This window comes from Streptomyces sp. YGL11-2, assembly GCF_050054615.1.
GTDB lineage: Bacteria > Actinomycetota > Actinomycetes > Streptomycetales > Streptomycetaceae > Streptomyces.
On the sequence record NZ_JBNHIN010000001.1, the window covers coordinates 64,301 to 110,849 of the forward strand.

The 46,549-nt window shown below is 74.0% G+C and carries 47 protein-coding genes; 24 read left to right on the plus strand and 23 right to left on the minus strand.

What is annotated here, in order from left to right; translation table 11 throughout:
- The 7 genes from ACO1BR_RS00335 to cobC form a co-directional block, all read left to right on the plus strand.
- Positions 1 to 1,224: cobyric acid synthase (locus ACO1BR_RS00335; RefSeq protein WP_426792982.1), on the plus strand; the 1,224-nt coding region annotated here is incomplete at its 5' end.
- Positions 1,225 to 1,279: 55 nt separating this feature from the next.
- Positions 1,280 to 3,421, plus strand: coding sequence for a putative cobaltochelatase (locus ACO1BR_RS00340; RefSeq protein ID WP_426792983.1), 2,142 nt, complete (start codon positions 1,280 to 1,282; stop codon positions 3,419 to 3,421).
- Positions 3,421 to 4,017: a cob(I)yrinic acid a,c-diamide adenosyltransferase gene (gene cobO, locus ACO1BR_RS00345; RefSeq protein ID WP_159504482.1), complete on the plus strand. Its 597-nt coding sequence runs from the start codon at positions 3,421 to 3,423 to the stop codon at positions 4,015 to 4,017. The genes ACO1BR_RS00340 and cobO overlap by 1 nt, the downstream gene beginning before the upstream one ends.
- A 7-nt stretch (positions 4,018 to 4,024) precedes the next feature.
- A complete protein-coding gene (locus ACO1BR_RS00350; protein WP_426792984.1) occupies positions 4,025 to 5,467 on the plus strand; it encodes a cobyrinate a,c-diamide synthase in 1,443 nt (480 codons plus the stop codon).
- Between the two features lie 31 nt (positions 5,468 to 5,498).
- Entirely contained in the window at positions 5,499 to 6,146 is a 648-nt protein-coding gene (locus ACO1BR_RS00355) for a cobalamin biosynthesis protein (protein ID WP_426792985.1), read from the plus strand.
- Positions 6,143 to 7,033 (plus strand): sirohydrochlorin chelatase, encoded by an 891-nt coding sequence (locus ACO1BR_RS00360; protein WP_426792986.1) that lies wholly within the window; start codon positions 6,143 to 6,145, stop codon positions 7,031 to 7,033. The genes ACO1BR_RS00355 and ACO1BR_RS00360 overlap by 4 nt, the downstream gene beginning before the upstream one ends.
- Positions 7,030 to 8,151: an Rv2231c family pyridoxal phosphate-dependent protein CobC gene (cobC, locus tag ACO1BR_RS00365; protein WP_426792987.1), complete on the plus strand. Its 1,122-nt coding sequence runs from the start codon at positions 7,030 to 7,032 to the stop codon at positions 8,149 to 8,151. The genes ACO1BR_RS00360 and cobC overlap by 4 nt, the downstream gene beginning before the upstream one ends.
- A gap of 187 nt (positions 8,152 to 8,338) precedes the next feature.
- Here the strand turns inward: cobC and ACO1BR_RS00370 are convergent, their stop codons facing one another.
- A complete protein-coding gene (locus tag ACO1BR_RS00370; RefSeq protein ID WP_426792988.1) occupies positions 8,339 to 9,289 on the minus strand; it encodes an SCO1860 family LAETG-anchored protein in 951 nt (316 codons plus the stop codon).
- A 276-nt stretch (positions 9,290 to 9,565) separates the two neighbouring features.
- A complete protein-coding gene (locus ACO1BR_RS00375; protein WP_426793314.1) occupies positions 9,566 to 10,657 on the minus strand; it encodes an amidohydrolase family protein in 1,092 nt (363 codons plus the stop codon).
- 495 nt (positions 10,658 to 11,152) lie between these two features.
- On the opposite strand from ACO1BR_RS00375, the gene ectA reads away from it, so the two are divergent.
- The 4 genes from ectA (at position 11,153) to thpD (ending at position 14,610) form a co-directional block, all read left to right on the plus strand.
- The gene (ectA, locus tag ACO1BR_RS00380; RefSeq protein ID WP_426792989.1) at positions 11,153 to 11,719 is read left to right on the plus strand and encodes a diaminobutyrate acetyltransferase; all 567 of its coding nucleotides are present in this window, start codon (positions 11,153 to 11,155) and stop codon (positions 11,717 to 11,719) included.
- Positions 11,720 to 11,868: 149 nt separating this feature from the next.
- On the plus strand, positions 11,869 to 13,137 hold the full coding sequence (ectB, locus tag ACO1BR_RS00385) for a diaminobutyrate--2-oxoglutarate transaminase (protein ID WP_426792990.1): 1,269 nt from the start codon (positions 11,869 to 11,871) through the stop codon (positions 13,135 to 13,137).
- A gap of 46 nt (positions 13,138 to 13,183) precedes the next feature.
- Positions 13,184 to 13,600 (plus strand): ectoine synthase, encoded by a 417-nt coding sequence (locus ACO1BR_RS00390; RefSeq protein ID WP_426792991.1) that lies wholly within the window; start codon positions 13,184 to 13,186, stop codon positions 13,598 to 13,600.
- Positions 13,601 to 13,707: 107 nt separating this feature from the next.
- The gene (thpD, locus tag ACO1BR_RS00395; protein WP_426792992.1) at positions 13,708 to 14,610 is read left to right on the plus strand and encodes an ectoine hydroxylase; all 903 of its coding nucleotides are present in this window, start codon (positions 13,708 to 13,710) and stop codon (positions 14,608 to 14,610) included.
- Positions 14,611 to 14,902: 292 nt separating this feature from the next.
- Here the strand turns inward: thpD and ACO1BR_RS00400 are convergent, their stop codons facing one another.
- Both ACO1BR_RS00400 and ACO1BR_RS00405 read right to left on the minus strand, forming a co-directional pair.
- A complete protein-coding gene (locus tag ACO1BR_RS00400; RefSeq protein ID WP_426792993.1) occupies positions 14,903 to 15,964 on the minus strand; it encodes an aminotransferase class V-fold PLP-dependent enzyme in 1,062 nt (353 codons plus the stop codon).
- Between the two features lie 72 nt (positions 15,965 to 16,036).
- Complete coding sequence (locus tag ACO1BR_RS00405; protein ID WP_426792994.1) at positions 16,037 to 16,741, minus strand: DsbA family oxidoreductase; 705 nt, start codon at positions 16,739 to 16,741, stop codon at positions 16,037 to 16,039.
- Positions 16,742 to 16,845: 104 nt separating this feature from the next.
- On the opposite strand from ACO1BR_RS00405, the gene ACO1BR_RS00410 reads away from it, so the two are divergent.
- Positions 16,846 to 17,541, plus strand: coding sequence for a class I SAM-dependent methyltransferase (locus ACO1BR_RS00410; RefSeq protein WP_426792995.1), 696 nt, complete (start codon positions 16,846 to 16,848; stop codon positions 17,539 to 17,541).
- Here the strand turns inward: ACO1BR_RS00410 and ACO1BR_RS00415 are convergent.
- Positions 17,483 to 18,031, minus strand: a complete 549-nt coding sequence (locus ACO1BR_RS00415; RefSeq protein WP_426792996.1) for an N-acetyltransferase family protein — start codon at positions 18,029 to 18,031, stop codon at positions 17,483 to 17,485. The two genes, ACO1BR_RS00410 and ACO1BR_RS00415, sit on opposite strands and share 59 nt — an antisense overlap.
- 10 nt (positions 18,032 to 18,041) lie before the next feature.
- The gene (locus tag ACO1BR_RS00420; protein WP_426792997.1) at positions 18,042 to 19,592 is read right to left on the minus strand and encodes an aldehyde dehydrogenase (NADP(+)); all 1,551 of its coding nucleotides are present in this window, start codon (positions 19,590 to 19,592) and stop codon (positions 18,042 to 18,044) included.
- 134 nt (positions 19,593 to 19,726) lie between these two features.
- Here ACO1BR_RS00420 and ACO1BR_RS00425 point away from each other — a divergent pair, with 134 nt between their 5' ends.
- The 6 genes from ACO1BR_RS00425 to ACO1BR_RS00450 all read left to right on the plus strand — a co-directional run bounded on the left by ACO1BR_RS00425 (position 19,727) and on the right by ACO1BR_RS00450 (position 25,338).
- On the plus strand, positions 19,727 to 20,497 hold the full coding sequence (locus ACO1BR_RS00425) for an IclR family transcriptional regulator (protein ID WP_426792998.1): 771 nt from the start codon (positions 19,727 to 19,729) through the stop codon (positions 20,495 to 20,497).
- A 149-nt stretch (positions 20,498 to 20,646) separates the two neighbouring features.
- Positions 20,647 to 21,714: a hypothetical protein gene (locus ACO1BR_RS00430; RefSeq protein WP_426792999.1), complete on the plus strand. Its 1,068-nt coding sequence runs from the start codon at positions 20,647 to 20,649 to the stop codon at positions 21,712 to 21,714.
- Positions 21,711 to 22,970, plus strand: coding sequence for a sensor histidine kinase (locus ACO1BR_RS00435; protein ID WP_426793315.1), 1,260 nt, complete (start codon positions 21,711 to 21,713; stop codon positions 22,968 to 22,970). Before ACO1BR_RS00430 ends, ACO1BR_RS00435 begins: the two co-directional genes overlap by 4 nt.
- 29 nt (positions 22,971 to 22,999) lie before the next feature.
- Positions 23,000 to 23,635, plus strand: a complete 636-nt coding sequence (locus ACO1BR_RS00440; protein ID WP_426793316.1) for a response regulator transcription factor — start codon at positions 23,000 to 23,002, stop codon at positions 23,633 to 23,635.
- A 187-nt stretch (positions 23,636 to 23,822) separates the two neighbouring features.
- On the plus strand, positions 23,823 to 24,476 hold the full coding sequence (locus ACO1BR_RS00445) for a hypothetical protein (RefSeq protein ID WP_426793000.1): 654 nt from the start codon (positions 23,823 to 23,825) through the stop codon (positions 24,474 to 24,476).
- A gap of 109 nt (positions 24,477 to 24,585) precedes the next feature.
- Entirely contained in the window at positions 24,586 to 25,338 is a 753-nt protein-coding gene (locus ACO1BR_RS00450; RefSeq protein ID WP_426793317.1) for a class F sortase, read from the plus strand.
- Here ACO1BR_RS00450 and ACO1BR_RS00455 read toward each other — a convergent pair.
- The gene (locus tag ACO1BR_RS00455) at positions 25,227 to 26,474 is read right to left on the minus strand and encodes a hypothetical protein (protein ID WP_426793001.1); all 1,248 of its coding nucleotides are present in this window, start codon (positions 26,472 to 26,474) and stop codon (positions 25,227 to 25,229) included. The genes ACO1BR_RS00450 and ACO1BR_RS00455 overlap by 112 nt on opposite strands.
- Positions 26,474 to 27,454 (minus strand): 5-dehydro-4-deoxyglucarate dehydratase, encoded by a 981-nt coding sequence (locus ACO1BR_RS00460; RefSeq protein ID WP_426793002.1) that lies wholly within the window; start codon positions 27,452 to 27,454, stop codon positions 26,474 to 26,476. The genes ACO1BR_RS00455 and ACO1BR_RS00460 overlap by 1 nt, the downstream gene beginning before the upstream one ends.
- A 248-nt stretch (positions 27,455 to 27,702) precedes the next feature.
- On the opposite strand from ACO1BR_RS00460, the gene ACO1BR_RS00465 reads away from it, so the two are divergent.
- The 3 genes from ACO1BR_RS00465 (at position 27,703) to ACO1BR_RS00475 (ending at position 30,345) form a co-directional block, all read left to right on the plus strand.
- Positions 27,703 to 28,563, plus strand: a complete 861-nt coding sequence (locus ACO1BR_RS00465) for an NAD-dependent epimerase/dehydratase family protein (RefSeq protein WP_426793003.1) — start codon at positions 27,703 to 27,705, stop codon at positions 28,561 to 28,563.
- 170 nt (positions 28,564 to 28,733) lie between these two features.
- Positions 28,734 to 29,006, plus strand: a complete 273-nt coding sequence (locus ACO1BR_RS00470; protein WP_189306449.1) for a GlsB/YeaQ/YmgE family stress response membrane protein — start codon at positions 28,734 to 28,736, stop codon at positions 29,004 to 29,006.
- 88 nt (positions 29,007 to 29,094) lie between these two features.
- Positions 29,095 to 30,345 (plus strand): TerD family protein, encoded by a 1,251-nt coding sequence (locus ACO1BR_RS00475; protein WP_426793004.1) that lies wholly within the window; start codon positions 29,095 to 29,097, stop codon positions 30,343 to 30,345.
- Between the two features lie 69 nt (positions 30,346 to 30,414).
- Here the strand turns inward: ACO1BR_RS00475 and ACO1BR_RS00480 are convergent, their stop codons facing one another.
- Positions 30,415 to 31,452 (minus strand): MsnO8 family LLM class oxidoreductase, encoded by a 1,038-nt coding sequence (locus ACO1BR_RS00480; RefSeq protein ID WP_426793005.1) that lies wholly within the window; start codon positions 31,450 to 31,452, stop codon positions 30,415 to 30,417.
- A gap of 88 nt (positions 31,453 to 31,540) precedes the next feature.
- On the opposite strand from ACO1BR_RS00480, the gene ACO1BR_RS00485 reads away from it, so the two are divergent.
- Complete coding sequence (locus ACO1BR_RS00485; protein ID WP_426793006.1) at positions 31,541 to 32,470, plus strand: class I SAM-dependent methyltransferase; 930 nt, start codon at positions 31,541 to 31,543, stop codon at positions 32,468 to 32,470.
- Here ACO1BR_RS00485 and ACO1BR_RS00490 read toward each other — a convergent pair.
- Positions 32,421 to 33,545: an alkaline phosphatase PhoX gene (locus ACO1BR_RS00490; RefSeq protein WP_426793007.1), complete on the minus strand. Its 1,125-nt coding sequence runs from the start codon at positions 33,543 to 33,545 to the stop codon at positions 32,421 to 32,423. The genes ACO1BR_RS00485 and ACO1BR_RS00490 overlap by 50 nt on opposite strands.
- 161 nt (positions 33,546 to 33,706) lie before the next feature.
- A complete protein-coding gene (locus ACO1BR_RS00495; protein WP_426793008.1) occupies positions 33,707 to 35,206 on the minus strand; it encodes a hypothetical protein in 1,500 nt (499 codons plus the stop codon).
- A gap of 456 nt (positions 35,207 to 35,662) precedes the next feature.
- Between ACO1BR_RS00495 and ACO1BR_RS00500 the strand changes: the two genes are divergently transcribed.
- A complete protein-coding gene (locus ACO1BR_RS00500; RefSeq protein WP_198539956.1) occupies positions 35,663 to 35,803 on the plus strand; it encodes a hypothetical protein in 141 nt (46 codons plus the stop codon).
- Between the two features lie 84 nt (positions 35,804 to 35,887).
- Here ACO1BR_RS00500 and ACO1BR_RS00505 read toward each other — a convergent pair whose 3' ends face one another.
- The 12 genes from ACO1BR_RS00505 to ACO1BR_RS00560 all read right to left on the minus strand — a co-directional run bounded on the left by ACO1BR_RS00505 (position 35,888) and on the right by ACO1BR_RS00560 (position 45,220).
- Positions 35,888 to 36,313 (minus strand): EI24 domain-containing protein, encoded by a 426-nt coding sequence (locus ACO1BR_RS00505; protein ID WP_426793009.1) that lies wholly within the window; start codon positions 36,311 to 36,313, stop codon positions 35,888 to 35,890.
- A 76-nt stretch (positions 36,314 to 36,389) separates the two neighbouring features.
- Positions 36,390 to 37,403, minus strand: a complete 1,014-nt coding sequence (gene dapD / locus ACO1BR_RS00510; RefSeq protein WP_426793010.1) for a 2,3,4,5-tetrahydropyridine-2,6-dicarboxylate N-succinyltransferase — start codon at positions 37,401 to 37,403, stop codon at positions 36,390 to 36,392.
- Between the two features lie 140 nt (positions 37,404 to 37,543).
- Complete coding sequence (locus tag ACO1BR_RS00515; RefSeq protein WP_426793011.1) at positions 37,544 to 38,083, minus strand: TetR/AcrR family transcriptional regulator; 540 nt, start codon at positions 38,081 to 38,083, stop codon at positions 37,544 to 37,546.
- Entirely contained in the window at positions 38,083 to 38,403 is a 321-nt protein-coding gene (locus ACO1BR_RS00520; protein WP_426793012.1) for a DMT family transporter, read from the minus strand. The genes ACO1BR_RS00515 and ACO1BR_RS00520 overlap by 1 nt, the downstream gene beginning before the upstream one ends.
- 127 nt (positions 38,404 to 38,530) lie before the next feature.
- Positions 38,531 to 38,869, minus strand: coding sequence for a metal-sulfur cluster assembly factor (locus tag ACO1BR_RS00525; protein ID WP_426793013.1), 339 nt, complete (start codon positions 38,867 to 38,869; stop codon positions 38,531 to 38,533).
- Entirely contained in the window at positions 38,866 to 39,324 is a 459-nt protein-coding gene (gene sufU / locus ACO1BR_RS00530) for a Fe-S cluster assembly sulfur transfer protein SufU (RefSeq protein WP_159504452.1), read from the minus strand. Before sufU ends, ACO1BR_RS00525 begins: the two co-directional genes overlap by 4 nt.
- Before the next feature lie 19 nt (positions 39,325 to 39,343).
- Entirely contained in the window at positions 39,344 to 40,600 is a 1,257-nt protein-coding gene (locus tag ACO1BR_RS00535; RefSeq protein ID WP_426793014.1) for a cysteine desulfurase, read from the minus strand.
- The gene (gene sufC, locus ACO1BR_RS00540; RefSeq protein WP_426793015.1) at positions 40,597 to 41,361 is read right to left on the minus strand and encodes a Fe-S cluster assembly ATPase SufC; all 765 of its coding nucleotides are present in this window, start codon (positions 41,359 to 41,361) and stop codon (positions 40,597 to 40,599) included. Before sufC ends, ACO1BR_RS00535 begins: the two co-directional genes overlap by 4 nt.
- Positions 41,362 to 41,368: 7 nt before the next feature.
- On the minus strand, positions 41,369 to 41,686 hold the full coding sequence (locus tag ACO1BR_RS00545; RefSeq protein WP_016578643.1) for a non-heme iron oxygenase ferredoxin subunit: 318 nt from the start codon (positions 41,684 to 41,686) through the stop codon (positions 41,369 to 41,371).
- The gene (gene sufD, locus ACO1BR_RS00550) at positions 41,683 to 42,867 is read right to left on the minus strand and encodes a Fe-S cluster assembly protein SufD (protein WP_426793016.1); all 1,185 of its coding nucleotides are present in this window, start codon (positions 42,865 to 42,867) and stop codon (positions 41,683 to 41,685) included. The genes ACO1BR_RS00545 and sufD overlap by 4 nt, the downstream gene beginning before the upstream one ends.
- Positions 42,868 to 42,926: 59 nt before the next feature.
- On the minus strand, positions 42,927 to 44,348 hold the full coding sequence (sufB, locus tag ACO1BR_RS00555; RefSeq protein WP_159504448.1) for a Fe-S cluster assembly protein SufB: 1,422 nt from the start codon (positions 44,346 to 44,348) through the stop codon (positions 42,927 to 42,929).
- The gene (locus ACO1BR_RS00560) at positions 44,345 to 45,220 is read right to left on the minus strand and encodes a helix-turn-helix transcriptional regulator (RefSeq protein WP_426793017.1); all 876 of its coding nucleotides are present in this window, start codon (positions 45,218 to 45,220) and stop codon (positions 44,345 to 44,347) included. The genes sufB and ACO1BR_RS00560 overlap by 4 nt, the downstream gene beginning before the upstream one ends.
- 300 nt (positions 45,221 to 45,520) lie before the next feature.
- Here ACO1BR_RS00560 and ACO1BR_RS00565 point away from each other — a divergent pair, with 300 nt between their 5' ends.
- A complete protein-coding gene (locus ACO1BR_RS00565; RefSeq protein WP_426793018.1) occupies positions 45,521 to 46,510 on the plus strand; it encodes an ABC transporter ATP-binding protein in 990 nt (329 codons plus the stop codon).
- Positions 46,511 to 46,549: the final 39 nt, after the last annotated feature.

Genomic DNA, 46,549 nt, shown 5'->3' on the forward strand with positions numbered 1-46,549 from the left:
CCGGCCGCGGCATCCCCCGGCGAGACGGCGTACGGGAGCGGGCGGGAGCAGCTGCTGGGGACGGTGACCGACTGCCTGGCGGAGCTGCGGCGGACGTACGACGCGGTGATCTGCGAGGGCGCCGGCAGCCCCGCGGAGATCAATCTGCGGCGGACCGACATCGTCAACATGGGCATCGCCCGGGCGGCGCGGATCCCGGTCGTGGTGGTCGGCGACATCGACCGCGGCGGCGTCTTCGCGTCGTTCTTCGGGACCACGGCGCTGCTGTCCGCGGCGGACCAGGAACTGGTCGCGGGCTATCTGGTCAACAAGTTCCGCGGGGACGTGTCCCTGTTGGAGCCGGGCCTGGAGATGCTGCGCGGGCTCACCGGCCGGCGGACGTTCGGCGTGCTGCCGTACGCGCACGGGCTGGGAATCGACGAGGAGGACGGGCTCCGCATGTCGCTTCGTGGCGCGGTCCGCGAGTCCGTCGTGGCGCCGCCGGTCGGCGCGGACGTGCTGCGGGTCGCGGTGTGCGCGGTACCGCTGATGTCCAACTTCACCGACGTGGACGCGCTGGCGGCGGAGCCGGGCGTGGTGGTGCGGTTCGTGGACCGCGCCGAGGAACTCGCCGACGCCGACCTCGTGGTGGTGCCGGGCACCCGCGGGACGGTGCGGGCGCTGGCCTGGCTGCGCGAGCGGGGACTGGCGGACGCGCTCGCCCGGCGGGCCGCCGAGGGGCGCCCGGTGCTCGGTGTCTGCGGCGGCTTCCAGGTGCTCGGCGAGCACATCGACGACGAGGTCGAGTCGCGGGCGGGGAAGGTGGACGGGCTGGGGCTGCTGCCCGTACGCGTCCGGTTCGCCCGGGAGAAGTGCCTGGCGCGGCCGGTCGGCGAGGCGCTCGGGGAGCGCGTCGAGGGCTACGAGATCCATCACGGTGTGGCCGAGGTCGGCGGTGGGGAAGCCTTCCTGGACGGCTGCCGGGTGGGCTCCGTGTGGGGCACGCACTGGCACGGCTCGCTGGAGAGCGACGGCTTTCGGCGGGCGTTCCTGCGGGAGGTGGCGCGGGTGGCGGGCCGCCGGTTCGTACCGGCCCCGGACACCCGCTTCGGCGCGCTGCGCGAGGAGCAGCTGGACCGGCTGGGGGATCTGATCGAGGAGCACGCGGACACGGCGGCGCTGCTGCGGCTGATCGAGGACGGGGTGCCGGACGGGCTGCCGTTCGTCCCGCCGGGGGCGCCGTGAGGGGCACGCAGTGGACAGGACCGGAGGCGGCCGGCGACGTGGAGGACGACACGGCATGACAACGACGCACAACACGCAGCACACCACCCGGCAGTACCCGTTCACCGCCGTCGTCGGCATGGACGACATGCGGCTGGGCCTGCTGCTGAACGCCATCTCGCCGGCCATCGGCGGAGTGCTGGTGCGCGGCGAGAAGGGCACCGCGAAGTCGACGATGGTGCGCGGTCTGGCGGAGCTGATGCCGGCCGTGGACGTGGTCGGCGGCTGCCGCTTCGCCTGCGCGCCCGCCGCCCCGGACCCCGGGTGCCCCGACGGCCCGCACGGGTCGGACGCCGCCGGTGAGGACCGCCCGACGCGGATGGTCGAGCTGCCGGTCGGTGCCTCCGAGGACCGGCTGGTGGGCGCGCTGGACATCGAACGGGCCCTGTCGGAGGGCGTGAAGGCGTTCGAGCCGGGGCTGCTGGCGGACGCGCACCGGGGCGTGCTGTACGTCGACGAGGTCAATCTGCTCCACGACCACCTGGTCGACCTCCTGCTGGACGCCGCCGCGATGGGCGCCTCGTACGTGGAGCGCGAGGGCGTCTCGGTGCGGCATGCCGCCCGGTTCCTGCTCGTCGGCACCATGAACCCCGAAGAGGGCGAGCTGCGGCCGCAGTTGCTGGACCGGTTCGGGCTGACCGTGGAGGTCGCGGCGTCCCGCGAGCCGGAGCAGCGGGTGGCGGTCGTCCGGCGCCGGCTGGCGTACGACGCCGATCCGGCGGGCTTCGCGGCGCGCTGGGCGGACGAGGAGCGGGAGCTGCGCCGGCGCATCGCGCGGGCCCGGGAGGTGCTGCCGTCGGTGGAGCTGGGCGACGCCGCGCTGCGGCAGATCGCCGCGACCTGTGCCGCGTTCGAGGTGGACGGGATGCGGGCGGACATCGTGATGGCCCGCACGGCGAGTGCGCTCGCGGCGTGGGCGGGGCGCACCGAGGTGCGGTCCGAGGACGTACGGCAGGCCGCGCTGCTGGCGCTGCCGCACCGGCGGCGGCGGAACCCCTTCGACGCGCCGGGACTTGACGAGGACAAGCTCGACGAGGTGCTGGAGGAGACGGCCGGGGAGCAGCCGGACGGGGACGGCGGCGACGATCCGGAGCCGGACGGTCCGGACGGCGGCCCTGGTGGCGGCCCCGGCGGGCTGCCCCCTCAGGACGGCGGACCGCAGGAGTCGCCGGGTCCCGACCTGCCGCGCCAGCAGGAGGCGGAGCCGCCGGCCCGGCCCGAGGGCCCGGAGCGGGCGGCGGAGGCCGAGCCGGCCGCGTCCGGGCCGGGCCGGGAGCAGGCGGCGGTGGGCGCCGCCGAGCCGTTCCGGACCCGGCGGCTGGATGTGCCGGGGCTGGGCGAGGGCGCGGACGGCCGCCGGTCGCGGGCGCGTACCGCGCACGGCCGGACGACCGGCTCGCGGCGGCCCCAAGGGGCCCTGGGCAAGCTGCACCTGGCGGCCACGGTGCAGGCCGCGGCGCCGCACCAGCGGGCGCGCGGGCGCCGCGGGCCGGGGCTGGTGGTGCGCCGGGACGATCTGCGCGAGGCGGTGCGCGAGGGGCGCGAGGGCAACCTGGTGCTGTTCGTCGTGGACGCGTCCGGGTCGATGGCGGCGCGGAAGCGGATGAGCGCGGTCAAGGGGGCGGTGCTGTCGCTGCTGCTGGACGCCTACCAGCGGCGGGACAAGGTCGGGCTGGTCACCTTCCGGGGCTCCGGGGCGGAGCTGGCGCTGCCGCCGACGTCGTCCGTCGAGGCGGGCGCGGCACGCCTGGAGCAGCTGCCGACGGGCGGCCGTACGCCGCTGTCGGAGGGACTGTTGAAGGCCCACGAGGTGCTGCGGGTGGAGCGGATGCGGGACGCGTCGCGCCGCCCGCTGCTCGTGGTGGTGACCGACGGCCGGGCCACCGGCGGGGCGGAGCCGCTGGTCCGCGCCGGCCGCGCGGCGCGGCTGCTGGCCGCCGAGGGCACCGCGTCGGTGGTCGTGGACTGCGAGGCGGGACCGGTCCGGCTGGGGCTGGCCGCCGGACTGGCGCGGGACCTGGGCGGCCCCGCGATCACTCTCGACGAACTGCGCGCGGACAGCGTCTCCGCGCTCGTACGGACCGTACAGGGCAGGCCCGTTCGCGCCGGCGGCGATGCCGGCCGGGGCCGGGATCACGTCAACAGGAAGGCCGCGTAATGCCGCAGGGACAGCCGTCCGTCGTACCGGACGACGGGCTCACCACCCGCCAGCGCCGCAACCGCCCGCTGGTCCTGGTCCACACGGGCCAGGGCAAGGGCAAGTCCACCGCCGCTTTCGGGCTGGCGCTGCGGGCCTGGAACCAGGGCTGGCCGGTCGGGGTGTTCCAGTTCGTGAAGTCGGCGAAGTGGAAGGTCGGCGAGGAGCGGGCGCTGAAGGTGCTCGGCGACTCCGGGGAGGGCGGCACCGTCGCCTGGCACAAGATGGGCGAGGGCTGGTCCTGGGTCCAGCGCGACATCTCTTCCAGCGAGGAGGCGGCGCGCGAGGGCTGGGAGCAGGTCAAGCGGGATCTGGCCGCGGAGACCTACAAGCTGCTGGTGCTGGACGAGTTCGCGTATCCGCTGAAGTGGGGGTGGATCGACACCGAGGAGGTGGTGTCGGTGCTGCGCGACCGGCCCGGTACGCAGCATGTCGTCATCACCGGGCGGGCCGCCCCCGAGCCGCTGCTGGACTTCGCCGATCTCGTGACGGACATGACGAAGGTCAAGCACCCGATGGACGCGGGGCAGAAGGGCCAGCGGGGCATCGAATGGTGAGCGCGTCATGAGCGGCACCGCCGTCCCCCGGCTGGTGATCGCCGCGCCGTCCTCGGGCGCCGGGAAGACGACGGTGGCCACCGGGCTGATGGCGGCCTTCGCCGAGGCGGGGCTCACGGTCTCGCCGCACAAGGTGGGGCCGGACTACATCGACCCCGGCTACCACGCGCTGGCCACCGGCCGCCCCGGCCGCAACCTGGACGCCTACCTGTGCGGCCCGGAGCGGATCGCGCCGCTGTTCCTGCACGGTGCGGCGGGCGCGGACCTGGCGCTCGTCGAGGGCGTGATGGGGCTGTTCGACGGGGCGTCCGGGATGGGCGAGCTGGCGTCGACGGCGCAGGTCGCGAAGGTGCTGCGGGCGCCCGTGGTGCTGGTGGTGGACGCGTCGTCGCAGTCCCGGTCGGTGGCCGCGCTGGTGCACGGCTTCGCGTCGTGGGACCCGGAGGTGCGGCTGGCCGGGGTGATCCTCAACAAGGTCGGCTCGGACCGCCACGAGGAGCTGCTGCGGGACGCCATGGGCTCCTCCGGGGTGCCGGTGCTCGGTGTGCTGCGCCGCACCGGGCAGGCCCGTACGCCGTCCCGGCACCTGGGCCTGGTGCCGGTCGCCGAACGGCGCGCCGAGGCGGTGGAGTCGGTCGCGGAACTGGCCGCGCGGGTACGCGAGGGCTGCGACCTCACCGCGCTGCTGGCGCTCGCGCGAAACGTGCCGGAGCTGCCGGCTGGGGCGTGGGACCCGGCAGCCGAGATCGGCGCGGTCGCGGCGGCGCCGATCGCGACGCCGCCGGCCGGGCGGCCCGCCGGGGCGGCGTCCGCCGGCCGGCCGCTGATCGCGGTCGCGGGCGGTGCCGCGTTCACCTTCTCGTACGCCGAGCATGCCGAGCTGCTGACCGCGGCGGGCGCCAACGTCGTCCCCTTCGACCCGCTCCACGACGAGCGACTGCCGCCCGGCACGCGGGGGTTGGTGATCGGCGGCGGCTTCCCCGAGGTGTACGCGCCGGACCTGTCGGCGAACGCGCCGCTGCGGACGGCGGTGGCGGAGCTGGCCGCCTCCGGGGCGCCGGTGACCGCCGAGTGCGCCGGGCTGCTGTATCTCGCCCGGTCGCTCGACGGGAAGCCGATGTGCGGGGTGCTGCCCGCCGATGCCCGGATGACGGAGCGGCTGACCCTCGGCTACCGCGAGGCGGTGGCCCTCCAGGACAACGCGCTGGCGGTGGCCGGGACCCGGGTGCGGGGCCACGAGTTCCACCGCACGGCGCTGGAGCCGGGCGCCGGCCCGTCCCCGGCGTGGGGCGTGACGCACCCGGCGCGCGCCGTGGAGGGCTATGTGACGGGCGGGGTGCACGCCTCGTACCTGCACGTCCACTGGGCCGCCGAACCGTCGCTGGCGGTACGGCTGGTGGACTGCGCGGCGCGGCGCGGGCCGGCGGCCCTCGCGGGCGGCGGCCGGTGAACGCGCCCGGCCCTGCCGGCGGTTTCGGCCGTTGAGCGGCCCGGTGCCGGACGACGGCCACCGCGCGGCGGACTCCGGCTCCGGCGCCGGGCGGCCCGCGCCCGTGCTGATCGCCGGGGTCGGCGCCCGCCGCGGCGTCCCGGAGGCGGAGGTGCTGGAGCTGATCGGCGCCGTGCTCGCGGCGGCGGGCCGGCCGCCGGCCGCGCTCGCCGCGCTGGCCACGGTCGCGGCCAAGGCGGCAGAGCCCGGACTGCTGGGCGCGGCCCGGCGGCTGGGGGTGCCGGTGTGGTCGTATCCGGCGGCGGCGCTGGCGGTGGTGCCGGTACCGGCACCGTCCGCCGCCGTGCGGGCCGCGGCCGGCACCCCGAGCGTCGCCGAGGCCGCCGCCCTGCTGGCCGCCGGACCGGGCGCCCGGCTGATCGCGGGGAAGCGCGCCTCCGCGCCGGACGGCCGGCCGCCGATGGCCACCTGCGCCCTCGCCGCGCCCACCGGCGCGGACACTTGGGGCAGTTCGGCCATTACCTCCGGTACGGAGGGAGCGACCGCCGCCCGACCGGCCGGTGCGGATATCGTCTTGCCCTCCGCCGGTCCGCCCCGCCCCGGCGCGGACCGGCGGACGGCGGATGTCGACGGCAGCACGCCCGCCGGTGAAACCCCCGGTAGCAAGGAGACGTTGTGACCACCCCTCCCGCACTGCTCATCGCCGGTCACGGCACGCGTCACGAAGGCGCCACCGACGCCCTGGAGGCGCTGGTGCACACGCTCGCCGAGCGCCACCCCGAAGTGCCCGTCGCCGGAGGGTTCTTCGGCGCCGGGGGATCGCCACGGCCGGTGTCCGCAGCGGTCGGCGAACTCGTCGGGCGGGGCGCCACGCGGATCGTCGCCGTCCCGCTGCTGCCGACCCCCACGGGTCCCCTGCGGGAGAGCCTGCCCGACGCGCTGGCGGCGGCGACCGCGGCGCACCCCGGGGTCGGTTACGACTGCGCCGCCGAGCCGGGGCCGCACCCCAAGCTCCTCGGCGTACTGGAGCGGCGGCTGGACGAGGCACTGGGCGGCTCCGCGCGGCGGCCGCAGGACCGGGCTCGGACGACGGTGCTGCTGGTGGGGCGGGGCGCGGCCGACCCGTACGCCAACGCCGAAGTGGTGCGGGCCGCCCGGCTGTTGTGGGAGGGGCGCGGCTTCGCGGGCGTGGAGACCGCGTTCCTCACGCTCACCGCGCCGGACGTGCCGGCCGGCCTCGACCGGTGCTGCGTACTGGCCGCCGCGCCGCCCGGCGCCACCGGCCCGATGCGCATCGTGGTCCTGCCGTACTTCTTCTTCGCCGGTGACCTCCTGGAGCGGCTGCGGATGCAGACCGAGGGCTGGGCGGCGGCCAATCCGTGGGCCGAGGTGATCGACGCGGAGGTGATCGGCCCGGCGCCGGAGCTGGCCGAGGTGGTCATGGAGCGCTACCGCGCGACGGTGGCGGACGAGGCGCGGGGCGGCGGCCGGACGGCGGCGGGGGACGCCCGGCCGCCGTTCGGCGCGGTGCCGCCGGCGGTCGCGGGCGCCGGGGGCCAGGCGTGACCCGGCCCGCGCCGTATCCGGCGGTCACCGCGCCGCCCGAGCCGGCCCCGCGGCACCCCGAACCGGATCTGCGGCACCACGGCGACGCCGAGGTGCGCGGCGCCGACGGCCCGCTGACCGGGCTGACCGACCTCGCCGTCAATGTCCGCACCGGCACTCCCCCGGCCTGGCTCAAGGCCCGGATCGCCGCGTCGCTGGACGGCCTCGCCGCGTATCCGGACGGCCGGGCGGCCCGCCGGGCGGTCGCGGCCCGGCACCGGCTCCCGGTGGGGCGGGTGCTGCTGACGGCGGGTGCGGCGGAGGCGTTCGTACTGATCGCGCGCGCCGTACGGGCCCGCCGGCCGGTCGTGGTGCACCCGCAGTTCACCGAGCCCGAGGCGGCGCTGCGGGACGCCGGGCACGACGTCGGGCGGGTGCTGCTCACCGAGGCGGACGGCTTCCGGCTGGACCCGGCCGCGGTGCCCGCCGACGCCGATCTGGTCGTCGTCGGCAACCCCACCAACCCCACGTCCGTGCTGCACCCCGCCGCCGTGCTGGAGCGGCTGGCCCGGCCCGGCCGCACCCTGGTCGTGGACGAGGCGTTCATGGACGCGGTGGCCGGTGAACGGGAGTCGCTGGCCGGGCGGGTGGGCGGGCTGCCGGGGCTGATCGTGCTGCGCAGCCTCACCAAGACCTGGGGGCTGGCCGGTCTGCGCATCGGCTACGTGCTGGCCGCCGAGGACACCCTCGCGGCCCTGGAGCGGGCCCAGCCGCTGTGGCCGGTCTCCACGCCGGCGCTGGCCGCCGCCGAGGCGTGCTGCGAGCCGGCGGCGCTCGCCGAGGCCGCCACCGCGGCCGAGGAGATCGCCGGGGACCGGGCCCATCTGCTGGCCCGGCTGGGCGAGTTCGCCGCGCTGCGGGCGGTCGGCCCGGCCGCCGGCCCGTTCGTCCTGGTCCGGCTGCCCGGTGCCGCGGCGGTACGCGCCGCACTCCGGGCGCGCGGTTTCGCGGTGCGCCGCGGTGACACCTTCCCCGGCCTGGGCCCCGACTGGCTGCGGCTCGCCGTACGGGACCGAGCCACCACGGACCGTCTGGTGGCCGCGCTGGCGGACGTGCTCGCCGAACGGCCCCCGGGTTAGGGCCTGTCCGACCGCGGCCCATCGGAAGGGCCCCAGGGCCTGGAGGGTCTCCCCGGGGCCCCGGCCGGACCACGCTCCGGCCAGGGCCCCGGCGAGGGGAGGCGCGCCGCGCGGGCCCACCCGGCGCGCCTCCGAGCCGTACCCCGCACCGGAGCCCCCACAGCACCGGCACGGCGTACGGGTCCTGTCAGCCGCGCCCGCCCGGTGCGGCGGCGCGGCGGCGACGGGCGTGGATCAGCGATCCGGCGCCGGCGGCGACCAGCAGGGCCGCGCCCCCGGCGACATACGGGGTGGCCGAACTGCCGCCGGTCTCGGCGAGGTTCTGCGTGGCCGGGCGGGTGCCGCCGGCGCCGCCCTGGGGTTCCCCGGGCTTCTCCGGCGCGCCGGGCGCCGCACCGTGCGGGGTGGTGCAGGTGGCCTGCGCCAGCGTCACCTGGCCGTGCACCTCGGCCACGTTGAGCTTCAACGGGTCGACCGAGACCCGGAGTTGGAGCGCGGTCGCCGCGGCGCTCGTCGACGTCACGGCCTTGTGCGACAGATCGAGCCGTACGTCGCCCACCCCCGGCACGGTGACCGCCGTCGTCCCGCTGGCGCCGAGCGTGACCCGCTTGCCCAGCACCTGGACGCTGCCCAGCACCTGCGAGGTGGCCCGCGGGTGCTGCCCGGCCCGGCACTCCGCCGTGGAGGTCACCTGCTGGACCTCGATCAGCGGCAGCGCGGGGAGGCCGGGCAGGTGCACCGCGGCGTGCACGAGGTTGGCGTAGCCTTTCGCGCCCTCGGCGTCGGCGGTGGCCCGCGCGGTGGCGACATCGGCCCGCAGCACGCTGAACGGCCGGCCCTGGTCGATCCCGTCCAGGGTGACGGTGAGCGCGGTCCTGCCGGCCGAGGCCGGTGCGTGCACGTCGTTCAGGGTGGCTCGCAGCGGGACGCGGAGCGACTTGTCGAGCAGCCCGACGTCCAGGCCGGTGCGCAGCACGGCCGCACCCGAAGTGCCGTTGCCACGGCCGTCGTTGCCGGCGGCGTACGCGGCGGGTGCGGCGCCGAGGGCGACGGCGGGACCGGCCGTCAGCGCGGTGGCGACCAGGGCCGCGCCGAGCCGCCGCGACACGCCGGAGGAGCCGGCGGAACTGGTTAACACGTGTGTGGAACCCCCACGAGAGAGATGGAGCCGCCGACCGTGCCAATGGGGGACATCACGCGGGCCGGCGACCTCGACCCGCACATCGTGTACGTACGGAGGGTGAACAGGAGGATATGTAGAGGCAGTTCACCCCAAGGGGTGGTTTTCGCGCCCTTATTCGAGCGCCTCGGCGCATCGGACGGAGGCCGGAGGAGGACGGGCGGCGGCCGGGGGCCGCGGCACGGGCGGCGCCACGGCCGCCCGGTGCCGCGGGCGGCACGCGGGCACCGCCCGTCAGCCGATGGCCCGCCCCCGCAGGACCACCAGGCGCGGCGCCGCCAGCACCCGGACGTCGGCCCGGGGGTCGGCCTCGTAGACGACGAGGTCGGCCGGGGCGCCCTCGGTGAGCCCCGGGCGGCCCAGCCACTCGCGGGCGCCCCAGGTCGTCGCGGAGAGGGCGGCGACGGCGGACAGCCCGGCCTTCATGAGTTCGGCGACCTCGTCGGCGACCAGGCCGTGCGACAGCGAGCCGCCCGCGTCGGTACCGGCGTAGACCGGCACCCCGGCGTCGTGGGCCGCGCGCACGGTGTCGTAGCGGCGGGCGTGCAGCCGGCGCATGTGGTCCGCCCAGCGCGGGAACTTCGCCTCGCCGCCGGCCGCCAGCTGCGGGAAGGTCGCGATGTTGACCAGGGTCGGGACGATCGCCACACCGCGTTCGGCGAAGAGCGGGATGGTGTCCTCGGTGAGGCCGGTGGCGTGCTCGACGCAGTCGATGCCGGCCTCGACGAGCGGGGCGAGGGACTCCTCGGCGAAGCAGTGGGCGGTGACCCGGGCGCCGAGCCGGTGCGCCTCGGCGATGGCGGCCTCGACGGCGCCGGCGGGCCAGCAGGCCGACAGGTCCCCGGTGGAGCGGTCGATCCAGTCGCCGACGAGCTTGACCCAGCCGTCGCCGCGCCGGGCCTCCTGGGCGACGTAGGCGACCAGGTCCTCCGGCTCGATCTCGTGCGCGTAGTTGCGGATGTAGCGCCTGGTGCGCGCGATGTGGCGGCCGGCGCGGATGATCCGCGGCAGGTCGGCACGGTCGTCGATCCAGCGGGTGTCGGAGGGGGACCCGGCGTCCCGGACCAGGAGGGTGCCGGCGTCACGGTCGGTGAGTGCCTGCTTCTCGCTGGTGGCGTCGTCCACCGGGCCGTGCGCGTCCAGTCCGACGTGGCAGTGCGCGTCGACCAGGCCCGGTAGCACCCAGCCCGCGACGGTCATGGCATCGCGTGCCATCGCCGGCCGCTCGAAGGTCACCCGGCCGTCGACCACCCACAGCTCGTCGCGGACGTCGTCCGGCCCGACGAGGACCCTCCCCTTGAGGTGCAGCACCGCACCTTCGCTCATGGACGTCATGCAGGCACTTTATGCGTGCGGCCGACCTGTGGGCCATGGCGGACCGGCGCATACCCGGGGGTCGTATTCGACCGGCCGCCCCATAATCACCCGCGGCTTCTCACGCGCCTTCCCGCGGGGCTTCTCATATGTCGCCGGCAAGACTTCCGGCGTACCTTGCGGTGAACCGCTCGGGGCACCTTCCACCGGCGAATTCCCATTTCGCAGAAGCGCAGCTTCCCGTATTCTTCTGCCCGCTTTTTCGCACCTCAAACGCCAAGATTCCGCTAGCGTCAAGTCCCGTAATTCGGACGCATCTCATCGCCGTTACGGAGCTGTGACCGACTACACAGCGTGTCCGTTTCGCCCCGAACTTTCGGGTCAAATCGAGACATCTCGCCAGTGCATCGCGCGCCCCCGCGCCCCCGCGTGATAACACAAAGAGGAGTCCCATGTAACCCCTGCCCGCGATGCATTTTCCTTTTTCCCTCGGTAAATTTAATTTCCATGACCGCCGCACAAGCAGACCATGCAGGTGCCCGAAGCGAAATCAGGGAAATTCCGGAGGGCTTCAAGCTCGACACCCCACGCGTGGAGGACGGAGCCGCGATCTGGCGTATCGCCCGCGACTCCAAGGCGCTGGACCTCAACTCCTCCTACAGCTACCTCCTGTGGTGTCGCGACTTCGCCGCCACCTCCGTCGTCGCACGCGACGCGGAGGGCGAGCCGGCCGCCTTCGTCACCGGCTACGTCCGCCCCGAGCGCCCGGACACGCTCGTCGTCTGGCAGGTCGCCGTCGACGACGCGCACCGCGGACGGGGGCTGGCCGCCGCGCTCCTGGACGGGCTGACCACCCGCGTCATGGACGAACAGGGCGTATCCCTCGTCGAGACGACCATCTCGCCTGACAACGCCGCGTCCAACCGGCTGTTCGCGTCCTTCGCCGAGCGGCACTCGGTGCCGGTCAGGCGCGAGGTGCTCTTCGATGCGGGGCTGTTCCCTGAGCAGGGCCACGAGCCGGAGGTCCTGCACCTCATAGGCCCGTTCCGTCCACCGTCCCGCCCCGGGCGCTGACGACGGCCCCAGCGCCGCGCGGCACCGACCATGCCGCGGCGGCCGTGCGGGACCACCGCCCGAACCCGTGAGCCACACGGGAGCCGCACCGCCCCGCCCGATCCACCCCCGGACTTCTCCCCTCCGCTTTCTTCTCCCAGGAGCCTGCCGTGACCATCACCCAGCCCGATCTGAGCGTCTTCGAGACCGTGGAGTCGGAGGTGCGCAGCTACTGCCGTGGCTGGCCCACCGTCTTCGACCGCGCCCAGGGCAGCCGCATGTTCGACGAGGACGGCCATGCGTACCTCGACTTCTTCGCCGGTGCCGGGTCGCTCAACTACGGGCACAACAACCCGGTCCTCAAACGCGCCCTGATCGACTACATCGAGCGGGACGGCGTCACCCACGGCCTGGACATGTCCACCACGGCCAAACGGGCCTTCCTGGAGTCGTTCCAGAACATCGTCCTGCGCCCGCGCGACCTGCCGTACAAGGTCATGTTCCCGGGCCCGACGGGCACCAACGCCGTCGAGGCCGCGCTGAAACTGGCCCGCAAGGTCAAGGGCCGCGAGTCGATCGTGTCCTTCACCAACGCCTTCCACGGCATGTCGCTGGGCTCCCTCGCGGTCACCGGCAACGCCTTCAAGCGGGCCGGCGCCGGCATCCCGCTGGTGCACGGCACCCCGATGCCGTTCGACCACTACCTCGACGGCCAGGTCCCCGACTTCCTCTGGTTCGAGCGGCTGCTGGAGGACCAGGGCTCCGGCCTCAACAAGCCCGCGGCCGTGATCGTGGAGACCGTGCAGGGCGAGGGCGGCATCAACGTGGCCCGCGCCGAGTGGCTGCGCGCCCTCGCCAACCTGTGCGAGCGCCAGGACATGCTGCTGATCGTCGACGACATCCAGATGGGCTGCGGCCGTACGGGTGCCTTCTTCTCCTTCGAGGAGGCGGGCATCGTGCCGGACATCGTCACCGTCTCGAAGTCCATCAGCGGCTACGGGCTCCCGCTCGCGCTGACGCTGTTCAAGCCCGAGCTGGACGTCTGGGAGCCGGGCGAGCACAACGGCACCTTCCGCGGCAACAACCCGGCCTTCGTCACCGCCGCCGCCGCGCTCGACACGTACTGGGCCGACGGCCAGATGGAGAAGCAGACCCTCGGCCGCGGTGAGATCGTCGAGTCGCACCTCAAGGCCATTGTCGAGGCGCACCCGGACACCTTCGTCGAGTACCGCGGTCGCGGGCTGGTGTGGGGCATGGAGTGCGCCGACAAGAGCCTCGCCAACAAGATCGCCAAGCGCGCCTTCGAGCTGGGTCTGCTCATCGAGACCTCCGGCCCGGAGAGCGAGGTCGTCAAGCTGCTGCCCGCGCTGACGACCACCCCCGAGGAGCTGGACGAGGGTCTGCGGATCCTCGCCCGCGCGGTCCGCGACTGCGCCTGATCCACCGAGAGCTCCCGACCGTTCCACAGAAAGGCACCAACTCACCGTGATCGTCCGATCGTTCCAGGACATCGAAGGCACCGACCGCCACGTCAAGGGCAAAACCGGCACCTGGGAGAGCAAGCGCATCGTGCTCGCCAAGGAGCGGGTCGGCTTCTCGCTGCACGAGACCGTCCTGTACGCCGGCACCGAGACCTCCATGTGGTACGCGAACCACATCGAGGCCGTCGTGTGCGTCGAGGGCGAGGCCGAGCTGACCAACGACGAGACCGGTGAGAAGCACACCATCACGCCCGGTGTGATGTACCTGCTCGACGGGCACGAGAGGCACACCATGCGGATCAAGAAGGACTTCCGCTGCCTGTGCGTCTTCAACCCGCCGGTCACCGGCCGCGAGGACCACGACGAGAACGGGGTCTACCCCCTTCTCACCGAACCCGACCCGGAGCCCAAGGCGGGCTGAGACCGGCCACCGGCCCCTCTCCCTGCCCCGTCCGGCAGCGGTGAGGAGGGCAACGCACTGCGCGCGTGAGAACCGCGTTCCGTACGAGAGGAGAGGAAGGCACCACCATGACCACCGCACCCGAGCGCACCGCCGACCTGTACCCGACCCGTGGGACCAGAGAGGTCATCACCCCGCGGAAGGACCCGGTGGTGTGGTCGCAGCCCGGAGCGGCCGGCCCGTTCGCGCCGTCCGAGCTGAGCGACTTTGAACGCGACGGCTTTTTCGCCATCGGGGAGCTGCTCACGGCGGAGGAAGTCGCGGTGTACCGCGCCGAGCTGGACCGGCTGGTGCTCGACCCGGCGATGCGCGCCGACCCGCGCTCCATCGTCGAGCCGACGTCGCAGAGCGTCCGGTCCATGTTCGAAGTGCACCGGATCAGCGAGGTGTTCGCCCGGCTGGTCTCCGACCCGCGGGTGGTCGGCCGGGCTCGCCAGATCCTCGGTTCGGACGTCTACGTCCACCAGTCCCGGATCAACGTGAAGCCCGGCTTCGGTGCCTCCGGCTTCTACTGGCACTCCGACTTCGAGACCTGGCACGCCGAGGACGGTCTGGCGCACATGCGCACCGTGTCGGTCTCGATCGCGCTGACCGAGAACTACGACACCAACGGCGGCCTGATGATCATGCCCGGTTCGCACCGGCACTTCGTGGGCTGCGAGGGCGAGACGCCGAAGGACAACTACAAGCGGTCGCTCCAGATGCAGGACGCGGGCATCCCGTCGGACGAGGTGCTCACGAAGATGGCGGACCGGCACGGCATCCGGCTGTTCACCGGCCGGGCCGGCTCGGCGACGTGGTTCGACTGCAACGCCATGCACGGCTCCGGCGACAACATCACGCCGTACCCGCGCAGCAACGTCTTCATCGTCTTCAACAGCGTGGACAACGCCGCCGTGGAACCGTTCGCGGCGCCGGTCCGGCGCCCGGAGTACATCGGGGCGCGGGCCCCGTTCGTTCCCGTCAAGTAGGGGCACGCCGGTGAGATAGCGCACGACCGCCCACCGGGGACGGCACGGAGGCTCCTGGCCGCCGCACGGCATCGACCGTGCGGCGGCCACGGCGCGTTCCGGCAGGGCGTCGGCGGTGCCCGCCGGTCGGTCCGCCGGGCACGCGGTGGTAGCTGACGGCCCATCAACTGTGTTCAATGGGGGCGCCGTCCCGGCGCGCGGACGGCAACTCGCCCACCGGGACGAGGCGTTGACCCTCACCCCCGCGCCCGGGACCGCGCCGTGTTCCCGCGCCGCCCGCCCGCCTCATGCCTCATGCCTCACGCAGCAGCGCCAGCACCTTCTCCACGTCCTGCGCCGAGTTGTAGAGGTGGAACGCGGCGCGCAGCAGCCCGCCGCGCACCGCGAGCCGCACCCCGGCCGCGGCCAGCCGCGGCTCGGCGCCGGCCAGCCCCGGGGTGGAGACGATCGCGGAGCCGGGTGCCGGCCGCGAGGGGAAGCCGGCCTCGGCCAGCCCTGCGCGGTACCGGTCGGCCAGCGCGGTGTTGTGCGCGTGCACCGCGGCCACCCCCACCTCCGCCATCAGGCCGAGGGAGTGCTCGGCGGCCACGTACGAGTAGTACGCGTACGGCTCGTCGAACCGCCGGGCGGTCGCCGCCGGCCGGCCGATCACCCCGTAGTTCGACTCGCCGACGTCCTCGCCGGCCACCCACCCGGCGTGCACCGCCGGGGGCCAGTCGGCCGCGTCGCCGCCGAGGTACAGGAACGTCGTACCGCGCGGGCACAGCAGCCACTTGAAGGCCCCGCACACCACGAAGTCGAAGCCGGCGATGTCCAGGGGCAGCCACCCGGCGGACTGCGTGATGTCGACGTACGTGCGCGCCCCGTGCGCCCGGGCCGCCTCCCGTACGGCCGCCAGGTCGGCGATCCGGCCGTCCAGCGCCTGTACCGCGCTCACCGCGACCAGTGCCGTCCGGGGCCGAACCTCCTCGGCGAGCGCCTCCAGTGGTACCGCGCGGACCGTGCAGCCGGGGTGCGCCGCCAGTGGGTTCACCAGCGAGCTGAACTCCCCCTCGGCGACCAGCACTTCGGCGCCCGCGGGCAGCGAGGCCGCCACCAACGCCGACCGCACCGCGACCGAACTGCCCAGGGCCACCCGCTCCTCGGGCACCCCCGTCAGCCGCCCGAACGCCCGCCGCGCGGCGGTGGCCGGAGCGAAGTAGTCGCGCCCCATCGTCCCGTACGACGCCGACTCCGTCAGCGCCTCCCGCAGCGCGGCGGCGCTCCGCGCGGGCAGCAGCCCGCTGGACGCCGAGTTCAGGTAGACCGTCTCGGGGGCGAATTCGTCCCCGCCCAGTGCCTCGTATCGCAGCATGGCCCCACTGTGCTCGGTGTACGGCGCGGCGTCCATCTCCCGGGAGCCGCGCCGGACCGGCCCGTTGCGGCCCTACCGCTCCGGGACGGCGCAGCCCTCGTCGCCGCAGACCTCCGCGTCGCCGGCCGGCAGGATCTGCACGGCGCCGTCGGCGTGGGCGCGCTCCAGGGCCTGGCGGAAGACCTCGGCGGGCTGGGCCCCGGAGACACCGTAGCGGCGGTCGATGACGAAGAAGGGCACGCCGGTGGCGCCGAGCTCGGCGGCGGCGCGCTCGTCGGCCCGCACCGCCTCGGCGTAGGCGTCCGGGTCGGCCAGCACGCGGGCGACCTCGCCGGCGGGAAGACCGGCGGCCACGGATATCCGGGTCAGCTCGGCCGGGTCGCCGAGCGGCCGGGCCTGGGCGAAGTTGGCGTCGTAGAGGGCGGACAGCAGGGCGTCCTGGACGCCGTGGTCCTTGGCCAGGTGGAGGAGGCGGTGCAGGTCGAAGGTGTTGCCGTGGATGCGGTCGGAGCGGTAGTCCAGGCCCTCGCCGGCCGCCGCCTCGGCGACCCGGGCCTCCATCGCCTCGGCCTCGGTGCGGGTGACGCGGTACTTCTGCGCGAGCATGTCGAGGACCGGGATGTCGGTGGGCGCCGGGGCGTTCGGGTCCAGTTCGAAGGAGCGGTGGACGACCTCGACGTCGTCGCGGTGCGCGAAGGCGGCGAGCCCCGACGCGAAGCGGGCCTTGCCGATGTAGCACCAGGGGCAGGCGATGTCGGACCAGATTTCGACGCGCATGGAGTGACTGGCTTTCCTCGTCGTGCTCGGTGGGAGCGGGCGTGCGGGTGTGACCTGGTGCAACAGCGGAGGAGTGCGGAGTATTCCGCGGGTACCGTCCCGGTATGACCACGCCATCGCCGCAGCGGCCGGACCGGTTCTGGGAGACGACCGGGGCCGCCAAGACCTTCACCCACCCGCTCGACCCGGCGCTGCTGGCGGAGTTCGTGCCGCCGGCCGCCCGGGTGCTGGACTACGGTTGCGGCTACGGGCGGCTCACCGCCGAGCTCGCCGGGCTGGGGTACGGGGCGGTGTGCGGGGTCGACCCGTCCGCGGCGCTGATCGCGCGCGGGCGGCGCGAGCACCCCGGGCTGGAGCTGCTGCACCGGCCCGGTCTGCCGCTGCCGTTCGGGGACGCGAGCTTCGACGCGGCGCTGTTGTTCGCGGTGCTGACCTGTGTCCCCAAGGACGCGGAGCAGCGGGCGATCGCCGGGGAACTGGGGCGGCTGGTGCGCCCCGGCGGCGTGCTGTACCTGAGCGATGTGCCGCTCCAGGCCGACGCGCGCAACCAGGAGCGCTACGGGCGCTTCGCGGAGCGGTACGGGACGTTCGGGGTGTTCGCGACCGGCGAGGGCGGGGTCTTCCGGCACCATCCGCCGGAGCGGCTGCGGGAGCTGGTGCGGTCGGCGGGGTTCTCGGTGGTGCGGGAGCGGCGCGAGGCGGTCCGTACGCTGAGCGGGCGGACGGCCGAGCGGCTGCAGATCATGGCCCGGCGGGAGCCGGCCGGCCGTCCCGGCCGGGCAGGGCGAGCGTCAGGGTGAGATGGCTGGCGTCGGGGGTCGGGCGGCGGTCCGGGTCGGGGCCCCAGCCGAGCCGGGCGTAGAAGGCGCGGGCGCGGTGGTTGTGCCAGAGCACGTCGAGGACGGCCCGGGAGAATCCGGCGGTGCGCCAGGCGTCCAGGCAGGCGGCGTGCAGTGCGCGGCCCACACCGGTGCCCCAGTGGGCGGGGTCGACGTGCAGCTGGTGCAGTGCGACGGTGCCGCGGGGGTCGGTGCGGCGGCGGTACGAGGCGGCGCCGACGACGGTGCCGCGGCGTATCGCGCACAGCGACGGGGTCCCCTCCTGGTGCAGCACCCGGGCCCAGGCGTCCCGCCACCGGGCGTGCTCGGCGGGGGTGTCGAAGGGCGCGTCCGGCACCCGGCCGCGCAGGTACGCGGCGCGGGCGGCGGTGTGCAGGGCGGCGATGGGCTCCAGGTCGGCGGGGGTGGCGGAGCGGACCTGGAGGGCGGGGTCGTGGGTCTCGGGGTGCACCGGTGCGGCCCTACGCACCCTCTGCCCGGCCGTCGATCCGGCGCGGCAGCCCCAGCGGGTTGCCGTCCCGCAGCTCCGGCGGGAGCAGCGCCGGCGGGGAGTCCTGGTAGGCGACCGGGCGGAGCCAGCGTTCGATGGCGGTCGCGCCGACGGAGGTGGCGGTGGAGGTGGCGGCCGGGTACGGGCCGCCGTGGTGCTGGGCGGGGGCGACCGCGACGCCGGTGGGCCAGCCGTTGACGACGACGCGGCCGGCGAGCGGGGTGACCTCGGCCAGCAGGCGGGCGCCGCGGCCCGCCGCGTCGGTGCCGGCGCTCTCCGCGTCGCCGAGCTGGAGGGTGGCGGTGAGGTTGCCGGGGAGCCGGGCGAGGACGGCGCCGATCTCGGCGTCGTCGGCGTAGCGGGCGACGACGGTGACCGGGCCGAAGCACTCCTCCAGCAGCAGGTCGTGCGGGCCCCCGGCGGCGAGCCGGGCGGCCGCGACGGTGAGGAAGCCGGCGCTGACGGTGTGTTCGCCGTCCCCGTCGCCGGGGGCCAACGGTGCCTGGACGCCGGGGAGTTGGGTGCGGCCGCGGACGCCGTCGAGGAACGCGTCGCGCATCCGGTGGTCGAGCAGCACACCCGCCTCGGTCGCCTCGGCCGCCGCGGCCAGAGAGGCCAGCAGCCGGTCGCCGGCCGCCCCCTCGGGGGCCAGTACGAGGCCCGGCTTGACGCAGAACTGCCCGGTGCCCAGCGTCATCGAGCCGGCCAGCCCGGCGCCGATCCGCTCGGCGCGCTCGGCGGCGGCGGCCTCGGTGACCACGACGGGGTTGAGGCTGCCCAGTTCGCCGTGGAACGGGATGGGGTGCGGGCGGGCGGCGGCGGCGTCGTACAGGGCGCGGCCGCCGCGCACCGAGCCGGTGAAGCCGGCGGCGGCGATCAGCGGATGGCGCACCAGGTCGACACCGGCCCGGAAGCCGTGCACCAGGCCCACCGCGTCCGCCGGCAGACCGGTCTCGACGGCCGCCCGGCGCAGCAGTCCGGCGCACAGCTCGGAGGTCGCCGGATGGTCCGGATGCGCCTTGACGACGACCGGGCAGCCGGCCGCGAGCGCGCTGGCGGTGTCCCCGCCGGGCGCGGAGAAGGCGAGCGGGAAGTTGCTCGCCGCGTAGACCGCCACGGCGCCCAGCGGGATCTTGTAGCGGCGCAGGTCGGGGCGGGGCGGGGTGAGGCCGGGGTCGGGACGGTCGATCCGCACGTCGAGGAACCCGCCCTCGTCCACGATGGCGGCGAAGGACCGCAACTGGTAGGTGGTGCGGGCCAGTTCGCCGGTGAGGCGGGCGGGGCCGAGGGCGGTCTCCGCGTCGGCGGCGGCGACGATCTCCTCCCCCGCCGCGTCGAGCAGGTCGGCGGCGCGGCGCAGCAGGGCGGCGCGCGGGGGGCGGTCGGCGAGTGCGCCGCGGGCGGTGTGCGCCGCGCGGACCGCGGTGTCCACGGCGTCGGTTGTGGCTTCCACCGCAACCTGCTCCCGCCGCTTCCCGGTTCGGGGGTCGACGCTCCAGACTGGTGCCGCTGCTGCTGCCACCGTGCACCCTCCTCGGCGAAGTCCTGCTGCACTGAGTCTTGCCGCCCACCGGACGGCGTTCGATATGCTGAACACTGTCCCAGATCGTGAACCCCTGGGACTCTATGGCTGTCCGAACAAAGGGGTCAAGGGCGATGTCAGCTGCCGAGCCCGGTGGAGCACAGGTCAAGTCCGCGGTGCGGACGGTGGAGTTGCTCGAATACTTCGCGGGCCGCCCCGGTATGCACAGCCTCGCCTCCGTCCAGGAAGCCGTCGGATACCCCAAGTCCAGCCTCTACATGCTGCTGCGCACCCTGGTCGACCTCGGCTGGGTGGAGACCGACGCCACCGGCACCCGTTACGGCATCGGCGTCCGCGCCCTCCTCGTCGGCACCTCCTACATCGACGGCGACGAGGTGGTGGCCGCCGCCCGGCCCACCCTGGACCGGCTCTCCGACGACACCACCGAGACCATTCACCTCGCCCGGCTGGACGGCGTCAACGTCGTCTATCTGGCCACCCGCCAGTCCCAGCACTATCTGCGCCCGTTCACCCGCGTCGGCCGCCGACTGCCCGCGCACTCCACGTCCCTGGGCAAGGCGCTGCTCGCCACGTACACCGACGACCAGGTGCGGACGATGCTGCCGCCCAGCCTGGCCGCGCTGACCGAGCACACCATCACCGACCGCGAGCGGCTGATCGAGGAGCTGCACGCGGTACGCGAGGCGGGCTTCGCGGTCGACCGCGAGGAGAACACCCTCGGCCTGCGCTGCTTCGGTGTGGCGATCCCGTACCGCACCCCGGCCCGGGACGCGATCAGCTGCTCGGTGCCGGTGGCCCGGCTGACCCCCGCCCACGAGCAGACGATCAAGGACGCCCTCTTCGACGCCCGGGACCGGCTCGCCCTGGCCACCCGGCGACTGTGAACCACCCCGGGCGGGCTCGGGGTTGACGGAGCGACGGGGCGACGGGCGCGGCGTCATCCCGGCCGCCACCCCCGCCTCCCCCGTGCGGCGGAGGCGGATCGCCGGCGGGGACGACGCGGTGCGCGCGGGCTCCCGGAAGCCTGGACGGCATGACGAACCGCACCGCACCAGCCTTCGCACCAACTCCCGGCACCGTCCGCGCCGTTCTGCGGGCGACGGCCGTCGCCGCCTGCGTCCCCTACCTCTCGCTCAAGATCGCCTGGCTCGCCGGCAGCCACCTCGGCATCCCCGGGAGCAGTCCGCTAGGCCGGGACGGCGGCTCCCTGATGGCGTTCAACGCGCTCACCGTCCTGATGGACGCCGCGGTGATCGTGCTGGCGTTGCTGCTGACCCGGCCCTGGGGGCGGCGGGTGCCGGCCTGGCTGCTCGCCCTGCCCACGTGGTGTGCGACCGGGCTGCTCGCGCCGATCGTCGCGGTCTTCCCCGCGCAGGTGCTGGCCGGGATGCTGCACAGCCGGCCCGCGGCACGCGGCGGCGGCCCCGGCGCGTGGCTCGCGCCCTGGGTGTGGACCGTCGTCTACACCGGCTTCATCGTGCAGGCACTGGCGCTGGTCGCGCTCTTCGCGCCCTACGCCCGGGAGCGCTGGGGGCACCTGTGGCGCGGTCCGCTGGGGGCGCTCCCGGAGAGTCCCACCCGGTCCGCGCGCCGGCTGAGCGCGGGGGCGGCGGCGGTACTGACCCTGCTGCCCGCCGGGATGCACCTGCTGTGGGCGGCGGGCGGCACGGCCGGTCTCAGCCCGGCGCGGGTGGCGGCCCAGGATCTGGACGCGCGGCTGAACGACGCGGGGTATGTGCTGTTCGCCGTGCTGACGGCCACGGGTGTGCTGATGCTCGCGTACGGCCGCGGCGGGCGGGTTCCGCTGCTCGTACCGCTCGTCGCCGCCTGGATCGGCTCGGGGGCGCTGGCCTGCTGGGGCGGCTGGATGACGCTGACCGCACTGCCCGTCCCGGCGGGTGACCCGAAGCTGCCCGACCCGCTGATGAGCCTCACCTACGCTGTGCAGATGATCGTCGGGATGCTGGTCGCCGTCGCCGGGGCCCACTTCTTCGCGGAGCGCGGCGCGCAGCGCCGTTCGGACGGCGGGCCGGAGCACCCGGCGGACGGCGCCGCCGGTGGGCCCGCCGGGATCCGCCCCGGAGCCGTACGGTGCGACTGACCGCGGGCACCCTGGTCCGGCGCTGGATCCATCTCGTCCTGGGCGGCGCGCTGTCGATGCCGTTCTTCCTGCTGGCGTCGGCGGCGCTGCCGCTCCTCGTGGACGGCGCCGACCCGCTGCGCCGTCCCCTCTGGCAGCTGGCCGCGTTCGGCTGCGCGCTGCCGCTCGCCGCCCTGGCGGCGCTGGCCTTCCCGCTGCTGCGGCCCCTGGAGGTGGCCGCCGTGCGGTCGCTGTGCGGGGTGCCCGCGGAGCTGCTGGCCGAAGGTCCGGCCACCTCGCGGGACGCCCGGCGGCGTACCGCGCTGTGGTTCGTGGCGCATCTGCTGACCGGCGGGATCGTCAGCGGGATGACGCTGGCCGCGCCGCCGGCCGCCGTACTGCTCCTGCTGACGCCGCTCACCGCCGACCCGCTGGGGCTGTCCCTGGGGTGGCCGCGGGCCGTCCAGGGCGCGGCGGCGCCGCTCACCGGGCTGGCGCTGCTCGCGCTGGTGCTCGGCACCGCCTGGGGAGCCGGCAGGCTCCTGGCCCGTTGGGCACCGGCGCTGCTGGGTCCCTCCCCGGCCGACCGGCTGGCCGCCGCGGAACGCCGCGCGGGCGAACTCGCCGCCCGCAACCGGCTCGCCCGCGAGTTGCACGACGCGGTGGGCCACGCGCTGAGCGCGGTCACCCTCCAGGCGGGCGCGGCCCGCCGGGTCCTGGACGCGGACCCGGAGTTCGCCCGCCAGGCGCTGGCCGCCATCGAGGACACCACCCGCGCGGCGGTCGCCGAACTGGACACCGTACTGGGCCTGTTGCGCGAGGAGCGGGACGGCGCGGACGGCGCGCCGGACGCGCCCGCGCCCACCCTGGACGGCCTCGGCGCCCTGGTCGACCGGACCCGCGCGGCGGGAGTCCCCGTCACGCTGGAAACCGTGGGCCACCGCGCGGGGCTGCCGCCGGTGGTCTCCCGGGAGGCTTACCGGATCGTCCAGGAGGGGCTGAGCAACGCACTGCGGCACGCCGGAGCGGTTCCGGTGCGCGTCCACATCCGCGTGAACGAGGGGGAGTTGGCGTTGACGGTGGAGAATCCGATGGCCGCGGCAGGCGAGGCGCCCGGCTTGCCGGCCCGGCCGGGCGGCGGGCGCGGCCTGCGCGGCATCGCCGAACGGGCCCGGCTGCTGGGCGGCCACGCCTCGGCCGCCGCCGAACACGGCGTATGGCGGCTCACCGCCCGGCTGCCGCTGGCGGCGGCCGGCACCGGGACGGGCTCGCCGTGATCCGTGTCGTGCTCGCCGACGACGAGCGGATGGTGCGTACGGCGCTCCGCGCCATCCTCGGCGCCGAAGCCGACATGGAGGTCGTCGGTGAGGCCGCGAACGGCGCCGAGGCGGTGTCGCTGATCCGCGAACTGCGCCCGGACGTCGTGCTGATGGACGTCCGGATGCCCGACACCGACGGGATCCGGGCGACCGAGCGGGTGCTCTCCGGGATGGCGGAACCGCCCCGCGTCATCGTCGTCACCACCTTCGAGAACGACTCCTACGTCTATGACGCGCTGCGGGCCGGGGCCAGCGGGTTCCTGCTCAAGCGCGCCCGGGCGGACGAACTGGTGCAGGCCGTACGGCTGGTGGCGCGCAGCGACTCACTGCTGTTCCCGGCGGCGGTCCGCGCACTCGCCGCCGGGCACGCCGGGGAGCGGACCTCCGGTGCCGCGCCCCCTGATGCGGCGCGAGCGCTGCGGGACCGGCTCTCCGGGCGGGAGGGCGCGGTGCTGCGGCTGATGGCGGCCGGGCTGACCAACGCCGAGATCGCGGACCGGCTGGGCGTCGGCCCGGCCACGGTCAAGACGCATGTCGCCGGGGTGCTGGCCAAGCTCGGAGTACGGGACCGCACCCAGGCCGTGATCGCCGCGTACGAGTGCGGCTTCGTCCGGCCGGGGTGACGCGGCCCCCGGTCACCCGTACGGCGCACCCGACCGCCCCGGTCGCACCGTCGCTCACCCGTTCACCGTAGGTCAGCAGGCCGTTTCGCCGTGCGAGGGCTTATCTCGATGGTGGAGGCGCGGAACTCCAACGACTTCCCCGTGGCACGGAAGTGTGTCACATCCGCGCTTCGCGGAGGTTCTTCCCATGCGTTCCACGCGACTGCTCACCGGTGCCGCGCTGTCCGCTGCCGCGCTCGGCCTGTCCACCGCCGCCGCGTACGCCGGCGACTTCGGCGCGATCGAGGTCTCGCCGGGCACGGCCAAGGCCGGTTCCACGGTCTCCCTCTCCACCAAGGACTGCGGGAGCAGCCAATCGGCGAACGTCGATGCCGGCACCCTGGGTGCCGGCTCGGTCAAGCTCGCCCCGGGTGCGAACAAGGGCACCCTGACGGGCCAGATGAAGATCAAGTCCGGTGTCAAGGAGGGCAATTACGGCGTCGGCGGCAAGTGCGGCAACGGCAAGGAGATCACCGGCACGGTCCATGTCGGGATGCAGGGCGGCGCGAGCAGCAGCCCGAGCAGCCAGGGCGGTACGGGCCACAGCGCCTCGCCGTCCATGCCGGCCAAGGAGAAGGCCGGGCCCTCGATGCCGGCCAAGGAGATGCCCTCCCCCTCGATGTCGGCCAAGCCCGGCTCCACCATGCCGCCCAAGGGCAAGATGAAGACCGGTGAGGGCTCCACCAGCGAGGAATCCGGCAACACCACCGAGATCGCGGCCGGCGCGGGCGTGCTGCTGGCCGCTGCCGCCGGTGGCATCTGGGTCGTCCGGCGCCGCCGCATGGGTGGTGGCCGGTACTGATCAGCCGCCGGGTCGGCCCGTGCCGTCCGACGGCCCCGTACGGCGTGCCCGGCCCGCTCCTCCGCCGCCCTCCGGAAGGGGTGGAGGGAGCGGGCCGGGCCCGCCCAGGATCCCGCGCGCCCGGCGGTCGCGCCGGGCCGGCGCCCTCATAGCCGGCCTCACCGCCGCCGCGCTCATAGCCGGCGGCTGGCTCGTCGCCAACGGCAGCGAGGACACCACGCCCCCGCCCCAGCCGTCCGCCGCCCAGGGGTTCCCCGCCCGGCCGCCGGGCGCCCGACCGCCGGCCGCCCCACCGCTCCCCGCCTCGCAGCCGGTCCGCGTCAGGGTGCCGTCGCTGCACATCGACGCGCCGCTGGTGCGGCTGGGCCTGGCCGCGGACGGCAGCCTCGCCCCGCCGCCCGCCGGCAACCGCAACCTGGCCGGCTGGTACGGGGACGGCACCCCGCCGGGCGCCATCGGAACCGCCCTGGTCGCCGGCCATGTCGACACCCGCGACGGCCCCGCCGTCTTCTACCGCCTCGGCTCCCTCGCGAAGGGCGGCACCGTCCAGATCCTGCGCAAGGACGGCCGCACGGCGGTCTTCACCGTCGACGCGGTCGCGGTCTACGACGGACGGCACTTCCCCGACGAGAAGGTCTACGGCGAGGCCGCCCGCCCCGAGATCCGGCTGATCACCTGCGGCGGCGGCTTCAGCCGGGCCCGGCAGGAGTACCTCGGCAACGTGGTGGTCTTCGGGCACCTGACCGGCAGTCAGGATGCCGCGCCACCGCCGTGGGCCAAGCCCCGGCCGGACCGGTTCAGCGCGCGCAACGCCCCCCGTACGGCCGCCAGATCGGCGTCGCCGGCCAACCCCGCGTGGTAGAGCCGCAGTTCGGTCGCCCCCAGGGACGCGGCGTGCGCGGCGTCGGCGGCCAGGGTGCCGGGGCTGCCGCCCATCCCGGCGACCACGGTGAGGTTGGCGGCCACGCACGCGGTCCGCGGACGCGCCGCGAACGGCCCCAGGGCGTCCGCCCGCGCCGCCTCGCCCCCCGTGCACGGCACCACCACCCCGTCGGCGTGCGCCAGCACCGCCGCCGGGTCCACCCCGGCGTTCGCCCCGCAGCGGTGCGCGGCCCCGTCCGCGTGCAGCAGCACCCGGAAGTCCGCTCCCGCCTCCGCCGCGGCCTCCCGTACGGCGCGCACCGCCGCCCGCTGGAGGGCGTCCGCCGCCCGCGCCCGCCAGCTCCGCACCACGCCCGCCGGCCCGTCGCCGAGCAGCGCCTCGATCGCGGACCACTCCGCCGCCCGGCCGCCGCCGTCCACGGCAGCCCGCCCGGCCCACACCGGCTCCAGCGCCCGGCGCACGACGCCCTGCAACTCCCGCCCCGCCATGCCCAGTTCGGCGTAACCCCGGACGCACACCGGGCAGAAGCACAGCGACATCAGATACTCCGCGGCACCGTCCAGCCCGACCCCGGCGGTCTTGTCGTGCCCATGCAGATGCGCGAACCCGTACCAGCCGCAGGACTCCAGCTCCGTGCCCCGGGCACCGGGCCGTACGGCCGCCTCGGCGGCCAGGGTGACGAGATGGTCGCGGACCTCGGGCCGGGCGATGCACGGCGCCCACGGATAGGCGTCGCCGTAGGCGTTGCGGACCGCGATCGACGGATGGTCGGCGCCCAGACGGGAGTTGTGGGCGAGCACGACCCAGGAGTGCACCTCCAGGCCGGCGCGGGCCAGCATCCCGGCGGCCTCGCCGAAGGGGTCCGGGCCCGGCACCCAGTCCTGCGGGTACGGGCGCAGCGCGCGGCCGGACCAGCGGGCCGGGTCCGGCGGGTAGAGGACGGCGGCATGCCGGGCGGTGACGACGCGGTGGCGGGGGTGGCGCGGGGTCAGCGCGCGGGTGGAGTGGTAGGCGGCGGCCAGCGTGACCTGCCGGACGCCGAGTGCGGCGAGGCGGGCGGGGGCGTCCGGGTCGCCGATGACGTCCCAGGGGTAGAGGAAGGCTCCGGCCCGCATCAGGCACCGGCCCCGGGCGCGGCCGAGGCGAGGGCCAGGCCGTGGTCGACGAGCCGGGCGAGCTGTTCGACGTGCGCTGGGGCGGGGTCGCTGAGCGGTGGCCGCACCCCGCCGACGGCCGGTCCGCCGCGCAGCCGTACGCCCGCCTTGACCAGCGAAACGGCGTATCCGGGGCGCACGTTGCGCAGTTCCACCAGCGGCCGGTAGAAGCCGTCCAGCAGCCGGGTGACGGTGCCGTGGTCGCCGGCCGCCAGCGCCCGGTGGAAGGCCAGCGCGATCTCGGGGGCGAAGGCGAACACGGCGGAGGAGTACAGGCGGACGCCCAGTCCCCGGTAGGCGAGGCCGGTGAGTTCGGCGGTGGGCAGGCCGTTGAAGTAGACGAAGGGCCGGCCGGCGGCGTCGGTGCGGACCGCGCTGATGATGCGCTGGAGCAGATCGAGGTCGCCCAGGCCGTCCTTGAAGCCGATGACGCCCGGGGTGCGGGCCAGGGCGGCGACGGTGGCGGGCTCGAAGACGGCGTTGCCGCGCTGGTAGACGATGACCGGCAGCGGGGTGGCGGCGGCGAGTTCGGTGTAGTGGCGCAGCAGTCCGGGCTGGTCGGCGGCGACGAGGTACGGGGGCATGGCGAGCAGTCCGTCGGCGCCGGCGGTGTGCGCGAGGTGCGCGAACCGGGCGGCGAGCGCGGTGCCGTAGCCGGTGCCGGCGACGACCGGGACGCGGCCCGCGGCCTCCGCGACGGCGGCGGCGACGCACTCGGCGTACTCCTCGGGGGTGAGCGCATGGAACTCGCCGGTGCCGCAGCAGGCGAAGACGGCGCCCGCGCCGGCCTCGATGCCGCCGCGCACATGGGCGCGGAAGGCGTCCAGGGCCAGGGCGCCGTCGGGGGCGTAGGCGGTCACGGGGAAGAACAGCAGTCCGTCGAGGCGGTCGGCGAGCTGGGGGCGCCGCCCGGCGGCAGCTGGGGGAGGGGGTGCGGTCACGGGCTCTCCCTGGCATACGTACGCGAGTTCTCGTATACGTCTATGATCGACGTCCATATCCCTGAACATCGTTACGGTATTGCAGCCGTCCCGAGCGGGTCAAGGGCCCCAAACCCGCGCCGCGCAAGCGGATTTGAACGGTGCGTCAAGCGCCTTGACCGGCCATGATCCGGCTCCCTACCGTGTCCACGCATCTGAATCCCGTCCGCGCACACGGCCCTGCAGCTCAGCCGGAGGAGTAGCCGCCCATGACGCCGCCCCCTTCCGCCCCGTCTTCCGAGTCCTCCCCCTCTCCCCCGCCCTCCCGGCCCCGGACCGTTCTGCTCACCGGCGCCGCCGGCGGAGTCGGCACCCTGATGCGGGAGCTGCTGCCGCCCTACGGCTACCGGCTGCGGCTCTTCGACCAGCGGCCCATCGAGGACGAACCGGACGCCATCACCGCGGAGTTGGCCGACACCGAGGCGCTGCGCGCGGCGGTCCGCGGGGTCGACGCGGTCATCCATCTCGCGGGCATCTCCCTGGAGTCGACGTTCGAGAAGATCCTGCGGGCCAACATCGAGGGGACGTACCGGCTGTACGAGGCGGCGCGCGAGGCCGGCGTCCGGCGCGTGGTCTTCGCCTCCTCCAACCACGCCGTCGGCTTCACCCCCCGCCCGCCGGACGGCTCCGGCGCCATCCCGGTCGGCACCGCGCGCCGCCCCGACACCTTCTACGGGCTCTCCAAGGGCTTCGGCGAAGACCTCGCCGCCCTCTACTGGGACCGCTACGGCATCGAGACCGTCTCGCTGCGCATCGGCTCCTGCTTCCCCGCGCCGACCAGCGTGCGGATGCTGTCCATCTGGCTGAGCCCGGCGGACTGCGCCCGGCTGCTGCACGCCGCGCTGACCGCCGAGCACGTCGGCCACACGGTCGCCTACGCCTCCTCGGCCAACACCCGCCTGTGGTGGGACCTGACCACCGCCCGCGCGCTCGGCTACGAGCCCCGGGACGACTCGGAGCCGTACGCCGCCGAACTGATCGCCGCCCAGGGGGAACTCGACCCGGACGACCCCAACCACGCCCACCTCGGCGGAGCCTTCTGTACGAACCCGCCCATCTGGCCGCACTGACGGCGCCCTTCGCGTCCACGACATCTCCGGCTTCAAGGACATTCCGCCACCGCACGGAACCTCGCCGCCGCCCCCTCGCGTCCTTGCCTGCGAACGCCGCAGCACAACGCCGCAGCACAACGCCACGGAACACCGCGGCAGCACACCACGCAGGAACGAGGAAACGCATCATGGGCATCGTCAGCTGGCTCGTACTGGGCCTGATCGCGGGCATCATCGCCAAGGTCCTGCTGCCGGGGCGGGACCCGGGCGGGATCGTCGGCACGACCCTCATCGGCATCGCCGGCTCCTTCATCGGCGGCTGGCTCTCCACCCGCTTCCTGCACCGTCCGATACCGAAGAACTTCTACGACCCGTCGATGTGGATCGCCGCCGTCGCCGGCGCCCTGGTCCTGCTGATCGCCTACCGGCTGCTCTTCGGCAACTCCCGCAGCCGGCGCTGACCCACCGGTCCGGGCCCGGCCCGGACCGTCCGGGCCGCGGCGACGGAACCGCGGCTGATCGCCAACCGTTAGGGCTGTCATGACCGCTATGACTCCTGGCGCGAACCTTCCGCTCGGCTCCACGCGGGTGGCGGTGGCCGTCACCGCCCCGGTGCGGCTGGACGTGTCGGGCCTGCTGCTCGGCGCCGACGGCACGGTGCGCTCCGACGACGACTTCGTCTTCTACAACCAGCCCGCGGGACCGGGCGTGACCCACACCGCGGCGGCCGGCGGTGCCGGCGACACCATCACGGTGGACACCGCCGCGGTGCCCGCGGGCGTCGAGAAGGTCGTGGTCACCGCGAGCCTGGACGCGCCCGGCGCGACCTTCGCGGGCACCGAGCCGACCGGCACGGTCCGCGACGCGGACAGCGGCGCCGTCCTCGCGACGTTCACCCCGCCGCGGCTCGGCACGGAGACGGCGCTGGTGGTCATGGAGATCTACCGGCGGGGCGGCGGCTGGAAGGTCCGCGCGGTCGGCCAGGGCTACGCGAACGGGCTCGCCGGGATCGCCACCGACTTCGGCGTGCGCATCGAGGAACCGGCCGCCCCGCCGGCCGCCCCCGAGCCCGCGCGGGCCGCGGCACCCCCGGCACCTCCCGCGCCTCCGGCCCCCGTTGCGCCCCCGGCGCCCGCCACCCCGTGGGGACCGCCCACCGGCACCCCGGTCCCCCTCGCCCCGCCGCCACACGGCGCCCCCGCCGCGCAGCCGCCCGCCGCCGGCCAGATCAACCTCGACAAGGGCCGGGTCAGCCTTCGGAAGAACCAGACCGTCTCGCTGGTCAAGTCCGGCCGCCCGGTGCTCGGCTCCGTCCGGATGGGCCTCGGCTGGGAGCCCGCGCGCCGCGGCCGGAGCATCGACCTGGACGCCTCCGTCATCGCGTACGGCCCGGACCGCGGCAAGGTCGACAACTGCTACTTCGGCAAGCTGACGATCCTCGACGGCGCGATCCAGCACTCCGGCGACAACCTCACCGGGGACGGCGCCGGCGACGACGAGGCCATCACCGTCCATCTCGGCGGGGTGCCCCCGGAGGTCACCGGCCTGGTCTTCACGGTCAACTCCTTCTCCGGCCAGAAGTTCTCCGAAGTCGCCAGCGCCTACTGCCGGTTGACGGACGCACAGACCGGCGAGGAACTGGTCCGCTTCGACCTGACCGGAGCGGAGCAGCGGACCGGCGTGCTGATGGCGAAGCTGGTCCGCCGGCATTCCGGCGAGTGGGAGATGACCGCGCTGGGCGAGTTCGTCGACGCCCGTACGGTCCGCGGGATGGTCAAGCCCGCCGCCGCGGCGCTGTAGCCCGGCGCGGACCGCCCGGCAGGGCCGCGGACCCGTCAGGGACGCGGACCCGTCAGGGACGCGGACCCGTCAGGGACGCCCCGCGCCGGGGCGGTCCCGGCCCGCCAGTCCCGCCACCCGAGCCAGCCGCTCGAAGGACTCCAGCAGCGCCGGGCGGTCGTAGGAGCTGGTGGTGACCAGTACCTCGTCCGCCCCGCTGCGCTCGATCAGCGTGCCGAGGGCGTCGGCGACCTGCTCCTCCGTGCCGTGCACGTGTCCACGCAGCGCGGAGTCGTAGAACTCCCGCTCCCGCGCGGACATCGGCTCCCCGCCGTCCTCCTCCGGGGGCCGCAGCGGCGGGAACACCCCGTGCGTACGGGAGTACGCCAGCGCCCGCGCCTCCGGTACCAGCAGCTGCCGAGCCGCCGCCTCCGTAGCGGCCACCGCCACCGTCCCGGAGACCACCACATACGGCCGCTCCCAGAACGCCGAGGGGCGAAACGCGTCGCGGTAGCCGTCGATCGCGTCCAGCATCGCCTGCCGGCCCCGGATGTCGCCGATGACCAGGGCGAGCCCGGACCGGGCCGCGATGCCCGCGCCCGCGCCGGTCGCCAGCACGAACACCGGCACCGCCAGCCCCTCGGCGGGCCGGGCGTGGACCTGCGGATGGGCGGTCTGGGTGCCGGTGAAGTAGCCCGTCAGCTCGGCCAGCCGGTCCCCGAAGTCCTCCGCGGCGTCCTTCTCCGCGCCCAGTGCCCGGCGGATCCCGCCGGTGAAGCCGACCGACCGCCCCAGCCCCATGTCGATCCGCCCGGGGAAGAGCGACTCCAGCACCCCGAACTGCTCCGCGACGACCAGCGGCCGGTGGTTGGGCAGCATCACCCCGCCCGTACCGACCCGGATGGCGGAGGTCGCCGAGGCCACCGCGGCGGCCAGGACCGTGGGCGCGGAGCCGGCGACCCCGGGGACGCCGTGGTGCTCGGAGACCCAGAAGCGGTGGTAGCCCAGCCGCTCGGCATACCGCGCCAGGTCCACCGTGTCCCGCAGCGCCTCCGCGGGCGGGTGACCAGCCCTGGTGCGGGAGCGGTCGAGGATCGAAAATTGTGTCGTCCCTGTCGTCGAGCTCACCTCCCCTTCAACGTCCGCACGCGCCCAAGATTCCGCCCCACACGCCCCCTCGGCGCTTTCCCCCCACGGCACAGACCAGGAGCGTCCGATGACCCAGCAGCCGCCCCCGGCCGGCGAACCCGGTCACCCCGCGCGCCCGGACCACCCGGACGGCGCAGCGCGTCCGGACATCCCCGACCGGGTCTCCGAGATCTACGGCGATCACGACCTCAGCACCGTTCCGGCCTTCGCCGGCGGCTTCATCAACTTCGGCTACTGGGCCTGGCTGCCCGAGGTCGCGGACCGCCCGCTGACCGAGGACGACCGGATCCGCAGCGAGCAGGACCTCTACCGCCTGGTGCTGGACACCTTCGACCGCCCGCGGGGCCGCACCGCCCTGGAGGTCGGGTGCGGGCGCGGACTGGGCTGCGCGCTGGCGCTGAAGGAGTTCGGCCTGGGGTCGGTGATCGGCCTGGACGCCCATCCCGACCAGATCGCCCGCGCCCGGGAGGCCAACGCCGAGCTGCTGCACACCGGGCCCTCGGGCACCACTGCCGGCCGGCTCGACTTCGTCCTCGGCCCGGCCCAGCAGATGCCGCTGCCGGACGGCTCGGTCGACTTCGTGTACTCCGTCGAGGCCGCCCAGCACTTCCGCGACCTGGACCGGTTCGCGCAGGAGGCGGCGCGGGTGCTGCGCCCGGACGGCCAGTTCGCGCTGGCCACCTTCTTCGCCCGCATCAAGGAGGCCGTCCCGGTGCTGCCGGAGCTGCTGCCCTCGTACGCCGACGGCCTGGACGTCCCGCACCTGGTCGACGACGTGGCCGCGACGCTCTCCGCGGCCGGGCTGCGCAGTGTCGAGGTGACGCCGGTCGGCGAGGGGGTCTGGGAGTGCTACGACCGCTACATGGCCGAGCGGCCGGAGCTGCGCGACAAGTGGCCGCGGCACTACCTGGCGGCGTATCAGACCGGTCTGCTCGACTACTACCTCATCACCGCCGCGGCGCCCGCCGGTGCGGCCCCCGCCGCCACGGACCCGTGACGGCCACCGTGATCCCCGGCTCTTGGAGGTGGACGAACGGCGTCCGCCCGTCCGGCGAGAAGACCAGCCCGGTGAACCGGCCGGGCTCCGGTGCGTCCCCGGTCCCGGTGGCGAGGTCGTCGCGGGCGAGCGGAGACGTCCGGCCGTCCTCGGCCACCCCGGCGAGGTGCGGCAGGCCCGCACCGTCCCCGGCGGCGATCAGCCCCCCGTGGGGCGAGGCGGCGACGGCGTGCGGTGCCGGGTTTGGGCCGCCGGCGTCCAGCAGCCCCCGCAGCGTCAGGGTCCGCCGCCGCGGGTCGTAGAACCAGATCCGCCCGCCCCGCCGCACCGGGCTCCCCTCGCGGGCGTGCGTCACGACGAGGAAGGCGCCGTGGGCGAACCGGCCCAGCGCGGTGAGGGGGCGGTGGCCGCCGCTCACCCCGTCGCCCGGGCTTCCGCCGCCCGTGCGCAGGGGGGAACGCACGGCCGGATCGACCTCGAAGACATGGCCGTGGTCCCGGGTCATGCCGTTGCGGCCCGCCCGGTCCTCGGTCCGCTCGCAGGTCAGCCAGGTGCCCCAAGGAGTCGTGCCGCCAGTGCAGTTGGCGGACGTACCGGCGAGGGCGACCCGGACGCCGGTCGGTGTGCCGTCCGCGGCGACCTCGACGACGGTGCAGCCGCCGGCCGCCGCCGGGTCGTAGACCGGTGCGCCGGCGCGCGGCACCGGGTGCGGCCGGTCGCCGCGCGGCCCTTCGAGCGCGTGGTCGGTCACGAGCAGGGTGCCGCCGCGGCGGCCCGCGAAGGCGCCGGTACCGGCGGGGCGGGACGGGGCGGGCTCACCGCTGTCGAGCCGGGTGGCACCGGCCCGGGTCACGACCCGGTACGAGAACCCGGCGGGCAGCGCGAGGACGCCCTCCGGGTCCGGCAACAGCGGACCGTGGCCGACCGCGTCCGGCACCACGTCCGCCGCACACGCGCCGCCCGGGTCCGACGTGCCGTCGCGGCCCGGTTCCGCCATGCCGTCGCCCCCCGGGTCCGGCGCCCGGAGAACGCGGGCGGCACAGTGGCCCGCGGCGTCACGTCGGGTCACCGGCATGGTCATCTCCCGGTCGCCCGGCCGGTGGCCCTGCACCTGCGCCGCACACCCTGCCCGCGCCCCCGAACACCGGTTGAACGCGGCACGGCCTACGGGAAGCGGCCGGGGAGCGGTTGCCCTGCTCCCCGGCCGCCCTAGACCGCGCGTACTGCCGGGCGGACTCAGCCCGAGCGCCGCGACCGCGCCTTGAATGCCGCCTTGCGCGCCTCCTTGGCGGCCTTCTTGTCCGGGTGCAGCCGGCCCATGGCCTCCAGGACGTCGGCGGTGGCCGGGTGGTCCACCCGCCAGGCCGCGTCGAAGAACCCGCTGTGCTGCTCGGTCAGGCCCTGGACGAGGTCCCGCAGCTCGGCCGCCGCCTCCTCGTCCACGCTGTCCAGCTGCGCCGCGATGGTGTCCACCGTCAGCCAGAAGATCATGTCCTGGGACGGCTCGGGGATGCCGGGCAGACCGCGCTCGGCGAGCCAGACCCGGGCCAGCCCTCCCAGCTGCCGGTCGTCGAGCACCTCGCGCAGCGCGGGCTCGGCGTCCGGGGCGACCAGCGAGAGGGTCTGCTGGGCGGCGAGCCGGCGCAGCGGGGCCCGCTCGTCGTCGCCGCGGGCGGCGGCGAGCAGGTCCCGGGCGGCGTCCAGGGGCGTACGGGCGGCGAGCCACTGCTCGGACTCGGCCTGGGCGAGCGCCTCGGGGTACTCGGGCAGCGCCTCCAGGAGGACGTCGGCGCCCTTGTCGGTGAGGTCGCCGACGGCCGGGGCGTGCACCCCGGCGTCCAGCATCCGGGCGCGGACCGCCCAGACGCCGAGCGGGGTGAGCCGGACCATTCCGTAGCGGGAGACGTCCTCGTCGTCCAGCGGCTGGGCGGCGGAGACCGTCTCGCCGTCCTCGTCCAGCTCCTCGATGAGCGCTTCGTCGACCGGCCGGTAGGCGACCAGCCCGATCGGCTCCAGCACCCGGAACTGGTCGTCCAGCCGCAGCATCGCCTCGGAGACCTCTTCGAGGATGTCGTCCGTGGGCTCGTCCATGTCGTCCGGGACGATCATGGAAGCGGCCAGCGCGGGCAGCGGGACGTCCTGGTCGGGGGACTCGTTGAGGGCGCTGAGCAGGTAGAGGTTGCCGAGGATGCCGTCCAGCAGCTCGGCCTCCTCCTCCGGGTTCCAGTCGATCGCGTCGAGGTCCAGGTCGCCGCCCTCGGCGAGCTGGTCGGCGATGTCGGAGAGGTCGGGGGCGACCGCGTCGGCGAGCACGGTCTCCATGCCGCCAAGCCAGATGTCCAGGATGTCCTGCGGGCTGCCGGAGGTCAGCAGCGCGAGTTCGTCGCCCGGGGTGGCGGTGCCGACGGCCGCGTCGTCCGGCAGCTCCGCGCCGTCCGCGCCGTCTTCGGCCTCCTCCTCTTCCGCGATCTCCACGAGCCCGGTGTCCACCGCCAGTTGCCACGCCTCGGCGGTGTACGCGAGCCCGTCCTCGTCCCCGGCCAGTCCCAGGTGCTCGGTGGCGGCGGCCAGCGACTCGTGGAGGATCTCGCCGCCCACCCCGACCGGGACGCCGCCCTCGGCCCAGCGGGCCAGCTTGGCGGCCCGCGCCATCAGCGGAGCGCTCAGCGCGTCACGGGCCAGCTCCGCTTCGGAGTGCAGCCGCACCGGCGGCATGGTCGGGCGGTCTGCGGACATCTGGCTCAGCTCCTCGAACGGACTACGGCTCGTGCGCCGCCCAAGCGTAGACGGAATTCTCCCCATCTCGGGCGGTTCCCTCCCCGGTACGCCCCCATCCGCCGGGAGAACCTTGACAACTCCCTTGCGCACACCAGGAATTGACGCGCGTAGCGCGCGCCGGCCCGGCTCCGCCACGCCTTCCTCCCCCCTTTTCCGCGCAGGCATGCACGCCGTCCCGCCGTACGCTCCGGCAAGGCGCCGACGCGGACCGGCCACGGCAGCGCGCACGGCGGCACCGCGTACGCGGACCCGACCGGCGACCACGCCCCGCGACCCTCGGGCGCCGCGGACCGGGCCCCGACCACCCTGTGTGACCGCCTGTCACTCCCCTGGCCCACGTCCGGACGCCAACTGCGCCCCGGGGTGGCGTACTGGGCTCGTAAGCACTGTTTCGGCGAGACAGAAGGAGTCATGATGCCGAAGTCGCAGAACCGTAAGTCGGGCAACAAGGACCGCGCCGCGGAACGGCGTTCCGACCAGCACCGTCCCCGGTCGGAGGAGTCCGCAGCCGAGCGGACCCAGGACCTGAAGCCGCGGGCGCGCAAGGCTGACTGACCCGTGATGGGCAAGTGAGGCCGAGCGGCCGTCGCACTCCGGTGCGGCGGCCGTTCGCCGTTCCCGGGCGCACCGCCGCAACCCTCACCAACCGGTCCGCGGACGGGCTCCGGACCGCCCCGGACGGCGCTGCGGCGGCAGCTGCGGCCGGCCGGGGCCGGGCGGGCGGTGTCCCTCGCTCTCCTCGACCTGCTCCGACAGGGACTCGTAGAAGGGGTCGCCGCTCATCAGCGTGACGGCGGTGAACCTCGGCACCGACAGCGTCCGCCCGCCGGCGGGCAGCAGCGCCACGAACAGCCCGCGCGGCAGCCCCTGCCAGGGGGCGACCCAGCCGTCGGCGAACGGCGTGGCCCGGCCGGCGAGATCGCCGGACCAGAGGGCGAGCGCGGTGAGCGCCGCGGCGTACAGCACCAGCGCGGGCAGCAGCCCGAAGCCCCACCACCGGCCGTGGCCGGCGACCCGGCGCCGCCCCCGGCCCAGATACCGCATCCCCGCCGCAGGATCACGCATGGCCGCACCCCTGTCGGCGAACGGCGCGCGGCCCGGCGGGAGTCCCACCGGGCCGCGGACCTGCCGTGGCGAGTGCTCAGTTGTGGCTGTGCAGGATCTCGTTCAGACCGCCCCAGACCGCCTTGTTCGGGCGGGCCTCGACGGCGCCCGTGGTGGAGTTGCGGCGGAAGAGGATGTTGTCGCCGCCGGACAGCTCCAGCGCCTTGACGATCTGGCCGTCGGGCATGGTGACCCGGGTGCCGGCGGTGATGTACAGACCGGCCTCGACGACGCACTCGTCGCCCAGCGCGATACCGATACCGGACTCCGCGCCCAGCAGGCAGCGCTCGCCGATCGAGATGATCTGCTTGCCGCCGCCGGACAGGGTGCCCATCGTGGAGGCGCCGCCGCCGATGTCGCTGCCGTCGCCGATCACCACGCCCGCGCTGATCCGGCCCTCGATCATGGAGGTGCCCAGCGTGCCGGCGTTGAAGTTCACGAAGCCCTCGTGCATGACGGTGGTGCCGGCCGCGAGGTGGGCGCCCAGCCGCACCCGGTCGGCGTCCGCGATCCGCACGCCGGAGGGCGCCACGTAGTCGGTCATCCGCGGGAACTTGTCGACGCTGGTGACCTGGAGGTGCAGGCCCTCGGCGCGGGCGTTCAGCCGCACCGTCTCCAGCCGGTCGACGGCCACCGGGCCCAGCGAGGTCCAGGCGACGTTGGTCAGCAGCCCGAAGACGCCCTCCAGGTTCTGGCCGTGCGGCTTGACCAGCCGGTGGCTCAGCAGGTGCAGGCGCAGGTAGGCGTCGTGCGCGTCCAGCGGCTTGTCGTCGAGCGAGGTGATGACCGTGCGGACGGCCACGACCTCCACCTCGCGGACCGGGTCGGGACCGATCGCCTTGCGGACGGCGCCGCCCAGCAGCTCGGCGGCGCGGTCGTCCGACAGCCGCTCGGTGCCGGCCGGGCCGAGGCCCTCGGCGGTCGCGGAGACCAGCTCGGGCTTGGGGAACCAGGTGTCGAGAACAGTGCCGTCGGAGGTGACGGTGGCGAGCCCGGCGGCGACGGCGCCGGTCGTACGGGGAGAACCAGGGGAAACAGCAGCATCGGTCATGCCGGAAACCTAACCGGAGGTCGCCCGCCGAGGCGAACCGGTCTCAGCGATCGGTCCGCGCCCGTAGGGTCGCACAACCGCCCTCGTGCGCTCGCACGAGTCGGCCGCCCCCGCCGCCGTTACCCGCCGCGGCCCCGGCCTCAGCCGAGCACGCCGGCCAACCCGTCCCGGACCAGGGCCCGTTCGAAGGGCCGGCCGGTCAGCAGATGCTGGAGGAGCAGCCCGTCGGCGAACGCCACCACGGCCCGCGCGGTGGCCGGGTCCCCGATCCGCCGTCCGAGAAGCGCGACCATCTCGTCCAGGCACTCCGCCGCAATCGGCCGCACCGCCTCGTGCCGCAGCGCCGCCAGATACAGCTCGTACTCCAGCTCCACCCGCGACCGGTCGCCGGCCAGCGTCTCCCCGACCAGCCGCGCCACCTCGTCGGCCAGCGGCACCGCCGGATCGATCCCCGCCACCCAGCGCGCGAAGTCCGCCAGCCACCAGCCGTTGGCCTGCCGCAGCGCGGCGACCAGCAGCTCGTCCAGCGTCGCGAAGTGATACGTCGTCGAGCCCAGCGGCACGTCCGCCGCGGCCGCCACCGTGCGATGGCTGAGCCCGGCGATACCCCGCTCGCCGACCACCGCGATCGCCGCGTCGATGATCCGCTGCCGCCGGTCCGGGTCGTAGCGCCGCGCCATCAGTGCGCACCGTCCAGGTTCAGCACGACGACCCCGGCGATGACCAGCAGCACCCCGAGGATCTTCAGCCAACTGGTGCTCTCCCCCAGGAACACCATCCCGATCGCCGCGATGACCGCCGTGCCCGCCCCGGACCAGATCGCATAGGTCGTCCCCACGCTCATCGACTTCAGCGTCCGCGCCAGCAGCGCGAAGGCCACCAGATACCCCAGCGTGGTGCCCACCGACGGCCACAGCCTGGTGAACCCGTGGCTGTACTTCATCGCCGTGGTCGCCAGGATCTCGGAGAGGATCGCCCCGGCCAGCGTCAGATAGACCATGCGTACGAGCGTACACAGCGATGCGTACGGGCGTACACAACCGCGCACCGGGAAGCCCGGGAATGCGGAACGGCCGTGCCCGCCAGGGGTGACTGGCGGGCACGGCCGTATCGCGGTGGCGGATCGGTCAGACGTTGAACCCCAGCGCGCGCAGCTGCTCACGGCCGTCGTCAGTGATCTTGTCCGGGCCCCACGGGGGCATCCAGACCCAGTTGATCTTCAGCTCACTGACGATGCCGTCCGTGGCGGACTTCGCCTGGTCCTCGATGACGTCGGTCAGCGGGCAGGCCGCGGAGGTCAGCGTCATGTCGATGGTGGCGATGTTGGCGTCGTCGATGTGGATGCCGTAGATCAGGCCGAGATTGACGACGTCGATGCCCAGCTCGGGGTCGACGACGTCGTAGAGCGCCTCGCGGACCTCCTCCTCGGAGGCCGGCTTGGTGGTGGTGGCAGGGGTGTCGGTCATGCGGTCTTCGCCTCCTGGGAGAGGGCCTTGGCCGTGGCGTCCTTCCAGGCCATCCAGCTCAGCAGTGCGCACTTCACGCGCGCCGGGTACTTCGAGACGCCGGCGAACGCGACCGCGTCCTCCAGCACCTCCTCCATCGCGTCGTCGGGCTCGACCTGGCCCTTGGACTGCATCAGCTCCAGGAACGTCTCCTGGATCCGCTGCGCCTCGCCGAGCTGCTTGCCGACCAGGAGGTCGTTGAGCACCGACGCGCTGGCCTGGCTGATGGAGCAGCCCTGGCCCTCGTAGGACACGTCCTCGATGGTCGTGCCCTCCAGCCGCACACGCAGCGTGATCTCGTCACCGCACGTGGGGTTGACGTGGTGCACCTCGGCGTCGCCGTCCCGGAGACCGCGCCCATGGGGGTGCTTGTAGTGGTCCAGGATGACGTCCTGGTACATGGAATCCAGCTTCACGACTCAGTCAGTCCTGTCCTCATCCGAAGAAGTTGCGGACGTGCTCCAGGCCCTCGACCAGGGCGTCGACCTCGGCCGGGGTGGAGTACAGATAGAACGACGCCCGCGTGGTCGCAGGAATTCCGTACCGCAGGCAGACCGGACGCGCGCAGTGGTGCCCCACCCGGACCGCGATGCCCTGCTCGTCCAGCACCTGGCCCACGTCGTGCGGGTGGATGTCGCCGAGCGTGAAGGAGATCGTCGCCCCGCGGTCCTCGGCCGTGCTCGGGCCGATGATGCGCAGGTCGGGGACCTCCAGCAGCCGCTTGACGGCGTACTCGGTGATCGCGTGCTCATGCGCGGCGATCTTGTCCATGCCGATCGCGGTGAGGTAGTCCACGGCCGCGCCGAGGCCGACGGCCTGCGCGATCGGGGGCGTGCCGGCCTCGAACTTGTGCGGCGCGGGAGCGTAGGTCGAGGAGTGCATGGACACCGTCTCGATCATCTCGCCGCCGCCGAGGAACGGAGGCAGGTCCTCCAGCAGCTCCTGGCGGCCCCACAGCACACCGATACCGGTCGGGCCACACATCTTGTGGCCGGTGAAGGCCACGAAGTCGGCCTGCAGCGCCTGGACGTCCAGGACCATGTGCGGCGCGGCCTGCGAGGCGTCGATGCACACCAGCGCACCGACCTCCTGGGCCCGCCGGACGATCGTCTCGACCGGGTTGACGGTGCCCATGATGTTGGAGACCAGCGTGAAGGAGACGATCTTCGTCTGCTCCGTGATGACCTCGTCGATGTTGGACAGGTCGAGGCGGCCGTCGTCGGTGATGCCGAACCACTTCAGCTTCGCGCCGGTGCGCTGCGCGAGCAGCTGCCACGGGACGATGTTGGAGTGGTGCTCCATCTCCGTGATGACTATCTCGGTCTCGCGGTCCACGCGGTAGGGCTCATCGGCCCAACCCAGCATGTTCGCGACGAGGTTGAGCGACTCCGAGGCGTTCTTGGTGAAGATCACCTCGTCCCGGCTGGGCGCGTTGATGAAGGCGGCGACCTTGTCGCGGGCGCCTTCGTACAGCGCCGTGGCCTCCTCGGCGAGCACATGCACGCCGCGGTGGACGTTGGCGTTGTGGCGTTCGTAGTAGGCGCTCAGGGCGTCGAGGACCTGGCGCGGCTTCTGCGACGTCGCCGCGTTGTCCAGGTACACGATCTTCTTCCCGTCGTGGACCTGACGGTCCAGAAGGGGGAAGTCCTTGCGGATCGCCTCTGTGTCGAGGAGGCCCGGCAGCTGTGTCACGCGGTCGTACCACCCTTCACGTATGCCTCGTAGCCCTCGGCCTCCAGCTTGTCCGCCAGCTCGGGGCCGCCGGACTCGGCGATCCGCCCGTTGGCGAAGACGTGGACGTGGTCGGGCTTGATGTAGCGGAGAATCCGGGTGTAGTGGGTGATGAGCAGGGTGCCCACCTGGCCGGTCTCGCGGACGCGGTTGACGCCCTCGGAGACGATCCGCAGCGCGTCGACGTCGAGGCCGGAGTCGGTCTCGTCGAGGATCGCGATGGCCGGCTTCAGCAGCTCCAGCTGGAGGATCTCGTGGCGCTTCTTCTCACCGCCGGAGAAGCCCTCGTTGACGTTGCGCTCGGCGAACGAGGGGTCCATGTGAAGGCGCTCCATGGCCTCCTTGACCTCCTTGACCCACAGCCGCAGCTTGGGGGCCTCGCCGCGGATCGCGGTGGCGGAGGTGCGCAGGAAGTTGGAGACCGAGACGCCGGGCACCTCGACCGGGTACTGCATGGCGAGGAAGACGCCGGCCCGGGCGCGCTCGTCGACGGACATCTCCAGGACGTCCTCGCCGTCGAGGGTGACGGTGCCGCCGGTGATCGTGTACTTGGGGTGACCCGCAAGGGAGTAGGCGAGGGTCGACTTGCCGGAGCCGTTGGGGCCCATGATGGCGTGCGTCTCGCCCTGCTTCACGGTCAGGTCGACGCCCTTCAGGATCTCGCGCTGGCCGTTCTCGGCGTCGACGGAGACGTGCAGGTCGTGGATCTCAAGCGTTGCCATGGGGAACTCAGGACTCCTGGGTGACGGAGACGAGCACGTCGTCCCCTTCGATCTTTACGGGGTATACGGGGACGGGGCGCGTCGCGGGAAGGCCGGACGGCTTGCCGGTACGCAGGTCGAAACTGGAGCCGTGCAGCCAGCACTCGATCGAGCAGTCCTCGACCTCGCCCTCCGACAGGGAGACGTTCGCGTGCGAGCAGATGTCGTTGATCGCGAACACCTCGCCCTCGGTGCGGACCAGCGAGATCGGCGTACCGTCGATCTCCACCCTCTTGGGGGTGTCCTCCTCCAGCTCGCTGAGCGCCGCTGCGCGTACGTACGTCATGCCGCGGACGCTTCCAGCTCGGCTTCGATCTTGTTCATCAGGCGCTCCTCGACGTCCGGGAGGCCGATCTGCTGGACCAGCTCGGCGAAGAAGCCGCGGACGACCAGACGGCGCGCCTCGTCGGCCGGGACACCGCGGGACATCAGGTAGAACAGCTGCTCGTCGTCGAACCGGCCGGTCGCCGAGGCGTGGCCGGCGCCGACGATCTCGCCGGTCTCGATCTCCAGGTTGGGCACCGAGTCGACCCGCGCGCCGTCGGTCAGGACGAGGTTGCGGTTGAGCTCGTAGGTGTCCGTGCCGGTGGCGGCCGCCTGGATGAGGACGTCGCCGATCCAGACCGCGTGCGCGTCCTGGCCCTGCAGCGCGCCCTTGTAGGTCACGTGGGAGCGGCAGTTGGGCGTGTCGTGGTCGACGAAGAGGCGGTGCTCCTGGTGCTGGCCCTGCTCGGTGAAGTACAGGCCGTAGAGCTCGGCCTCGCCGCCGGGGCCCGCGTAGTCGATGCGCGGGTGGAGGCGGACCAGGTCGCCGCCGAAGGTGACGACCACGGACTTGAAGGTGGCGTCCCGGCCGACCAGGGCGTTGTGCTGGCCGCAGTGGACGGCGGTGTCGTCCCAGTCCTGCACGGAGACGACGGTCAGCTTGGCGCCGTCGCCGAGGAGGTAGTCGACGTTGGCGGCGAGCACCGCGTCACCGGTGTGGTCGATGACCACGACCGCCTCGGCGAACGCGCCCAGCTCGACGACCTGGTGGCCGTAGGCGGTGCCGCCCTCGCCGTGGACGGTGATCCGGATCGGCTCGGTGAGCACGGTCTCCTTGGGGACCGTGACCACCGACGCCTTCTCGAACGAGCTGTACGCCTGGGCCGCGACCCGGTCCACGGGCTTGCCGGCCTTGCCGACCCGCGGGTCGGTGCGGTCGACCAGCTCGTGGGTGACGCCGTCGGGCGCGGTGATGTCGACCTTCAGGTCGGGACCGCCGGCCTCGGCGCTGCCGTCGTGCAGACCGCGCAGCCGCGCGAGCGGCGTGAAGCGCCACTCCTCCTCGCGGCCGTGCGGCACCGGGAAGTCCGCCACGTCGTAGGACGGCGGGGCGCTCATCCGGGTGGCGACGGTGGACTCCGCGGCCACCGCGATGGAGCCGGTGGTCGTGGAACCCGCCGGGATGTTCTGAGCCTCAGCCATGGCTGTCGTTGCGCTCGCTTTCTGCGTTCAGGGAGTCAGTCGCTGCGTGCGGACCGGCGTCAGCCGACCGCGCCTTCCATCTGCAGCTCGATCAGCCGGTTGAGCTCCAGCGCGTACTCCATCGGCAGCTCACGGGCGATCGGCTCGACGAAGCCGCGGACGATCATCGCCATGGCCTCCTGCTCGCTCAGACCGCGCGCCATCAGGTAGAACAGCTGGTCCTCGCTGACCTTGGAGACCGTCGCCTCGTGGCCCATGGACACGTCGTCCTCGCGGACGTCCACGTAGGGGTAGGTGTCCGAGCGGGAGATGGTGTCCACCAGCAGCGCGTCGCACAGCACGTTGGACTTGGAGCCCGCGGCGCCCTCGCCGATCTCGACCAGACCGCGGTAGGACGTCCGGCCGCCGCCCCGCGCCACCGACTTGGAGACGATGTTGGAGGAGGTGTTCGGCGCCATGTGGACCATCTTGGAGCCGGCGTCCTGGTGCTGGCCCTCGCCCGCGAAGGCGATGGACAGCGTCTCGCCCTTGGCGTGCTCACCCATGAGGTAGACCGCCGGGTACTTCATGGTCACCTTGGAGCCGAGGTTGCCGTCGACCCACTCCATCGTCGCGCCCTCATAGGCGACGGCGCGCTTGGTGACCAGGTTGTAGACGTTGTTCGACCAGTTCTGGATGGTCGTGTAGCGGCAGCGGCCGCCCTTCTTGACGATGATCTCGACGACCGCGGAGTGCAGCGAGTCGGACTTGTAGATCGGCGCCGTGCAGCCCTCGACGTAGTGGACGTAGGCGTCCTCGTCGACGATGATCAGCGTCCGCTCGAACTGGCCCATGTTCTCGGTGTTGATGCGGAAGTACGCCTGGAGCGGGATGTCCACGTGGACGCCCTTGGGGACGTAGATGAACGAGCCGCCGGACCACACCGCGGTGTTGAGCGACGCGAACTTGTTGTCGCCGACCGGGATGACCGTGCCGAAGTACTCCTGGAAGAGCTCCGGGTGCTCCTTCAGCGCGGTGTCGGTGTCCAGGAAGATGACGCCCTGCGCCTCCAGATCCTCACGGATCTGGTGGTAGACGACCTCGGACTCGTACTGCGCGGCGACACCGGCGACCAGGCGCTGCTTCTCCGCCTCGGGGATGCCCAGCTTGTCGTAGGTGTTCTTGATGTCCTCGGGCAGCTCCTCCCAGGAGGCGGCCTGCTGCTCGGTGGAGCGGACGAAGTACTTGATGTTGTCGAAGTCGATGCCCGACAGGTCGGAGCCCCACTGCGGCATCGGCTTCTTGTCGAACAGCTTCAGGCCCTTGAGGCGGAGCTTGAGCATCCACTCCGGCTCGTCCTTCTTCCCCGAGATGTCGCGGACGACCTCCTCGGAGAGACCGCGCTTCGCCGAGGCGCCGGCTACGTCGGAGTCGGCCCAGCCGTATTCGTACTTGCCCAGGCCCTCAAGCTCAGGGTGAGCAGTCTCCGTGGGGAGCGTCATGCGGGGTTCCTCCCGGCCGTGCTTGCAGATGCTGTGGTGGTCTTGGTGGTGCTGCTGTGAGCTGTGCTGCTGTGAGTCGCCTTGCCGGCCCCGGCCTTCGGGACGAAGGTCGTGCACACTCCGTCGCCGTGGGCGATGGTGGCAAGTCGCTGTACGTGGGTCCCGAGCAATCGGGAGAAGACCTCGGTCTCCGCCTCGCACAGCTGCGGGTACTGCTCGGCGACATGGGCGACCGGGCAGTGGTGCTGGCAGAGCTGCTCACCGAGCTGGGGATTGGGCGCGCTGCGCGCCGTAGCAGCGTACCCGTCCGCGGTCAACGCCTTCGCCAGGGCCTCCGTACGAGCCTCCGGCTCGGCGGCCTCGACGGCCGTGCGGTAGACCTCGGCCTGGGCCGCGAGGCGGGCGCGGGCGAACGCGGCGACCGCCGCCTCGCCCTTCTCCCCGCCGCCCGCGCTCTGCGCGATCCAGCGCAGCGCGTCGGAGGCGAGCTGGTCGTACGCCTGGTCGAAGGCGTCCCGCCCGCAGTCGGTGAGCGCGAACGCCTTGGCCGGGCGGCCGCGGCCCCGCGTGCCGTAGACCCGCTTCTCGCGGGGCTCGACGACGCCCTCCGCGGCCAGCGCGTCCAGATGACGGCGGACGGCGGCCTGGGTCAGCTCCAGGCGGAGGGCCAGCTCGGCCGCGGTGGACGGACCGTGGTCGAGGATCGAGCGGGCGACGCGATTGCGGGTGCCCTGCTGCTCGTCGTGCGGCGTCGGGGCGGGGCCGCCCTGGGCGGGGCGCCCGACCTTCGCGGGCCGCTCGGGCGCGGAGGAAACCGGGTCGGCGGTCGGCTGGACCGCCGGCCTCCCCTGATCCTCACTCGCGTATTTCACAACGCCATTGTTGCGTAATTCGCCAAAGCGATTCAAGCCTGTTTCACATCACGGACTGGTGGCCTCGATCACTTAGGGTTACCTAATTCCGCACCCGTCCCGGAACCCTGAAACGCGTCCGGCCTGCGACGACGCGGCCTCGTCACCCCGGCCCGCCGCACGCCCCCGGGGCACGGCGCGGACGCCGCACCGATGGCCGAAGACCGCCGCCACCCGCACCGCCGTTCCAGCGACCCCGCCCCCGGACCGAACCCGAGCCCCCCTCCCGGCCACCCGGCCCCGCTCCGTAGACTGCCCGCCATGCGCAGTACCTCCCCGGGGGGCGACCCCCAGACCCGCCCCCTTCCTTCGGCGGGGGGACCCCCAGGCCGGGAACCTGCCGTCGAGGTCGTCGGCCTGGTCAAGCGGTACGGGGCCAAGACCGCCGTGGACGGGCTCCACCTCACCGTCGCCCGCGACTCGGTGACCGCCGTCCTCGGCCCCAACGGCGCCGGCAAGACCACCACCGTCGAGACCTGCGAGGGCTACCGCCGCCCGGACGCCGGCCGGGTCCGCGTACTGGGGCTGGACCCGGTCGCCGACGCCGCCGCGCTGCGACCGCGCATCGGCGTGATGCTCCAGTCCGGCGGCGTCTACGCGGGCGCCCGGGCCGAGGAGATGCTCCGGCACACCGCCACCCTGCACGCCCACCCGCTCGACGTGGCCGTGCTCATCGACCGGCTGGGACTGGGCAGTTGCGGCCGCACCCCCTACCGGCGGCTCTCCGGCGGCCAGCAGCAGCGCCTCGCGCTGGCGATGGCCGTGGTCGGCCGCCCCGAACTGGTCTTCCTGGACGAGCCCACCGCCGGCCTGGACCCGCAGGCCCGGCACGCCACCTGGGACCTCGTCCGCGAACTGCGCGCCGACGGCGTCAGCGTCGTCCTCACCACCCACTTCATGGACGAGGCCGAGCAGCTCGCCGACGACGTCGCGATCATCGACGGCGGGCGGGTGATCGCCCAGGGCAGCCCCGAGGAACTGTGCAAGGGCGGCGCCGAGAACAGCCTCCGTTTCACCGGCCGCCCCGGTCTGGACATCGCCTCGCTCCTCAAGGCCCTGCCCGCCGACAGCATCGCCACCGAACTCGCCGCCGGCACCTACCGCGTCAACGGCCGGATCGACCCGCAACTCCTGGCCACCGTCACCTCCTGGTGCGCCCAGAACGGCGTGATGCCGGACTCGATAGCCGTCGAACGGCACACTCTTGAGGACGTTTTCCTGGAGCTCACGGGGAAGGAGCTGCGCGCATGACGCGGGGTCACTCGCCTTTCGGCCGGGGGTCCGGGGGGG

What these genes read in the sequence shown, in the direction of transcription:
- ACO1BR_RS00440 (WP_426793316.1), top strand. Translation starts at nt 23,000, where the DNA reads ATGGTGCGTACGGCGCTCCGCGCCATCCTCGGCGCCGAAGCCGACATG.
- ACO1BR_RS00410 (WP_426792995.1), top strand. Translation starts at nt 16,846, where the DNA reads ATGACCACGCCATCGCCGCAGCGGCCGGACCGGTTCTGGGAGACGACC.
- dapD (WP_426793010.1), bottom strand. Translation starts at nt 37,403, where the DNA reads ATGACCGATGCTGCTGTTTCCCCTGGTTCTCCCCGTACGACCGGCGCC.
- ectA (WP_426792989.1), top strand. Translation starts at nt 11,153, where the DNA reads ATGACCGCCGCACAAGCAGACCATGCAGGTGCCCGAAGCGAAATCAGG.
- ACO1BR_RS00490 (WP_426793007.1), bottom strand. Translation starts at nt 33,545, where the DNA reads ATGCCGGTGACCCGACGTGACGCCGCGGGCCACTGTGCCGCCCGCGTT.
- ACO1BR_RS00455 (WP_426793001.1), bottom strand. Translation starts at nt 26,474, where the DNA reads ATGCGGGCCGGAGCCTTCCTCTACCCCTGGGACGTCATCGGCGACCCG.
- ACO1BR_RS00430 (WP_426792999.1), top strand. Translation starts at nt 20,647, where the DNA reads ATGACGAACCGCACCGCACCAGCCTTCGCACCAACTCCCGGCACCGTC.
- ACO1BR_RS00405 (WP_426792994.1), bottom strand. Translation starts at nt 16,741, where the DNA reads ATGCGCGTCGAAATCTGGTCCGACATCGCCTGCCCCTGGTGCTACATC.
- ACO1BR_RS00545 (WP_016578643.1), bottom strand. Translation starts at nt 41,686, where the DNA reads ATGACGTACGTACGCGCAGCGGCGCTCAGCGAGCTGGAGGAGGACACC.
- ACO1BR_RS00500 (WP_198539956.1), top strand. Translation starts at nt 35,663, where the DNA reads ATGCCGAAGTCGCAGAACCGTAAGTCGGGCAACAAGGACCGCGCCGCG.
- ACO1BR_RS00375 (WP_426793314.1), bottom strand. Translation starts at nt 10,657, where the DNA reads ATGAGCGAAGGTGCGGTGCTGCACCTCAAGGGGAGGGTCCTCGTCGGG.
- ACO1BR_RS00565 (WP_426793018.1), top strand. Translation starts at nt 45,521, where the DNA reads ATGCGCAGTACCTCCCCGGGGGGCGACCCCCAGACCCGCCCCCTTCCT.
- ACO1BR_RS00470 (WP_189306449.1), top strand. Translation starts at nt 28,734, where the DNA reads ATGGGCATCGTCAGCTGGCTCGTACTGGGCCTGATCGCGGGCATCATC.
- ACO1BR_RS00515 (WP_426793011.1), bottom strand. Translation starts at nt 38,083, where the DNA reads ATGGCGCGGCGCTACGACCCGGACCGGCGGCAGCGGATCATCGACGCG.
- sufB (WP_159504448.1), bottom strand. Translation starts at nt 44,348, where the DNA reads ATGACGCTCCCCACGGAGACTGCTCACCCTGAGCTTGAGGGCCTGGGC.
- sufC (WP_426793015.1), bottom strand. Translation starts at nt 41,361, where the DNA reads ATGGCAACGCTTGAGATCCACGACCTGCACGTCTCCGTCGACGCCGAG.
- ACO1BR_RS00520 (WP_426793012.1), bottom strand. Translation starts at nt 38,403, where the DNA reads ATGGTCTATCTGACGCTGGCCGGGGCGATCCTCTCCGAGATCCTGGCG.
- ACO1BR_RS00425 (WP_426792998.1), top strand. Translation starts at nt 19,727, where the DNA reads ATGTCAGCTGCCGAGCCCGGTGGAGCACAGGTCAAGTCCGCGGTGCGG.
- ACO1BR_RS00475 (WP_426793004.1), top strand. Translation starts at nt 29,095, where the DNA reads ATGACTCCTGGCGCGAACCTTCCGCTCGGCTCCACGCGGGTGGCGGTG.
- sufD (WP_426793016.1), bottom strand. Translation starts at nt 42,867, where the DNA reads ATGGCTGAGGCTCAGAACATCCCGGCGGGTTCCACGACCACCGGCTCC.
- ACO1BR_RS00465 (WP_426793003.1), top strand. Translation starts at nt 27,703, where the DNA reads ATGACGCCGCCCCCTTCCGCCCCGTCTTCCGAGTCCTCCCCCTCTCCC.
- ACO1BR_RS00525 (WP_426793013.1), bottom strand. Translation starts at nt 38,869, where the DNA reads ATGACCGACACCCCTGCCACCACCACCAAGCCGGCCTCCGAGGAGGAG.
- cobO (WP_159504482.1), top strand. Translation starts at nt 3,421, where the DNA reads ATGCCGCAGGGACAGCCGTCCGTCGTACCGGACGACGGGCTCACCACC.
- ACO1BR_RS00485 (WP_426793006.1), top strand. Translation starts at nt 31,541, where the DNA reads ATGACCCAGCAGCCGCCCCCGGCCGGCGAACCCGGTCACCCCGCGCGC.
- ACO1BR_RS00350 (WP_426792984.1), top strand. Translation starts at nt 4,025, where the DNA reads ATGAGCGGCACCGCCGTCCCCCGGCTGGTGATCGCCGCGCCGTCCTCG.
- ACO1BR_RS00400 (WP_426792993.1), bottom strand. Translation starts at nt 15,964, where the DNA reads ATGCTGCGATACGAGGCACTGGGCGGGGACGAATTCGCCCCCGAGACG.
- ACO1BR_RS00445 (WP_426793000.1), top strand. Translation starts at nt 23,823, where the DNA reads ATGCGTTCCACGCGACTGCTCACCGGTGCCGCGCTGTCCGCTGCCGCG.
- thpD (WP_426792992.1), top strand. Translation starts at nt 13,708, where the DNA reads ATGACCACCGCACCCGAGCGCACCGCCGACCTGTACCCGACCCGTGGG.
- ACO1BR_RS00340 (WP_426792983.1), top strand. Translation starts at nt 1,280, where the DNA reads ATGACAACGACGCACAACACGCAGCACACCACCCGGCAGTACCCGTTC.
- ACO1BR_RS00495 (WP_426793008.1), bottom strand. Translation starts at nt 35,206, where the DNA reads ATGTCCGCAGACCGCCCGACCATGCCGCCGGTGCGGCTGCACTCCGAA.
- ACO1BR_RS00505 (WP_426793009.1), bottom strand. Translation starts at nt 36,313, where the DNA reads ATGCGTGATCCTGCGGCGGGGATGCGGTATCTGGGCCGGGGGCGGCGC.